Origin of the sequence: Hymenobacter qilianensis, assembly GCF_014638675.1 — a bacterium.
In the GTDB taxonomy this organism is placed as follows: domain Bacteria; phylum Bacteroidota; class Bacteroidia; order Cytophagales; family Hymenobacteraceae; genus Hymenobacter; species Hymenobacter qilianensis.
Genome location: NZ_BMFN01000005.1, coordinates 57672 through 113981 on the forward strand (window position 1 = coordinate 57672; position 56310 = coordinate 113981).

Consider the following 56310-nt stretch of genomic DNA (forward strand, 5'->3'; position numbering starts at 1 on the left):
GAACGACGGCCGGGCTACTGGCGGAGTAGCCGGGCTGCCGATACGGGCCGGGAGGAGCGTGGGGGGCTTTTTTACGCGGGCTCGGAGCCGTCTCCACCAGGAGGAGCTCTCACTCCGGTGCGCGAAGCGGAAGCGCAGGAAAGTGAGAACGACCGCCCCCAGGCCGAGGCCCAGCCACAGCAAGCGGTTCTGGAGTACGACGCCCTCCAGGGCCAGCAGGCGCCAGTTTTTCTCCAGTGGGGTCCATAAATGCGCGAGGTCTTCTACCACGAAGCGGATGCCGATGGGGTCCAGTAGCGTCCCCAGGCCCCGGCTGAACAGCAGAAAGGAGGCGACGAAAAAGCCCATGAACACGAGCAGGAAACTGCCGAAATAGCTGGCCATGGGGCGGCCGCTGCGCGTGGCCAGCCCAAACTGCAGGGCCGTCGCGACGAAGGCGTTGGGCAGGGCGATAAAGGCGTAGGCCGTCCCAAAGGCTGCCGGGCGGAAGGGGCCTATCAGCTCCGCCTCCACCCCCGGCAAGTACACCCCCAGCAGGATGCCCGCCTGCACGGCCAGCAGCAGCAGGGCGTTGAGGGCGAGGGCGGCCAGCAGCCGCCCCCCCAGGTAGTTGAATGTGCTGACGGGGGTAGTGTAGGTAAGCGGATACATGCCCGTGGCCACGTCCCGCGCGGCGGCGTCGCCGGCGATGGCCGCGGCCAATACCAGCCAGAGCAGGGAGCCGAACACCGTGGTTTTGGCCACGGCAAAAGACGAATTAAGATAGAAGTCGGCGTACAGCACCTCGGCCACGGAGCCGTCGCGCGTCATCAAAAAATCGAGGCCGAGCAGCACCACCACAAACAGCCAGGGCCAGGGCCGGCGTACCTGGTAACCGAACTCGAAGCGAAAAATGGTCCAGAGTATCATGCTTGGGCTGCTTTTTCCGGTTGCCCCACCGGCTGCTGGCCGTAGTGCCCAGCCATGGTGCTGAAGTACACATCCTCCAGATCAGGCGCCACCGGCTCAAAGCCCGCACCCGGCGCCTGCTCGCAGTAGACGTGCACGAGCGTGCGCCCGCTCAGCAGCTTGGTCGAGATGACCCGGTACTCGCGCTCCACCTCGGGCAAGGCGCTTTTTTCCACCAGCCGTCGCCACACGCGGCCCTGCAGGTCCTCCACGGCCCGTAAGGGTTCGGCTTCGAGCAGGATTTGACCCTGATTGATGATGGCCATGCGGGTGCAGAGCTCGCTGACGTCTTCCACTATGTGGGTGGAGAGGATCACGACACTGTTTTCGCCCAGCTCGCTGAGCAGGTTGAGAAAGCGCACGCGCTCGGCCGGGTCCAGGCCGGCCGTGGGTTCATCCACGATCAGCAGCCGCGGGTTGCCCAGCAAAGCCACGGCCACGCCAAAGCGCTGGCGCATGCCCCCGGAAAAGCCCCCCAGCTGCTGCCGGCGGACTTCCCACAGATTGGTTTGCCGGAGTAAGGCTTCCACCACTTGGTGGCGGGTCCGCCGTTGGGTGAGGCCCTTGAGGATGGCGAAGTAGTCCAGCAGCTCTTCCGCCCGGGCCTTGGGATAGACCCCAAACTCCTGGGGCAGGTAGCCCAGGGTTTGGCGCACCGCCTCGGGCTGGCGCAGCACGTCCAGCTCACCCAGGTGGATAGAGCCCGTGTCGGGCGCCTGCAGCGTAGCGATCGTGCGCATCAGGGTGGACTTGCCCGCCCCGTTGGGACCGAGCAGGCCGTACATGCCCGCCGGAATGGTCAGGGAGACGTCCTTTAGGGCCTGCACGCCGTTGGGGTAGGTCTTGGAGAGGTGCTGGATGGCTAGCTGCATCGGCCGGTGGGTTGAATAAGAGGGGTAGAAGGATAAATTCTTAGCGGATCAAGCTTGCGGTAATCGGGGAGGGCGAAGCGGCCAACCGGCGCCACGAGTTCTTGGCGACCGTTGGGCTGTCCTGGCGGCGGGACTCGGGGCCCTAAGCGGCTGCTCCGCCCGCCCTGCTCTTCGCTTTGGAACCTTCTTTGTCATTTTTAGCCATGGGGAAAGTCCAAAGAGGGGTAAGAAAAGGGCAATAGTCCGGGGGAAGCGAGACCGTCAGGGGCCCCTGGCTCTAAATCGGCCCCGGGGCGGTCGGCCGACGCAAATAAAACAAAAGTACTTTGCAATTCAAAGCTTTAATAATAGCCCCACGCCCGGCGCAGGCTTCCCGCTGGACGTGGGAAGCCCCACCATTTTTCCGCCGCCCACGGCGACCTCTCGCCCCTGGCCAGCGGGCTAGGCCTTTTTGCGCTACTTGATGGTGCAGCCCACGGCTTTAGTGAAGTTCGTGGCAACAGCTTTGCCGGCCATCAGGTCGGCCAGGGCCTGCTCCACATACTTGGTGGTCGCGGCCTTGGCGTCCTCGCTGTTGTTGTCGATGGCGCCGATGTAGGCCACCTGGATGGCGGAGCCGGCGCGCTGCAGTACGTACACCTGCGGCGTGCGGGTGGCGCCGAAGCGGCGGGCCACGTCCTGGGTTGCGTCGACCAGGTAGGGGAACGGGTAGTTCTTTACGCGCGCGCGCTTCTGCATGCTGCCGTAGGAGTCGCCGGGCGATAGCCAGGGGTTGTTGGGGTTAATGGCCACCACGGGGTAGCCCTGCGGGGCGTACTGCTGGTGCAGCGCCACAATGCGGTCTTCATAGGCCTGAGCGAAGGGGCAGGTGTTGCAGGTGAAGACGACAATGTACCCTCTGGCGTCCCCGTTGTCGGCCAGCGTCACCAGCTGGCCGTCCACGTTTTTCAGCTTGAAGTCGGTGACTTGGTCGCCCACCTGGTAACCGCTTGCAGAAGGGTTGCCGCTTGCGGCGAAGTAGCGGCCGCGGGCAAGGAAGAAGCTGCCTAGTATGGCCACCAGGACCAGCAGTACTACCAGAGTTAATCGCTTTTTCATGGCAAAAAAAGTTAGGTGAGAAATGAAACATCGCCCGTTTAGGGCTTGAAGGTTATCAGCGCCGTTTCCGGCTCGGTCAAATCCAGCGGCTTTTCCAAGGCCTGCCTCCCGGGGCAGTTGTTGTAGTTGCCGAAATTCGGGCAGCTTTACCCCGCGCACCGGCGGGGCGGCAGCCGTAGTCTTCGGTTCGGTTATTTGTCCTCTCATCCCCCAGGAGGCTCGTTACCTCCGGTGCTACCAGCCTAAAACGCTAACTACTTACCAGCTTTGAGTTCCGCTTTGTTGGCCCGAAATAACAGTAGTGCCTGCTCCGCTTACCTGCCCTTACACAAGTCCTTATTCTATGAACTTTACCTCCATGGTATTATCCTCCATGTCCCAATCAAAGAGCAGGTAATTCGGATCCAGGCCGGCCCGGGCGGGTTTTCGGGGCACGGTCACCGTGATCTTCTGTCTGCCGGCGCGGAGGCGGTGCTTCTGCAGGTAGAGCGGGTTTCCCAACCCGGGGCCCTCGCTGGCAGGGGCGAACAGGCCAATCTCCACCCAGTCGTTTAAGGGTACCGTGGTCTCTACCCCTTCGGCATCGATGACCATTTTGCGCGCCTGCACCGCCAGGGTCACCTGCCAGGTGCCGGCTGTGGTCTTGTGGGCCGTGACCTCCTGCGTTTCCAGCGCCCAAAAGGTATTGGCCGCGAAGAGATCATGCACCAGGTAGTCCAGGGAGTCCGGCGCTGCCACTTTCAACTCCCGGTAAAGGTCGAGCGGGGTCGCCAGGGGCATAGTTCCGGGGCCGTGTTGCGCGAGCAGATGTCGCAGGGCAGTGTTCACCGGCTCCTTCCCGATGTACTCCCGGAGCGCGTACAGCGCCAGCGGCCCCTTGCGGTAGTACTGCACGCGGTCAATTGACCGCAGCAGCGGGTCGGCGGCGCGGGGGCGGGGGGCTAGGAAGTCTTTGCGGACCATACGCAGGAGTTTTTCGAAGTGCTCCCGCCCGTGGGTGGCCTCTACCACTTCCAGCGCCGAGTGCCAGGCCAGGGTCTCGGTAAGCAGCGCTGCCCCCCCGACTTGGGCCAGCGCCAACTGATGGCCCCACCAGTGGTGGGCCACTTCGTGCGCGACCGTCGCGGACGGCAGGTCTACCCCCCGCGGGTCTTCGTCGGCCTGGAGCAGCGCGAACCCTTCCTGGTAGGAGACATTGGTTGGGGCAGCGAACAGGGTTTTCTGGTTGCCGGGTACTTCCACGAATCGGAGTTGGCGGTGCGGATAAGGCCCGAACTGGCGGGTAAGGTAGTCGAGCGCCGCCTGCGCGCCGCGGACCATGCGATCCACATTCAGGGTATGCCCGGGATGGTGCAGGATCTGGATCTGCGTATTCTTCCACCTCCCTTCGCGGACGGCGTAGGAGGCAGAGAAGAAAGTGAAGTCACTTTTAATGGGCGCATCCGTCGCGTAATGGAAGTAGCGACGCCCACCCTGGGCCCACGTCCGGCGCAGCGTGCCGGACGTCACCGCGAGCTGTCCGGCGTCGGTGCCCACGACGGCCTCGAAGTTGACCCACTCCTGCCCGGCCTCGTCCATAAGCGCCCGCGCGTCATCCAGCGGGGGGACCTCCGGACGCAGGGCAAGCCCATACGTCCGCCGCTGCCGGGCCTCCCGCAGCTCGCGGCCCGTCTGATAGCCCAGGCGGGGCAGCAACCAGTCCCCGAAGTGCGTGCCATTCGCGGCCACGGATGGATCCATCCCGTCACTCGGAAAGCCCCGCGGGTCGAAGCGGACCGCGAACGCCAGCTGCAAGGAGTCGCCCGGCCGAAGGGGCTGCGCCAGCCCGTAGATCCGGTGGCCGAGCTTCTGGTCTATACGCTGAGCCCGCACTGGCTGATTGAGACTTACCGACCGGGTTTCGCCCCCTAAGGCCGTCGCCACGTGCACGGAATCGATCATGAACTCGCTCTTATTCACCAGCTGATAGGTTCCCCGGATCTCGACTACCCGCCGCGCGGGATAGATTTCGACGTGTAGGCGCGTGGCGGTCGCCCGCGGCTGCGGAATGCCGGCGTACCGACCATAGCGCCGCTCGTACTCAGCCCGCCACGCTTCCCCGCTGGGAGCAGCGTGGCGCGGGTGCAGCACGTGCAGGTTGTACACGATCAAGCCCCCGAAAGTCAGCACCAGGGCCACCGCTACGGCACTAGTTGCGGCCACCCCGCGCGTCAAGCGGCTGCCCGCCCCGCGGAGCCGGTGCCGGAGGCCCTGCGCCTTACCCCGCGGCCAGAGCAGTAGGGCCGCGAGGCCGAGCAGCAGGGCCCAACCCGCCCAGTACAGCTTGAACAGCAGCCACGGCCCCAGGAAGGGATCTAGGCCCCGGATGTCCGAGTACGACCACCCCGGATCGGAGCCATAGACCAGGGGACCGGGCTCAATTCCTAGGAGCGGGCCGAAGGCCACCACCCCGTACGCTATTACGGCAAGCAGGTGAGCGACGTATTTCTGGTCGACCACGACGTGGAGGAAGAAGGCGAGCAGGGCCAGCAAAAGGTAATCGGTGAGCCGGATACCGAACAGGACACGCGCGTACAGCCCGACCTCAAACTCGTAGTAACCTAAGCGCAGCTGCACGAGCAGCGCGGCCAGCAGCAACAGCGCCTGCAGGACAACCAGCGCCAGGGTGAGCCCCGCAAACTTGCCGGCGAAGGAGACCCACTCCGGTAGGGGTACCGCCCCCACGATTTCACTTAGGCGGGCGTCGCGCTCGCGCCAGACGAGTTCGCCCGCGTAGTAAATGATGAGCAGCGGGATAACCAGCCAGATGCCATGATCGCTGGGGTTTTCCAGCAGGGCTATTAGCTGCCCGGTGGTGGGGAGCTCCGGAACCCCATAATAGCTAGCCAGGGACAGGGGGGCAGTCAGGATGAAGAACGCGGCCAGGACCGCGACCCCCAGGCCACCCCAGCCCGTGCCGATGAGGTGGAAGGACTCCCGCGCGATAGCCAGGACCTGCAGCACCCTGGTGGCGGGCCCAAACGCCGGCCGGACCGTCGGCACGACAAGGGGGGTACGCTTCGTCCTAACGCTACCTGCGGGCAGGGCGGATGGGGTATGGCTGCCTCGGGCAATTCGCCCCCGGCGGGAGCTCTCGGCGAGGTGGGCGAAGCGGAAACGGAAATAGGTGAGCGCTAAGCTGCCTAGCGCGACGCCCAGCCATACGAGGCGGTTGGCGAGCATGGACGGCTGCAGCCCGACCAGGAGCGTGTTCTTCTGCGCCTTGGTCCAGACTTTCGACAACTCACCGAGCACCGTAAGTCCCAGCGGGTCCGTTAGTTTCCCTATCTCCCAGTACCCCTGCTCTACGGCCACAAACTGCCAGCTGACAAACGCGGCGAAGAAAATAAAAATGCCCCCCAGATAGCTCACGATGCCCCGCCGGCCGAATACCGCCGCCGAGAACATCAGCGCCATCGCGGTGAAGGCGTTGGGTAGGGCGAGCAGGAAATAGGCACTCAGATAAGAAGACGCGCGCGTGGGCCCGAGGAGGTCACGGTGCTCCCCCGGCAGGAGCGCAGCCCCCAGCAGCCCCAGGGGAACAGCACTCAGCAGCAGCGCCCCGAGGGTAAAGGTGGCCAGAAACCGCCCGCCCAGGTAGGAGGCCTTGCCGATAGGGGCGGAGTAGAGCAGCGGATGCAGGCGCGTCTCCACGTCCCGCGCTGCGGCGGCGCCCGCCACCGCCGCCAGCGCCAGCAGCCCCATGATGCCGGCGACGAGGGTGATTTGCGCCACGGCGAATGGGGCGTTGAGGAAGAAGCCACCCACTTGCGCCTCATCAAGGAAGACTTCGCGGGCCATGAAAAAGGTAATCACCAGCAGCAGCAGGAAATAAAACCAGGTTGAGACCTGGCGGGCCTGGTAGGCTACCTCGAAGCGAAAAACCGTCCACAGCTTCATACGACCACCTCCCTTTCCGGCTGCTGCACCCTGGGTCCGTAGTGCCCGGCCAGGGTGCTGAAGTACACATCTTCCAGGTCGGGGGCTACCGGTTCAAACCCAGCGCCCGGCGACGCCTCGCAGTATACCCGCACGACGGTGCGGCCGCCCAGCAGCTTGGTGGAGAGTACGGCCTGCGCCTGCTCCCCGGCGGGCAGCGCCTGCTTGTCAAGCACGCTGCGCCAGATGTTTCCTTTTAGGCGTTCGATGGACTGGAGCGGCTCGGCTTCCAGCAGGATGCACCCCCGGTTAATGATGGCCATGTGGGTACACAACTCCGCGACATCTTCCACGATGTGGGTAGAGAGAATCACCACGCTGTTCTCTTCCAGCTCACTCAATAAATTAAGGAATCTTACCCGCTCGGCCGGGTCCAGGCCCGCGGTGGGTTCATCCACGATCAGCAGCCGCGGGTTGCCCAGCAGGGCCACCGCCACGCCGAAGCGCTGGCGCATGCCCCCGGAAAAGCCCCCCAGCTGCTGCCGGCGCACCTCCCACAGATTCGTTTTGCGCAGTAGTGCCTCCACTACTTGGCGGCGGGGCAGACGTTGCGTAAAGCCCTTGAGGATAGCGAAATAGTCGAGTAATTCCTCTGCCTTAGCCTTGGGGTAGACGCCGAACTCCTGGGGCAAATAGCCCAAAGTCTGGCGCACAGCCTCCTTCTCCCGCAGCACATCGAGAGTGCCCAGGCGGATGCTGCCAGCGTCCGGCTCCTGCAGCGTAGCTAGAATGCGCATCAGGGTGGATTTGCCCGCCCCGTTGGGACCCAGCAGACCGTACATGCCCGCCGGAATGGTAAAGGACACATTCTGGAGGGCCGCTACCCCATTGGGGTAGGTCTTGGAGAGGTGATTGATCGTTAATTTCATGGGCTTGTGGATGGTCAACGTTCTGAAAAACAAGACTTTGCCCGGCGACAAGGACGCTGCTTACTCCAGGAAGGCGGCTCGAACCGCTTGTTTATCCCGGGCTGAGGTGGGGGCCTGGGCCGTCATGGCGAGCAACCGAAGCAGCGGCGGGGGCAGCAGATAGGACAGACGTTTCATGGCGGAAGGATTTAAAGCCGGGTACTGCGTCCAATTTATTCTCCTGCCTGCCCCGCGGCCCGCATTTCTTCATGAACGGCGCTATTTCCTTACCAACGGCTCAAGGCCGGCGCCTCTGGGCTGTTCCGTTCAACGTCCCGCTCTATTCTTGGGCCCAGCTCCGGCCTGGCCGGCCCTTAGCTCCCCCGCCGCGGTTAGCCCAGCGCTTGTTTGAGTTCCTTGTACCGCTCGCGCCCGACCGGCAAGAGGGTCCCGCTGAGCAGTTCCAGCTCGTACTTACTGGAGCCATGGCTGAGCAGCTGGCGCACGTCGACCAGCCGCACGATGTAGGACTTGTGCACGCGCTGAAAATCCGGGGGCAGCACCGCTTGCAGTCGTTGCAGCGACTTGTCGTGCAGCTCCACGCTACCGTTGCGCAGGTGCAGTTCCGAGTAGATGCCCGCGCCCTTGATAAAGAGGACCTCAGCGATGTCGAGCAGCCGAATCGCTTGGCGGCGGCGCACGGCCAGGTATTTGAGCGGCGCGGCGGCGCGGAGCTCGCGGTGGTCGAAGCGCGCCAGGGCCTTTTGCAGCCGCTCCGCCGTCACGGGCTTACCCACGAAGTCCAGCACGCCGTAGTCAAAGGCTTCGATGGCGCGCTGCTTGTTGGCCGAGACGACGATGGTGTGAAAGGAGCCGGCCACGGCCTGCTGCAGCAACGCAAACCCGTCCTGCCCGTTCAGGTTCAGGTCCAGCAGCAGCAGGTCGATGGGCGTATCCTGCAGAAAGAACTGCGCGCTCTCGAGCGAGGGCTGCACCACCACGCTGCTGAGCCGCTCGCCCAGGGCTGCACGCAGCAAGCGCGCGAGGCGGCTGGCCACCAGGGCCTCGTCTTCGACAATGAGCACGCGCATGGCGCTACTGTGAGGGTGCCAAGAGGTCGATTTCCACGGCCCAGCCGTCACTGACCGGGGCCGAGCGCAGGCGCCAGGCCCCGGGAAAGGACTCTTCCAGGCGCATCTTGACGTAGCGCGAGCCGGTGCCCTCCACCACGGGCCGGCCGCAGGCGGCCGCGTCGCTGTCGTTGAAGAGGCGGTAGCGCACGCCCCGGCCCAGGGGCTCCTTGGTCAGCACGAAGCGCCCGGTGCCGCGCTGCGCGTAGCCGTGCGTCAGCCCGTTTTCGATGAGGGTGTGGAAGGTGGCCGGCGGCACCTGCTCGGTGCCCAGCAGGCCGCGGGTTTCGAGCACAAATTCCGACTGCCGGCGGAAGCCCATGATCTGGAGGTGGGTGCGGCAGATCTGCAGCTCGTCTTCGATGGAAATGAGTTTTTCCTCGGCGATGCTCGACACCAACTCAAATTCGGCGGCCAGCGCGTCAATGAGTTGATTGGCCTGCCGGGGGTTTTCCTCAATGAGCTCCTGCAGGGACATGAGCGTGTTGAGCAGAAAGTGCGGCTGGATGTTCTTGCGCAGCAGCTCGTTCTCCAGGCGCGCCGAGCGCAGCTGTGCCTGCTGCTGCGCCCGGTGCCGCTGCACCAGTTGCCGCCCGAGGGCGAAAGCCATGAGGCCGATAAAGCACACGATGCCCCAGTAGTAGCCCAGCGGCAGCAGCCAGAGGTAGCCCAGAAAGGTCAGGCCCGTCAGGCCCACGATGCCGGCCAGCGCCCAGCGGCTGACCTCGCGCCGCAGCCGCACGGCCAGCAGCCCGGCCGCCACCAACACCACCGTAAATACGACAAAGTAAAAGCTCACGGGCAGCCAACCGTACGCCGCGCCCGAAAATACCAGGGCCCCGGTCAGCCACCAGCGTGCGCGCGGCAGGCGCAGCTCCAGCACCAAAAACGCCAGCAGGCACAGGTTGTTGGCCAGCAGGGCCAGGTAGGAAACGTCGTGGACCAGCAGGAAGTACTCGGCCACGCTGGCGTCGGGCGCGGCGCCCCGCAGGCCCCCGTAGATTTTCAGGGCGTGCAAGCCGCAATAGGCGCTTAAGAAGAGGTAGGACCGCTGGCGGGCAAAGCCCACGTACAACAGCCCGCAAAACAGGGCCGAGGCCCCCAGGATCCCGATGATGAGCGTCGCGGAGGAAGTCTCCTGCTGCTGCTGGGCGAGCAGGCGCGGCCAGGTAGTTAAGGTGGCCACCGGCTGCCAGGGCCGGTCGGCAAAGTGCTGGTTGGACACGCGCACGAGCAGCGTGTGCGCCCCGGCCTGGGCTTGCGCCGGGGTGAGCGGCAGCTGCTGGTGCCAGCGCCCGGGCTGCTCTCCCTGGGGGCCGAGCCGGCCGTTGCGCTGCAGCAGCTGGCCGTCCCAGTACACCTCCGAGGCCGTGCTCCACCCCCGCAACACCAGCAGCATCGGGGTGCGGCTTTGGGCCTCGGAGATGGTCACCCGCGTGCGTAGCCACAGCTGCCGGGCCGGGCCCGGCTGCCCGTCGACGGCGGTGTTGCACCAGTACGCGGGCCGCCAAGGGCTGGCGGCGTCGGGCCGCCCGAACTCGGTTGTCCCGGCCGGCTTCCACCACCAGCTCGTCAGCCGTTGGGTAGGCGGGGCCGGGGCTTGGGCCCGCGCGGCCTGACGTATTCCCAGGCCGAAAAGCAGCAACCCGCAAAAAAGGAGAAACCGTCCCATCGGTGTTGGCGATTTGTAGAGACCCCTAAGTTAAAGGTATTCGGCACACCACCTCTGCTGGGGTGGCGGTTGCCGAATGCAGTTTAGTTGGTTCCCGTGGCCAACACGTGCGACTCACCCATACACCAACGCTCCGACACCCATGGCACCGATTCCACTCCGTGCTGTGGCCCCATAGAAGCGGCCTTTTTTAGCCTGAAAGGTCGCGTCCACTGCCGGGAGCTTGAAAAGGTACCCCAGCGTTTCGAAGATCAGGGCTGCGTTGTTGATGCCGTAAACTGTATTGACAAAAGCAGGTGGTCTCACCGACGAAATGAGGCCCCACGAGACGGCGGCGCAAAGGGCGTAAACCGAGAAATCCAGGGGGGCTTTCCATCCGGGAAAGAACACAAAGAGGGTGAGAAAAGCCGGTACAGAAGGGCGAAAACAGGGATTTTAGCGATGTCTCGGTTGCGGTCCCGCGGATCGGCGTTCGGGTAGGTTGAAACAGCCGTATCGGCAGGGTGTATGGCACCCAAGAACAGGGGATTCATCATGCCAAAATGCGTGGCATAGTGGATGTTCGGCGGGAAGGCGTAGCGGATCGCCAACCCCTGAACGGGGTCGGGGCTAACCGGAAATGAAACGAGGATCTTGGGCAGATTAAACGCCTTGATTTGGCCGGCGGCAGTACGGAGCGCACCAAGCTGATAAATGAGTTTCCCGTTCAGCTGGATTTCACAAGCCCCTGCTTGCGGGATCGTTCGTGCCAGCGATTGCGGTCGCGTAGTACCGAATGCCAGGCGGAGCCGCAACCAGCTGATCAGCCCTTTTTTAAGCATTTGGGGCACCTCAAAAGTATCCTTCGTTGAATCCCCGCTTGTCTGCTTCGAGTCATTAAATGCTGCCTTCGCCCACTCCGGGTTATCGCCCGCCTGCCATTTCCAGCCTTTGTCGAGTACGAGGCCTTGTGCTAGGTACTGTAGGTAGCGATTAGGCCGTGGCATCGGTCCTTAGACAAGAACACCTCAGCGGCTTTCAACCTGTTGGGCCACGTTTCGCAAACGCTCCCTTGCGAGGGGTGACGAGTACCGGCTCTTGTTCATGTTTACCTGCAATAGGCGGAGTACTACGACTGCAGTGTAATGGTGACGCCCGGCACGGCCGAGTATTCAGGGCAGCCAGTGGCGGGGGCAGCATTCGTCCGACAGCAGGCCGGCTCGTACCGCTACCAGTATCAGCAGGTGCTGCCGCAGGCTTACAGCTCTTACCAGCAGCAATCGGGCTCGTGGGAATACCAAGCCGGGCTGCGGGCCGAGTACACCGGGCAGCAAGCGCAGGTACTGCCCACGGGCTCCACCAGTCAGCGCATTTTTAACCTGTTTCCTTCGGCGACGGTGGCCCGCACCCTGCCCCACGACCAGCGCCTCCAGCTCAGCTACGCGCGCCGCCTGAACCGCCCCACCTTTCTGCAAATCGTGGCTTTGTCTATCTACTCCGATGCGCGCAACTAGCTGGTAGGCAGCCCCACTCTGCGCCCCGAGTACGTGCAGGTAGCCGAGCTGGGTTACCAAGCAAACCGGCAGTCCACGACGCTGAGCACGACCTTGTTTGGGCGTTTCGCCAACCAAGCTATTCAGAGCCTGCGCACGCTTGACACGCTGGCAACCCGCCGGAGCGGCCAGCCCGACTTTATCACCCGCACCAGCTACGCCAACTTCGGCCGCACCGCCAGCTACGGCCTGGAACTCTCGCTGACGCAACCCCTGACTACGTGGTGGAAACTGACGGCCAATGGCTCGTTTTACCGCAACCAAGTGGCCAGCTACGCTGGCGACGGTACCCGCGCCAACTTCCCCGGCCCGGCCTATTTGCTTAACCCTTTCAGCCCCACCAAAACGCTGGCCGTGCAGCTCAGCGGCACCTACCGCGCTCCGCTCGTAGTGCCGCAGGGCCGCTTGCTGGCCGTATACGGAATCGATGTGGCCCTGCGCCAACGCCTATTTCACAACCGAGCCGCGCTCACCCTGCGCGTCAGCGATGTGTTGAACACGCGCCGCCAGCATACGCAGCTCGCAGCCGAAGGACTCACCGCTAATTTCCAGACTAAGTACGAAACCCGCGTGGCCTACCTGGGATTCACTTGGTTTTTGGGCACCAATAAGCCTGCCAGCACGGTTGAGCAGCAGCCCAAGGCCGATACGGGGGGTATGGGAGGAGGGTAGAGCTGGGCCGGTCGTCAGGCGACCAAGGCCATCGGCTAACCCGGGTGCAACCATTGCTGAAGCCAGCACCCGGAGTGTAATACGAATCTCTTAGCCCTGCCTGCGGCGGCCGGCCGGCTAGAGGCCTAAGTACTGGGCGGCGTTAAAGCGTTTCACGTCGTCGAGGCGGGCGTAGCGCTCGATCATGGCGTCAGTCTTCTGCTTGGTCTGGTTCTTTATGGCCTTGTTGGACTGGCCCGCCTCCACGGCAATGGTGACAAAGGAAGCCCGCAGGGAGTGGGCCGAGTAGGCCGGCCCCAGGTGGCGCTGGACCAGATCATTCACGCTTTGATCCGACAGGCGGGCCAGCCCCGGCCGGCCGGGCACCCCAGCGGCGCCCCGGTTCATGCGCGTAAACAACGGCCCGGTAGTTCGGCCCAGGCACTCGATCCATTCCTGCACGGCCCGCACGGGGCAGTAGTCGGCGGTGGGAGCGTAGAACACCGCCTTGTCTTCGGCCTCCCCGTACTGGTTGGTTTTGCTGCGCTGCAGGTGGATGAGCAGGGCCTGGCGGGTCAGCTCCACGTCCTCCACGTTCAGGGCTACCAGCTCCGAGCGGCGAAACGCCCCGGCAAAGCCCAGCAAGAGCAGGGCCCGGTCGCGCAGCCCGGTGGGAGTTGTCAAGTTCATCGCCCGCACGGCCTGCTTCAATTCTGCCACGGTAAAGGCCGGGGCCTGGCGCTGGCGCTTGCCCAGGACCCGGCCGATGCCGTCGAGTACCACGCCCAAGGCTTCGTGGGTGGTGGGCGACGGCTGCCCGGCCAGCTGGTGGAGCTTGGCGATGGCCGCTACGTGGCGGCGAATGGTCGCGAACTTCTTGCCCCGGTCGGCCAGCTGGGACGCATAGCCGGCCACGGTGGTGACCGCGGCTGGCAGGTAGCTCACTTGGTGGTGCTGGCAGTAGTCCTCGAAGCTGCGCAGATCGGCGGCGTAGCCGCGCTGGGTATTGGCCGCCCCCTGCAGACCCGCCTCCGCGTAGCGGCCCACGGAGGCGGGCATCTCCACGAGTGCGTGCGTGCGGGTGGGGATCAGGACCGGCAGCGACGACGGATTTTCCATGTAGCCTATAGATAAGGAGTAAATCGTTACTAACCTTGGGACGCCCAAACCTACGAACTTAGTACCGATAATCCTCACTTATCGGTACTAAGTTTAATTGGTCAAATCCCCCGCGCCATACTGCCGGCGCCACGCGCGCGGCGGGCCCTGGGTGCCCAGCAGCGTGGGGATGAGCCCATCCCAGGTGGCGTGGGTGTACTGCCCCACGGCCAGCGCGCCGAGCAGCTGGGCTACCTCCCGGTCCGGGTCGGCGGCGGCCACGTGCAGAAGCCAGGGTGTCAGATTTAATTGGCTGGTAAAGACCACCACACTGGCCAGCAGGAGCTCCTCGTCCGCGACCACCGGGGGGGTGGCCGGCGAAGCGAATACCAGGTGGGGCCCGGCGGGCGCGGCAACTGGACCAGCACAATAACCAGGCAGTGGCGGTCTCCACCCATCGGCGCTGCCCGGACTCCGGCGCGGATAACCTTTGGCGGGCGGCAAACGGATTTCCGCGAAATCCCCATCTTACGCGGCCACTATCGGACGCCCTTACTCCCCTGACTGCATGCTCAATCAACTACGCGCCAAATTACAGCAGGGCACCCCCACGCTGGGCACCTTCGTGCAGCTCGGGGACCCGGCCATCATCGAATGCCTGGCTTTGGCCGGGCTGGACTATGTCGTGCTGGATCTGGAACATGGCCCGGGCAGCGTGGCGGGGGCCGCCGCCCAGATCCTGGCCGCCGAACGCCACTCGCTGACCCCGCTGGTGCGGGTGAAGGATACTTCTCGGGCCGCGGTAATGAACCTGCTGGATCAGGGAGCCCAGGGGCTGGTGATTCCGGCCATCAAAACCGTGGAGGAGGTCCAGCGCCTGGTCCAATATGGCAAGTACGCGCCCCTGGGCGAGCGCGGCTTTGGCCCGTCCCGGGCCTCGGCCTTCAGCTACGCGCCGGCGCTGCAAAACTTGGGGGAGTATTTAGCACGCTGCAACCGCGAGACGTTGCTGCTGCCCCAGTGCGAAACCCGCGAGTGCCTGGAGCAGGTGGAGGAGATCGTGCAGGTGGAAGGCGTCGATGGCCTCTTCATTGGGCCCTTTGATCTGTCCATCGCCCTGGGCGTGCCGGCCCAGTTTGAGGCCGAAGTGATGCAGCGTGCGCTGCGGCGCATTCTTACTGCCTGCCAGGCGGCGGGCAAGTACTGTTTCATCTATGCGGATCGGACGCGGGCCCGGCAGCGCCTGGAAGAAGGTTTCCACAGCGTGGCGACCAGCATGGACACGGTCGAGCTCATCCACGCCTACCAGCGGCTTGTGCGCGCCGTGCGCGGGGAAGCCCCGGAGGGCGTACGTACCCGGACACCGAGAGAACAGCGGGCCGAGAGAACAGCGGAAAGGCGGTGAACAGGCGGGGCTTACGCCCAAGCGGGTAGCTCTCTTTCTCTACCTGAACCTATATGGGAAGCAGAAAGAGAACCTGCCTAGGCGACAAAAGTGGGTTGAGCATTGGAAAGTAGGAGCCCTATGATTTGTTCAAGGGCAAGTGGACCTAACTGTAATAGTACATTTTAGCACAAGAGCTTATATCCATTTAATGCTAAAATATACTTTTAAAAAACACCTCAAAATTAACTGTTTTAGTACAAAAGTATAAATAATGACCGGCTTAGCCCAGTCATTATTTATGTACTCCGGTAGCCCTCCAGTGCTGCCTGCTCCGGGAGCTGTTCCCCCTTTCTGGCCCCTCCCCTACCCCGAGCCCAGCGGGCGGTGGGTGGATTTACTTGAGGGTGGGGTACAGGCCCGGGAACTCCGTTTTAAGCAGGTTGGTCGCCACCCCACCTAAGTTATCAAATACCTTGTTACCGGCCTCGTAATCGCGCAGCAAAGGATGGCTGACTTTCATGAGCTTGGCGATGCGAGCCTCGTCGTCCCCCATAAAGTCGAGCACGTGCTGAATCTGGGCCGCCGTCATTTTCAGCTTCTGCAGGCGCGTGACAATGCGCTGCTGCAGGGTGGGCAGCTCGGCGGCCAGGGCCAGGCTCATCTGCTTGTCCCCGGGCCGGGTTTTACTGCTGGTCCGCGGGGCGGCGGGCTCGGGGAAGCCGTCCTCCCCGAGCTGGGCCAGGGGCTTGGGGATGGTAAAGCGCACGCCCTTGACTTTCTTGCCTTCCTTGACGGGCTGGTAGCTGACCACCCACCCCAGGGAGTGCAGCTCCCGCAGGGCGGGCTCGAGCACGTAGCGCTTAAAGTCGTAGAACAGGGTATAGGTCACGTCGTTGTCATCCCCGAGCACCTGCTTGCGCAGGGTCTCAAAGTCTACCTCCCACAAACCCACGTCATCCCAGGACTTGAGCAGCCAGTACAGGCGGTGGGCGTGGGCGGACTTGAGCGTGAGCAGGGTCTCGATCTCCACGTGGGTATACTGCTCGGCCAGCTGGAGCAGGAAGGGCTTGATCTCGGGGGCAAAGTTGCCCGTCAAATAACCGGTGCCCTCATTCAGGTCGATGTAGCTGATGATGGAGTAGGCCGTAAAGCGCTTCTTGCTGCCGGTCTGGGACTCAATGCTGACCACCTTGGACATGAGGCTTTTGCATGCGTCGCGGATGGTCTCGTACACGCTCCCCCCCTTCTTCTGGGTCATCACCCGGCTCAGGGGGATAGAGATGCCGGGCAGCTCGGTCTGGTCCTGGTGAATGCAGCCTAGGGCCAGGGCGAAGATGCGCGCCTCCACGTGGGTCAGCTTCAGCGGGGCCCGCACCAGGGCGTTGGCCTGGTAGGCGCGGGGGTAGAGGGCGGCGGGCGGCGACGAAGGGGGCAGCATGGGCAACGCGGGTTGGGCCGGGATAGGCGGTGAAGATAAGCGAAAAAGCGTGAACACAAAATCCATTCACGCAACAACCCGATAGGAGTGCCATTTTTCACGCAGATGAGGAAGGCGAGCTCACCGGGTGCCATTTTTCACGCAATTGGGGCGGGGCAGGGTTCCGGGTGCCATTTTTCACGCTGATGGTGCCGTTTTTCACGCAGGGGTGCCGTTTTTCACGCAATAGGGTGCCGTTTTTCACGTAGATGGTGCCGTTTTTCACGCGATAGGGTGCCATTTTTCACGCGACAGAGTGCCGTTTTTCACGTAGATAACGGGTTCAAACATTTGACTATCAATCAGTTAAAGCGCCCTGAATATAGAATAGTAAAGAATAGCTTAAGAAAACAGAAGAGGTTCGGCTTTTTTTTGAGAAAATAGAAACGCTTGGCAAGGCGGGAAAGCAGGCTGGAGCCAGGATAAAGATAGCTTCTAGGGGGGTTCTGGGCCCCAGCAGGGAAACGGGAAAAGCGAGCGAACCGCTTGGTGGGGAGGGTATTATCTCCCCGGGCAATTGCGTGAAAAATGGCACCCCGCCCCCCGTGCGGCGGCGGCGGGCGAACAAAAACTTCTTCTGCGTGAAAAATGGCACCCCAGTCTTCCCCACCCCCAAGCGGAGCCGGGCCCGAAGGATCGGCAAGGCCCCTCCCCTACCGGGGGGGCAGTGGCTAGCTGGCCGGGATTACCGCCCGGCCTAGGGAACGGCCGAGGGAAGCCAGCTCGGCGCTCGCCGCCGGGCAGCTCCGGCCATACCGAGGCTGCCCGGCGGCTGGGGGGGCGCTGCCAGCCGCCGGGGGCAAAGGCTTCTCGGCGTTGGGGTAGTGGTGAAGTTCCTTGGTCAGGGCCGCCGCCGTCACTTCCTTGAACAGGAAAACCGGCTCCCAAGTATCCCGTCTGCTTAAGCTTCAGGTAGGTCTCGCCGGTGACGGCCGTGGTAAACGGACAGCCAAACCGGCTCGTCTTCTACTGAGGGCGGGGGTCGGCTCAAGGCGTTCGGTGACGGAGGACAGGCCCTTAGTACCGAAGCGGGGCGCCCGATCTTCTTGGGACAACGCGCCGGCGTAAGCAGATGAGTCACCCAGTGCCTTAAAGCCATCTGTCGGGGTTTTGGTAATAGGTGTCGTGCTCTTGTAATCGGGATCCGTGGTTTTCGTAATCGCAGCCCCGGGGGCGGGGTTTTGGTAATAGCTACCCTCTCGACGCTGGTTACAGCAGCACCTGACTAATGGCCTCCCGGGCTTGGGAAAGCCATTTGGGGACTTTCTCCCCCGGGGCGAGTACGGGTACTCTCCGCCGGGGCGGCCATGATAAATGACTGACCTGTTCCCAAACCCACGACGCCCCGGCCGCAACTCCCCAGCCAAGCCGATCAACTAGGGGTCGGCCGGCGCGCCGGGTGGGCTACCCTACCCATCTATTACCAAATCCACGTTACGCACCCCGGGGAAAGCTCCCTGCCGCTTCTTTAGCTCAACGCAGCCTGTGCCAGGCAGGCCGCGGGGCTTTTCTTCGTGGGTTTGGTAATAGATGATTCCCTACCCCCTCCGGGCTTTCGGGGCACTTAAGCATGCTTTACCAGGAGCAGGAGGGCAGGTCGGGCGCGCCGGCACAAACGGCGCCGGGATAACCCGGTCACCAGCGGGGCCGCCCCTCCCCTACCCCACGGGCAACCGCTTGCCGATGGCACTCCACCCGTCCGCGCGGCCCCCGGGCCCTCATTTCTGCGGGCGGAGAAGCGTAGCCGATTAATCTTGATGGTCAAGATCAGTCACTTCAGCTGGTCTGTCTTGATAATAAAGATTATCATGATAAGCTAGATGGACTTTAGTACAGGGTTGCTGCACCCAGGCAAAACCGGGGCCGCCTCCGGCTATGGCCACTTGTCTTTAGGAGCGTTATCCTGGACGGCTAAGGCCACCCGCCGCCCAGGGGCCGGTAAGCCCGTGCCCACTGGGCAAGTAAGCCGGCAATAAAGCAAAATATTTTTGCAAGATTATCCAGATAAAACAGATCATACAGATAAAGTAGATCAACTAGATAAAACAAATCATCCAGATAAGATAGATAATCAATATAAAGAATATAGTAATGATTATCTACCGCTGCTTGTTAATCTAGCTTATGTTGACCTTCTTTACCAGATATATACTCAAGATCATATGGAAATCTACACGTTCGCGTTACGGAAGGGAGGCACGGGCAAGAGCACGTCCGCCTGGGCAGTGGGTCATTGCATGGCCCAGGCGGGCCATCGGGTGCTCCTGGTGGATGCCGACAGCCAGGCGAACCTCACCCGGTGCCTGCCCTTGGTGGCCCCCGCTAAGAACCTGACGCAGGTCATCGACCACAAAGCCACGCTGCTCGACGTGATGCAGCCCGTGGGGCCCAACCTGTGGCTCGTGGCGGCGGATGAGTCCCTGGTGGTAGCCGAGAAGGGGCTCGGGGCGGACTTAGCGTATCCGCTGCTTTTCAAGAAGGCCCTCAAAAACCTGGCGGCGCATATCGATTACGTGCTGATCGATAGTCCGCCCAGCCCCAATTCCCCCTTGACGGTGGCGGCCCTGACCGCTTCCTCGAAAGTGTACGTGCCGGCCCAGCCCGAGCTCTTCAGCTTCGATGGCGTGAATAGCCTGCTGGAGCTGGTCGCGAAAATTCAGGACAGCTACAACCCGGAGCTGGAAGTAGGGGGTATTTTTCTCACCAAGTATGCCGCCACCTACCGCAAGGGCCTCCACCACCAGTTCGTCAAGCGCATGCGGGACCAGTTTGGCGCCCTGGTCATGCAAGCCACCATTCGGGACAACGTGGCTATCCCCGAAGCGCAGGTGCAGCGGCGGTCCCTGCACGAAACCGCCCCCAACTCCAATGCGCTTATGGATTATGAGGCCCTGACGCAAGAGATTCTTGCTTGATCATCTATTTTATCTTGATAGTATTAATAATCAAGATAAGAGGGATTGTCAATATTATCAAGATCATAAATATTATAAACACTGACTAGCATGGCATCCAAACCCAAATTCGACCTCGATCAGCTGTTACCCGCGAATCCCGACGATCTCTTGTTGAAGCCGAAAGCGACCAAGGCACCTGCGGCCCCGAGCGTAGCGCCCGAAGCGGAAGCGGTCAAGATCAAGTTCTCGAATCAGCTGCCGGTGGAGACGTGGCGCCAGTTGCACCAGTATTCCTTCTGGGAGCGGAAGGACCTCGCGACGGTACTCGACCAGGCGCTCCTGGCCTTTTTCGCGCAGCATCCCGAGTCCCAGCGCGAACTGCCGGAGGAGGAAAAGAAGCGGCGGAAGCTGCTGTAGGCTGCTAGCTATTCTTACTGCCCCCGTATCTTTTAACATTAGGCAATAGGAGGGAGCGCCTTCCCCTTCCCCAGGACAACAAGCCCGGCGCTAGCGGCTGTGGGGCCCGCGGCGTTAGCGCCGCGGAAACTATTCAGACGACCCGTACGGGTCGCCCTACCACGACTGGTCCGCTTGTCGGAAGAGGACCTACCCTAACTGCTCGACCCCCAACGATTGTCCCAGGTCTGGCCAGACCACTGCCCGGCCTTTGTCCTGAATATCCCAGTTTTCCCGTTGCTGCGGGGTAGCCGTGTAGAGAAAGGTCGCCAGGGGCTGCGTATAGAAGAACGGCTTGACGGTGTTGTCCGATAAAAACACGTTGAGCATCGTCAGGCTCACGGTGACTTTGGTGATGGTCGCCATACAGGATAGTACGAGGAAAGGAAAAGGTCCACGGGCCGTGAAGGTCGGACTATTACCCCACAAATTGCAGGCTACCGAAAACAGAAAGGGGTATAGATTAGGCAGGGGATGGCTTCGCTAGGTAGCCGGGCGGGAGGCGGCCCCAGCAAAGCGCGTTGACCCCCGGAAGTAACTCTTCGCAGCGAGCATCCTGCGCGGGGGGCCAGGCTACCGGCCCTTGCCCGACTCCCCCCGGCGACTACCCGGCCCCTTTCCGCTAGATGAAGCCTGCCGCTACTTCTTTTCAGGCCTTAGCTTTTACTGATGAACTGACGGCTATTGGGCAGTACGGTCACTTTCTCGCCCGGCGCTACGAAGAGCAGGACGCGGTCCACCTGTACCACTTTGAGGCGGGCTTTTTCGTGGAACTCACCTACGACCAGTTCGCCAATCGCCTCGTGCGCACGTGCACCTTTACCACTTCAGATTGCTTGGAGGACTACGCCGCCTCTATCGATCTGCGTGCCCTGGGACTAGGAGAGCAGGCCGGATAACTAAAATTATTGGCATTGTCTATACTAATTATATTAGTATAGCGTATACTTGCAGACCACCTAGCTGCTGTACCCCTATGCCTGAACTTGTTATCGTCTCGGTTCTCCGCGAACCGCTCTTCCTGCCGTACTTTGACCACTTGGTACCGGCCGGCTTTCCGTCCCCGGCCAGTGACCACCAGCCGGAGGAGCTGGATTTGAATGGCTTACTGCTGCCGCATCCCGATGCCACCTACCTCATTCGCTGCTTTGGCGACAGCATGACCGGGGGCGAAGATGGCATCCGTAGTGGCTCCTTGCTGGCCGTGGACTGCACGCTGACACCCCGCCCCAATGACGTGGTCATCGCCTCCATCGATGGCAGTGATTATACGCTCAAGCGCCTAATTCAGCGGCCCGACCAGTCGTGGTGGCTGGTGCCGGATAATCCTTCCTATCCGGCCTTTCCCATTGACTCACCCGATATGTTTACGGTGTGGGGGGTGGTGACGCACATCGTGAACGAAACTCGTCCCGGCAAACTTGGCCAGCATGTACGCCCTCGTTGATGGGAACAACTTTTATGTCAGCTGCGAGCGCGCCTTCCAGGCCAAGCTCGAAGGGGTACCAGTCATTGTGCTGAGTAATAATGACGGGGCGATTGTGTCCCGCTCGGCCGAAGCCAAAGCCCTGGGGCTGAAGATGGGGGAACCCCTCTTTCAGGTGCGCCACCTCGTCGAACAGCACCAGGTGCGGGTGTTCTCCAGCAACTACGCCCTCTACGGGGACATGAGCCGGCGCTTCATGTACTACCTGGCCTCCGTCGCCCCCGAAATCGAAATCTACTCCATCGACGAAGCCTTCCTGGATTTGCGGGGCATGGAACGCTACCATGGCGGCCTGGCGGCCTACGCGGCCAAGATTCGCATGGAGGTGCGGCGTCGGACGCACATTCCCGTTTGCATCGGGATTGCCCCAACGAAGACCTTAGCCAAGCTGGCCAACCGGGTAGCGAAGAAGAATGCTGACTTGGGGGGCATTTGTTACCTGAATACGGCGGAAAAGCGGCTGTGGGCCCTGGCGCAAATTGGGGTGGAGGACGTCTGGGGGATCGGCCACCAATACGCGACCAAGCTCTACGCGGCGGGCATCCGCACAGCGGCGGACCTAGCGCAGTGTACGGAGTCGTGGGCCCGCAAGCACCTGGGGGGCGTGGTCGGAGCGCGGCTCGTGCGGGAACTGCAAGGCACGGCGTGCCATGCGCTTCAGCCGAGTGAGGATGGCACGCTGGCCCGGCAAAGTATTGCCTGTACGCGTTCCTTTGGCACGCCGCTGTCCGCCTTTCCGGACCTGTTGGGCGCCGTGGGGGCTTTCACGTCGCGGGCGGCGGAGAAATTGCGGCGGCAAGGCTCGGCGGTCAATACCCTGACCGTGTTTATCAGCAAGAACCGCTTTGGCCCCGAGCCCCCACCTTACACTTTCTCCACGGTGATTACGCTGCCGATGGCGACGGATGACACCGGGGAGCTGCTCCGACATGTCCGGGTAGCCGTAAAGCGGATTTGGCAACCCAACACGGTCTACAAAAAGGCGGGGGTGGTGCTAGACGGGCTGGAAGCGGCGGGTCAGCAGCAGCTCAGCTTATTTGCTTGCCCCAACCGAGGCGAGGTCCGTGCTCAGCTCATGCACGAGTTGGACCGGCTCAATAAACGCTACGGGGCGGGTACCATAGGCTTCGCTACCGCCCTTTCCCCTCTAGGGAAGCACCACGCACCCTGGCTAGGGAAAGCGGACCGGCGAAGCGCCCGCTTCACGACCTGTTGGGACGAACTGTGGAGTATTCGCTAGGGCCAGAACACGCGGTAGGGGGCGCGAGCCGGCACAGGGGCGGGTTCCTGGTGCTACGAAAGGGGGGGTAATCCACTAATCAGCGCAGCCCCAAGCCAGGGATCCCTGACGGCGTATCTCCCTCCGGAGCCCTTCCCGCCTCATCCTTCGCCCGGATAGCGCAGCCCGATCTGCGCGCGCACCGTGTCCAGTAGCTGCATCAGCTCCAGGCTGAAGGAGAGCGGCAAGAGCGGGCTTTCCAGCAAGCCCTGCGCCAGGCACTGCTGCACGTGCGCGGCTTCGTAGTGGTAGCCCAGCCCCTGCTTCTCGCAGGGAATCTCCTGCGCCTGCGGCTGTCCCGTGAGCTGTAGGCGCACGCCATCCGGCGCGTGAAACCGCCCCAGCAGCTGCAACTGGCCTTTCGTACCGTAGAGGATACACTGGTTGTCGGTGGGCGCGGCCAGGGTGGAAAATAAACTAGCCGTGGCCCCACTCGCGTAGGCGAGCACCAGGGCGCAGTTCACATCCACCCCGGTCGGGGCCAGCGTGGCCACGGCCCGCACCGTCTGGGGCTCGCCCAGGAAGAGCTTACTGATGAAGAGCGGGTAGACGCCAATGTCCAATAGGGAGCCGCCCGCCAGCGTGGGGTTGAACAGCCGCCCTTGGGGCTCGTAGGGCGCGGCAAAGCCAAAGTCGGCCACCAAGTGCTTCACCTCCCCGATCACACCCGCCTGCACCAGCTCAACGGCTTTGGTGACGGCGGGAAAGAAGCGGGTCCAGAACGCCTCCATCAGAAACACTTGCTGCTCTTGGGCGACGGTGATCATCTCGGCGGCCTGCTGCGCGTTCACAGCAAAGGCTTTCTCGCAGAGCACGGGCAGGCCCGCCCGCAAGCACAAGAGCGAGTGGGCGTGGTGCTCCGAGTGGGGCGTGGCAATATAGACGACGTCGATGCCGGGCACTTTCAGCAGCTCCTCGTAGCTGCCTACGGCATGGGCCGCGCCATGGCGGCCGGCGAAGCCCTGGGCTTTGGACAAACTGCGCGAGGCCACCGCGTGCAACCTAGCCTGCGGGACGAGCGCTAAGCTCTCAGCAAATTTATGGGCGATGTTGCCCAAACCTAGGATGGCCCAGTTATAGGTGCGCATAGCGTCGAAAGGAGAAGGGAGGGACGGTAAAGATAGGGCACATGGTCGGTACCACCTTGGTGGGACTGGTCAGGGAAGGCGCCCTAAGCGAGGCAGAACAGCCCCATCGTCCCGTCCGTTTACATCATGGCCCGTTTTCATAGACACGTTAGTGACGCTACGCGGCTGGTTAGCGCTCGCCCTATAAAAGACATACGGTCTGATAAGGGCGTCGTTCGCGTACCTTCTCCGCGGACAGTATACCATAGGCTGTTCGGTTACCTTTGCTCACTCTTTGCTCACTCTTCTCCGCCGCGGCGCTATCCAGCATGTACCTGTTCACCAACGATTACAGCGAAGGCTGCCATCCCGCCATTTTAGCGGCCCTCACCCAGAGCAACCGGAGCCAGCAGCCGGGCTACGGCGCCGATACGTTTACGGCGCAGGCCATTGCCCTGCTGCAGGCCCAACTGGCGGACCCCACGGCCGACATCCACTTGGTGGCCGGCGGCACCAGTGCCAACCTGCTGGCGATGGCCGCTTTTCTCAAGCCCTTCGAGTCCGTCCTGGCCGCGCAGACGGGGCACATCTGCGTCCACGAAGCGGGCGCGATCGAAGCCACCGGCCACAAAATCGAAGTCGCCGCGACGGCCGATGGCAAACTGCGGCCCGCAGACCTGGCCCCCTTGCTGGCCAAAAGCCCGCCCTTCCACACGGTCCGGCCGCGCTTGGTGTACGTTTCCAATCCCACGGAAATCGGCACGATCTACTCGCGGCAGGAACTTACGGACTTGTCGGCCTACTGCCAGGCTAATGGCCTGCTGTTGTACCTGGATGGCGCCCGCTTACCGATGGCGCTGACGGCCGCCACCAATGACCTGACGCTGGCTGACATTGGCCGCCTGACCGATGCCTTTTACCTGGGCGGCACCAAATGTGGCGCCCTGCTGGGCGAGGCGCTGGTGATCACCAACCCGGCCCTGCAGCCCGACTTCAAGTACCACCTCAAGCAGCGGGGGGCCTTGCTTTCCAAGGGCCGGGTGCTGGGTATCCAGTTTCTGACCTTGCTGCAGGACGACCTGCTGCTGACCCTGGCCCGGCACGCGAATGCCTTGGCGCAGCGACTGGCACAGGCCGTGCAGGACCTAGGCTATTCGTTTTTGACCGTTTCCCATACCAACCAGATTTTTCCTGTTCTGCCCTATCGCGTGATTGAGCAGCTCGCGCCCGACTTTGGCTTTTACGTGTGGAAACCCATCGATGCAGAGCAGGCCGCCATTCGCCTGATTACCTCCTGGGCCACGCCGCCCGAAGCGGTCGATGATTTCATTGCGGCGCTGCGCGCGCATAGCCCCGCCCGGTGAACAGCGGATGAAGAAGGGTAGGCTACCTATATTGGGGCAACGAGACAGCTTCTCACCTACTACTTTTTCCTCGTCGCATGCGCCGCCTCCTCTGTATTGGTTTGTTCCTGCTCCTGGCCAGTGCCCTCGGGCGAGCGGGCTATCCACTCCCCTCCCAGCGCCCGCGTCCCTCCCAGCCGGCGTTCCCCCTGCTCGAGACGACGATCGCCGCCATTCACCAGGCATTTCGTCAGGGCGACTGCAGCTGCGAACAGTTAGTCACCGCTTATCTGCGGCGCATCCAGGCCTATGACCAGCCCACCAAGCTCAACGCCTTGGTGCTGACCAACCCGCAGGCCCTGGAAGTAGCCCGGCAACTCGATACAGAATACCGGAAAACCAAGAAGCTACGGCCTCTGCACTGCATCCCGCTTATCGTCAAGGACAACTATAACACGGCGGGCCTGCAAACCACGGCCGGCTCGCTGGCCCTGAAGGGCTTTGTGCCATCGGAGGATGCCACCGTCGTTAAACGCCTCAAGGCGGCGGGGGCCTTGGTGCTGGCCAAGTCCAACATGGCCGAGTGGGCCTTTAGCCCCATGGTCTCCATTAGCTCGATTGCGGGCGAAACGCTCAATCCTTATAACCTGCTGCACGTGCCGGCGGGCTCGAGCGGGGGCACGGCCGCCGCCGTAGCGGCTAATCTGGGCACGGTAGGGCTGGGCACCGACACGGGTAACTCCATCCGCGGCCCCTCTTCGCACACAGCCTTGGTCGGCTTCCGTCCTACGCTGGGTTTGGTGAGCCGCGCCGGCATTGCCCCCCTGTATTTGCGCAACGACACGGGCGGGCCGATGACCCGTACGGTGGCCGATGCCACTCGCCTGCTGGAGGTCATCGCCGGCTACGACCCGGCCGACCCGCTGACCAAATACAGCCAGGGCAAAACTTTACCAGCGGGCTACCAGCAGTTCTTACGGAAGGATGGCCTGAAAGGCGCCCGCATCGGCGTGCTGCGCACGCTGAGCGAACGCCAGCCTGATCCGCAGGTCAAAGCTTTGTTTGAGCAGGCCCTGGCCGATCTGCGCCAAGCGGGCGCCGAGATCATTGATCCGGTGCAGATACCCGACTTTGAGCAGGTAAGCAAAGATCAGTGGTGCGCGGTGTTCCAGCACGATATCAATGCTTATCTGGGCTCCTTAGGCCCCACGGCCCCCGTCAAGAATCTGCAGGAGATCATTGCCTCGGGCAAGTTTGCCCCCTACATCGCCGAGAACCTTTCCTATCACCAGCAGCAGGCGGAAGTACCTACGGCGACGGCCTGCACGGATGCCTACACTGATCCCAAACGCGTGGCCTTCCGCCGAGCGGTGACCGAAGTGATGGACCGCTATAAGGTGGGGGCGCTGGTATACCCGACCTGGAATAACCCACCCGCGAAAGTCGGGGACCCGAAGGGCTACCAGGGCGATAACAGCCAGCTGATCGCGCCCCATACGGGCCAGCCAGCCTTCACGGTGCCGATGGGCTATACCTATGATAATCTGCCCGCGGGCCTGCAGTTTCTGGGCCGTTCCTTTGATGAGGCTACGCTGATTCAGTACACTTTTGCCTATGAGCAAGCCACGAAGCGTCGGAAATCGCCGCCCCTCTTTCCCGAGATGCCGCGCGTTAAGCGTAAGTAGAAGCAAGGCTCATAACCCAGCCATCGCTGTTATTATGCCATTTTACGAAGTAAGATTTGCCTGCTCTGGAGTAACCGATAGCGTGGCCGGCTGATTTACCACGGTCAACTGAAACACATCCGGGCGGGCGTAGTGACCGACGCAGTCAAAGTCTAACTTGCTTTTGGCCAGCACCGACGCGTCTACTTCGGCCGTTAATAAGCCTTCTTGGTCCCACAAGGGGCCAGCCAGGATCTCTCCCAGCGGGGAGATGATCACGCTGCCGCCCCGGCTCATGATCTCCGGCTCGTGGAGTAGGTCGGCCTGGTAGCGGTCGGGATAATCGCTTTTGCGCACAAACTGGTTGCTGGCCAACACGTAGCAGCGCCCTTCTAAAGCGATGTGTTGCATCGTGGCCTGCCAGGAGTCGCGGGCGTCAGCAGTAGGCGCCAGATAGATCTCGATGCCTTTCTGATAGAGCGCGGTGCGGGCCAGGGGCATGTAGTTTTCCCAGCAAATGAGCCCACCTACCCGGCCCAGGTCCGTGGCAAAGCTCACCAGGGAACTGCCATCACTCTCCCCCCAGATGTAGCGTTCCAAACCCGTGGGCTTGAGCTTGCGGTGTTTACCCAATAAGAAACCATCCTTGCCAAAGTACAGCAGGGTACAGTAGAGCGTGCCCCCGATCGGTTCTTTTTCGGTAATGCCCAGGGCCACGAACAAGCCGGCTTGGCGAATGGCCTCTTGGATGCGCTTAATACCCGGCGACTCTACCGCCAGGCTATTTTCCCAGTAGTCCAGCCACATCGCCCGGCCCTTCTCGGTGCGCCGGCCCACAATAGCCTCAAAGGTCAGGCCCCGCGGATAGCAGGGGATAAACGACTCGGGGAAGAGCAGCAGCTGACAGCCCGCCTCGGTGCCGCGTTGAATCCAGCTGATCACCAGATCCACACTTTTTTCGGCGTCAAAAAGCGCGGGAGTCGCTTGTACGACGCCTACTTTACTCGTTTTCATGGGGTAATAAGTTAGCTGCATGTCCAGCCGTGAGGGCGCTGACTTATAGGCACGTAGTGCAAGTAGTATACATTCACCAGTCAGCTTAAGGAAGCGCAGGACTTTTTCGTTATTATATGATTTGCTCAAATGGTAGTGTAATCAGCAATTTGGACCAAGAATAGTTCTCAGGCCAATTATTAACGGATGTAACGCACCGTATCGACTTGTTGCGTGGAAAAGTGCTTTCCGGACGATACAAACCGTCAACCTTTTTCAGGACGACACAAAAATCTAGAGCGCCCTATTATTCGACCGTTTTTATGGACGCCAACACGGCTCTTGGTACGGCATAGACGGGACATCCGAAGGGGTAAAACGCCGCCCCAGGACATCCCCTGCATTACCCTCGCCTTTTCGCTTTACTTGTCCGATAAAAGCCTAGCTTACAGTAACAAAGAACCCGACTAGCAGAGACCCTTCCTTCCCCCACTCCACCATGACAACCCGCCCTTGGCAACCCCTGCCTCTTCTCTGTCTGCTGCTCTGGTTAGCCGTGCCGAGTGCTGCGCAGCCCGACCAAGCGAAACTCCGCGCGGACGTGGTGGCCATGGCCAGCATAGGGTATAGTAGAGCGGGCAGTTATCTGGCCAGTGGGAAGGAAGTGGTATTTATCGCCAATCTGAGCGGCTCCCCCCAGGTGTGGAAAATGCCCGCCGCGGGTGGCCAGCCCGTGCAACTGACCAAGCTTGCCGATCCGGTCACGGCCATGGTGCCTTCGCCTAAGCAGAACCTGATTGCCTTTCAGGTCGCCCCGGGGGGCGGCTTGAATGCCCAGCTCTACGTGATGCAGGGCGATGGCCGGGGCGTCAAGCAAGTAACTACAGGCGGCAAGACCAACAACTTCCTGGGCACCTGGAGCCCGGATGGCACGCTGCTCAGCTTTGGTTCCAACGAACAGAACCCCACCGGGGTAGACTTCTTTATCTATGACGCGACGAAAGGCACTGCTACCTTAGCCGTCCAGAATAAGGGGACGGGGGGGATCGTGGCCTTTTCCCCCGACAATAAGCAGGTATTGGTCACCCGCCTGGCCAGCCGGGGCAGCAATGACTTGTACCTGTATAATCTGGCAACCAAGGAAGAAAAGCTCCTCACCCGGCACGAGGGCCCCGGCACCTTCTTCGGCGAAATCGCTCCCTCCGGGCAGGTGTACCTGGGCTTTAATAAGGACCGCGACTTGCTCGCTTTTGGCCAAAGCACCCCGCATAGTATTCAACTACTGGCCGAGCGGAAAGACGCCGAGTTAGCTGATTTCACGCTGAATCATGCCGGCACCCAGGCCGTGCTGGTCTGGAATGAAAAGGGGCGCAATAAGCTGACCTTGTTTGATTTGAAAACCAACAAGGAAACCCAACAGTTGGTCTTGCCGGTCGAGTTAGTGGCAGGGGTCGCCTTTTCCCCCAATGATCAAACGATCATCTTTACCGGCTCGGGCTCGAAAGAGCCGACGAATATCTGGGTGTATACCCTGGGCAGCAACCATTTCCGCAAGCTCACGGACAGCCCCCATCCCGGCGTGAACTTAGCCACGCTCGTGGCCCCGGAGCTGGTCTCCTTCCCTTCCTTTGACGGGGTGCCCCTGAGCGGCTGGCTTTATAAACCCCAGACCGGGAAGGGGCCTTTTCCCACGGTCATCAGCTACCACGGCGGGCCCGAAGGCCAGTCGGTGCCCAGCCTGAACCCGACGGCCCAGGCCCTGGTGCAACAGGGCGTGGCTTTTTTTCTGCCCAATGTGCGGGGCTCCTCGGGCTTTGGCAAAGCGTTTTTGAACCTGGACAACGGGCCGCTGCGCGTGAATGGCGTGAAAGACATCAAAGCCGTGTCGGACTATTTAGTGCAGGCCGGCCTGGCCAAGGCCGGGGCCTTAGGCATCATGGGGGGCTCCTACGGGGGCTACATGGTCATGGCCGGCGTCACGCAGTATCCGGACATGTTTGCCGCCGGGGCCAACCTGTTCGGGGTGGTCAACTTCGAAACCTTCTTTCAGCATACCGAACCCTGGATGGCGGCTATCTCCACGGTGGAGTACGGGGACCCCGTCACGCAGGCGGCCCTGCTGCGGGAGCTCTCCCCCATTCACAAAGCCGACCTCATCAAAACTCCGTTGCTCGTGGAGCACGGCGCCAACGATACCAACGTGCCGGTAGTCGAAGCCGAACAGGTAGTGGCCGCGCTCAAGAAAAACAACGTGCCGGTGCAGTATACCCTGTTTCCCGATGAAGGGCACGGCTGGCAAAAGACCAGTAACCGCATTACCTCCACGGTGGAGATTGTGGACTGGTTTACCAGTCGACTCAAGTGAGAGGGGAGGAAGGCAAGGGAGGCGCTAGCCGCCGCTAGTTCCTTTTGGCCGGCCCGGTTGCTGTCAAAGGCCGCTACCATCAGCCTGGCTCCCTTGCACCTATCGAGACCCCTCTAGCTGGTTTACGCTTCCGCTCCTACCCATGAAAAACCTTTTGCTTGTCCTGCTGCTCGGTCTCGCCAGCCCCGCCTTCGCTCAGAGCCCCGAAGGCAAGCTCGCCCAGCTAGGGCTGACGCTGCCGGCCGTGGCCCCCGCCATCGGCAGCTACGTGGACGTGGTGCGGGTGGGCAACCTGCTCTTTCTCTCGGGCAAGGGGCCCCGCTTAAGCGGCGGCGCCTACGTCACCGGTCGCCTGGGCGCGGACCTGACCACAGCGCAGGGCTACGAAGCGGCCCGCCGCACAGCCCTGCTGCAGCTGGCCGTGCTGAAACAGGAACTCGGCGAGCTAAGCCGGGTGCGGCGCATCGTCAAAGTCAACGGCTACGTGAACTCCGCCGACACTTTCACTGAGCAGCCCCAGGTCATCAACGGGTACTCTGACCTGCTGCTGCAGGTGTTCGGAGAGCGGGGCCGGCACGCCCGCACGGCCCTCGGTACCAACGCCCTGCCCCTGGGCATGGCCCTGGAAGTGGAGATGGTGGTGGAAGTGGAGTAGGAGCGGGGCGGGTTCCGCCGGCCAAGTAAGTAGGGGGCTAGATAAGTCAGACAGTGTCTGACCAATGGCAGGAAAGGGAACCCGGCGGCTTGCAGGGTCCATCTCACCGAGTACTGGGTGTTCACGAACGCTAGTCGGGTGTGCCAGTCAAACCGACTAGCCGGCAACACGTAGAGGTCGCGTAACGACCTATCCAGGCGGTACACGCTTTGGCGCAACTCCTCCCATTCCATCCCGGCGGTCGTTACGCAAGCCGCAGCTCCAGTTGAATGTCACTGCGCGCATAGGGCGAAGGGGGACCCGACGTCATCGGGCGAAAGCCTAACTGGTGGTACAGGTGCAGGGCCGGCGCCAGCTGGGTATTGCTTTCCAGGTAGAGCCGTTTAGCCCCTAAAGCCCGGGCCTGGGTAAGGGCGGCCTCCGCTAGCATCCGCCCAATGCCGCGACCCTGCAGTGGGGGCGTAACCGCCATTTTGCCCAGCTCATAGCTGGTCTCGTCCCGTTTCAGCAGGGCACAGGTGCCCACAATCGCCCCGCCATAGCTCGCTAAGAAAATATGCCCTCCCGGCTGGAGGACGTACTCCTCGGGATGGTCAAGTACGCGCAGGTCCGCTTCTTCCAGGCGGAAGTAGCGCTCAATCCACGCCATATTCAGGCGCTTGAAGTCGTCCTGGTATTGCGCTTCGTAGGCCAGCAGGTGCACGTCCTCATTGGACAGTTTCGGGGATTCCATAGGCCAAAGATACGATGGAGCCTTGTTTGCGGCCCATCAGGGGTAGGTAGCCCTACAGCCGGTGGCCCCCTGGACAGGACTCGCGTGAAGCGGTAGCCCGCCGGCTGACCCGCGTAGCTACCCGCTACGTTGTTAGGCGGGCTATCTAGCGGCTGGGGGTAGCGGGGGCCTGGGTCTTATCGACCCCCACCTGGCCCGCTTTCATCACCCACTTCACCTGCTGGATCACCACCTGGATGTCCTGCAGCGGGTCCCCTTTGACGGCCACAATGTCGGCTAAGTAGCCGGGAGCGATGGCCCCTAGCTCCTTTTCCAGGCCCAGCATTTCCGCGCCCGTGGTAGTGGCTGTTTGCAGGGCCTGCGCCGGGGTCATGCCGGCTTTGACAAACCATTCCAGCTCGCGCGTATTCTCCCCGAAGCCGGTGAAGACCGCGTCCGAGCCCATGGCGATTTTGACTTTGGCCTTTATCGCGCGCTTCAGGGTTTCGAAGTTCCTGGCTAGGTACTGATTCAGCCCCTCCACCGTCTTCGCGTCATAGCCATATTCGTCCTTGTGGGCAATGTAGTAGCGGTTATGGTCTACCGTGGGCACGTAGATGATGCCCTGCTTGGCCATGGCCTTCAGCGTGGCCTCGTCCATATCAATGGCGTGTTCCACCGTGTTCGTGCCCGCTCTCACCGCATCGCGGGCCCCAGCGGGGCCATAGGAGTGAATGGCGATGCGCTTGCCCGCCTGATGAGCCACGTCTACGGCCGCCTTCATCTCCTCGTAGCTGAAGGTTTGAAAACCGGTCACGTCCTTGTCGCTGCCCGTTGAGCCGTACATCTTGATCCAGTCCACGCCGGCCGCCAGCTGCTGGCGGGCCACGCGCTGGACCTCCGCCACCCCGTCACACTGGCCGGGCCCAGGAATAGCGCCCACTTTATAGGGGCTGCTGGTGACATGCAGGCCATTACCGGCTACCAGCATGCGGGGTCCCAGCATAGCCCCGCGGTTGATCAGGTCCCGGAGGGCCAGGTCAATGTTGTCAAACGAGCCCAGGTCGCGCACGGTCGTGACGCCCGTTTCCAGGGCTTTGCGGGCATTTTCCTGGGCCAGAAAGACAGTTACGGCGGGACCTAAGCTGCCCAGCTGTCCCCAGGGGTTGCTGCCGGCGGCCTTGTCCCAGTAGAAGGAGAGGTGAGTATGCGCGTCAATTAAGCCCGGAATGGCGGTGTAGGCCCGTAAGTCCAGGATTTCGGCCCCCGCCGGAATAGCTACGGCGGCGGCGGGACCTACCTGCACAATCCGGTCGGCGTTGACCAGCACGACGGCGTGGGGTATCACCTGGCCCAGGCCGGTGATGACTTTGCCGAACTGAAGGGCCTTGACCTGGGCCGCGACCCGGGCAGGAAACCCAAAAGAGCAAAGGATCAGAAGTAAGAGGTAACGCATGCTGGTTCGGTAGGGTGGGCAAGTGGACTGCGCTAAGAAAGGCGTTTTCAAATCAAAAGTGGTCCAGCGGCGGGGTTATCTGCCTCTTCTAGTTTTAGAATGGCTGCCCAATTGCGCTGAATAAAGCCAATGGCGTTCCTGGGGCGCAGTACGCTGTCCTGCTGCAAGTATTGCGTTAAGGCTTGGTTCATCTCGTCGATGGGAGCGGAAAAAAGCAAGCGGGGTGGCCGTGAATGCCCTAGGTAATGGTACGTCACGGCCGTAACTGCCTACGCAAAATCACGCCCGCCGGCCTCGTCACTGCCCTGGCAGGTCAGCTGGGGCCCGGGCTGCAGGACGGAAACCTGAGCATCGCCCAATTTCGGAGCCTGCAGGGTATTGCCCTCGATGCCCAGGGCACGCTCGTCGTGGCCGATGCGGGCAACCACACTATTCGCCAGATCAACCCGGAGTGATAGCTAGCCCCCGAGGCGAAGGATAGAGTACTTGCCACCGGCGCTCGTTAGCTGCCGCGCAAAACCGCCGGCCACCGGCGAGCAGGGTTCTCCCTTAAAGTTACTTCCGTTACCTTTCCCTCGTAGCCGAGAGAACTGCGGCCCCCTGCCTGATGAGTCAACCAACCTCCTTACAACGCTTCCTGGACGCGCAAGCCAGCACTTATCCCGGGGCCCTGGCCGAACTGCAGCGGGGTCGCAAGCACAGCCACTGGATGTGGTTTATCTTTCCCCAGCTCCAGGGCCTGGGGCGCAGTGCCACGGCCCAGTACTATGCCCTGCGCAACGGAGAGGAAGCGCGCGCCTATGCGCAGCATCCCGAGCTCGGCAGCCGGCTGCTCCACTGCTGCGCCGTCTTGCTGGCCTTGCCCAGTAACGATGCCACCCAGGTGCTGGGCAGCCCGGACGATGTCAAATTACGCTCCTGCATGACCCTGTTTGACGCCGTGTGTCCGCAGCAGCCGATCTTCCAGCAGATCCTAGACAAGTTCTTTCGGGGACAGCCCGATGCGCAGACCCTGCGTCTGCTCTATCCCGACTAGGTATAATGGCCCCTCAAGTGGGGTCCTATTACGCCTAAAAAGAGAGCATTTGCCCGCTAGAATGGCCGAACCAGGGGAGGTCGAACCAGGGGAAGTCGAGGAGGAATCGAAAACGTTAACCCAGGGTACTCTCCCCGCCAACCCCCTCGCTCCCCAGCCGCGATGCGGCTTCTCCGCTGGCCAGCGGCTGACCTACCAAAGGGGTGGGTTCACTACCGCGCCGGCCAGCAGAGCAGGAGCTACCTCCAAGGGCTAGGCAGCCGGGGACAGCCCCTGAAAACGGAGTAGGGTAATTTTACCCCCTGCCCCTATAAAAAGGCCGCTTTCACGTGCCATAGCTTCCGACTCAGCGGTTGTCCCTCGTTGGGTTAGAACCCCAGCTTTCTGCTACCAGCCGATGCCGTAATCTTCGCCGTGGTTGCTGGAGCCGCCCCAGAGGCTGCCGTGTTTCCAGTCCACGTAAATGGCATTGATGGGGCCGCTGGTGCGCTCGTCAAAGCTGAGGATGTAGCCTAACTTTTTCAGGTCTGCCCGCACCGGCTCCGGGGTGCTGTTGTTGAGCAGAATCTGGCCGGGCTTGGGTTGGCGGTCCTCGGTTTTGGAGCCGCCCAGCGAAAGCCATAACTGGTTGGTGTTGAAGTTGGCGGCCTCGGCGGCTTGCTGGACGCTCATGCCGAACTCCACCACGTTGAGGAAAAACTGCAGCAGGTTCTGGTCCTGGGTGTCGCCGCCCTGCACGGCAAACGAAAGGAAGGGCTTACCGTCTTTGAGCGCCATGGAGGGGGTTAAGGTGACGCGGGGCCGTTTGCCGGGGGCCACCACGTTAAATGGGTTCAGGGTGGGGTCCAGCACGAAGCTTTGCATGCGCTGGCTCATGCCCACCCCGGTGTTGCCGGCCACGCAGGCCGGCAGCCACCCACCGCTGGGCGTAATCGACACCACCCAGCCTTCTTTGTCGGCGGCTTCCATGGTGGTGGTGCCCAGCCACAGGCGCTCCTGGTACTCGGCGGGAGCAGAGGTGTTGCCTACATCATGCTTGGGGGCGAAATTGCGTTTGGTGGTGTCCAGCTCGTAGCCCCGGGCTTTGAGCAGCTTGAGGTAGGGGTTTTTCCGGCCCTCAAAGGGGTAGGGGTCGCCGGGGCCAATGCGGGGGTCGTTTTGCTGGTATTGGATCAGGCGGGCCCGCTGCTTGGCGTAGGTCTTGCTGAGCAGGCCTTTAATAGGTTCTTGGGGGGCAGCCAGGGGGTCGCCGTAGTAAAAGTCGCGGTCGGCAAAGGCGAGGCTCATGGCCTGGTACACCGTGTGAATATACTTGGAGCTGTTGTAGCCCATGGCCTGCAGGTCGAAGTTTTCCAGCAGGTTGAGGGCCTGCAGCATAGCGGGTCCCTGGGTCCACTGCGGCAGCTTGTACACGTCAATGCCTTTGTAGGTGACCATCAGCGGCTCCTCTTCCAGGGGTTTCCAGCGGGCCAGGTCCTGCATCGTAATCAGACCGCCCTGTTCTTTTGACCCGCGGACAAACTCCTGGGCAATGTCGCCGGTATAAAAGCGGTTGTAGGCGGCCATAATGGCCTCTTTCCGGCTTTTGCCTTGCTGGAGGGCCGCTTTTTCGGCTTCTACCAGCTTCGTCAGGGTTTGCAACAGGTCTTGTTGGACGAATATTTCACCGGCCTCGGGCGCTTCCCGCGGCTGGCCGGGGTGGGTCAGAAACAGCTTCTTGCTGTACGGCCACTGTTTGAGCAGCGCTTTGTTTTTCTCGATGCTGTTGGCTGTCTGGGCTTCGATGGGGTAACCGGCCGCCATTTCCAGGGCCGGGGCCAGCACCTGCGCCAGGCTCAGGGTGCCGTAGTGGGCCAGCATGTGCATCAGGCCGCCCGGGGTGCCGGGCGTAGTGGCGGCCAGCGGGCCGTTTTCCGGCGGGAAGTTGTACCCTTTGCGTTTAAAGAAATCGGGGGTGGCCCCCGTCGGCGCCACGCCCATGGCATTGAGGGCGATGACCTTTTTGGTTTTCGGGTTATAGATCAGGGCCTGGGTTTCCCCGCCCCAACTCAATACATCCCACATGGTGCAGGTCGCGGCCAGCATGGCGCAGGCCGCATCGACCGCGTTCCCGCCTTGTTGAAACGTCATGGCCCCGGCCGTTGCCGCCAGGGGCTTGCCCGTTATCGCCATCCAGTGCTTACCGTGCAAGGGGGGCTTTTGGGTCTGTTGTGCCATACCGGACAACGAAATGACAAGTAGAGCCAGAAGGGCAGATAGCCGTTTCATAAAAGCAATGTTTGTGAAGTTAAATATAATTGAAAGGGAGGAGCAAAAGCGTAAGAGCAAAAAAGGCCTGGCAAGGAAAATTTGCGCAGGCAGGCGGCTTATTGTTCTTTCAAAAAGACGGAAATTAACGCTCGGCACTTTTCGGCTTCTGGGCCTAATGGTAATCGATCTTGGCCGAGGATATTGCCCCCCGGCAATTGCGCCCGCCGCGCGGCCCCACGAGCTGGGAAGAACGACTTGCTACGTTCCTTTAGCACTGATTTCCATGGCTACCCTTCGCAACCCCAACAAAAGAGCCGTGGCAACTGCCACGGCTCTTTTGTTGGGTTGCGAAGGGTAGGGGATAGGTCCACCACTCCAGTTTCAGTACTGGCTACGTGAGCTTGATGCCTTGCGCCGCCATTTGCTTTTCCTGCTCCGCATGGTTGGCTAGGAACTGCGCGTGTTGCGCGGCCGTGCGCTCCGTGCCCAGGCTAGCCAGGTGCGGTTGCAGCGCGGCGGCGGGCATATCAGCTCCGTACGCCGGGGTGCCCGGCTGCTGCCGCCACGACGCGTGCAGGCTGCCGGCGTCCACGGCGGCGAAGCCTAACTGCTCGACCAGGGCCATCACTTGGTGCTTGGCGGCGGCCTCGTCGCCGGCCACCGGCAGGGCAATGCGACCGGGCGTGCCGGCCGGCTGCCCCTTCTGTTCGAGGTGAGCGGCGTAGATGTTGTTGAACACTTTCACCACTGGCCGCCCCAGATGCTGCTGCACCCATTCGCTCTCGGTTAGCGCGCCGCTTTCCAGCTCCGGAATTTGCCCATCGCGCAGCAGCGGGTAGTAGTTGCTCGTGTCAATCACCGGCACGCCGGCCGGGACGCCCGCGAACAGATCCTTCGGCAGATCGGGAATGTTGCGGAGCGGGATGGTCACGACGATCAGCTCGCCGTGGCGAGCCGCTTCGCGGGCCGTGGCGGGGGTGGCGCCGGTTTTTTGGGCCACGTCCGTCAGTGTTTCCGGGCCCCGGGAGTTGGCAATAAGCACGGAGTGGCCGAGGCGGGTGAGCCGTCCGGCCAGGGCAGTGCCGATGTGGCCGGCCCCAATGATTCCAATATTCATGGTGCGTGAGATGAGTGAGTAGGTAGTGGGCAGCTATTTTACGCAGGTGCAATGCCTAAGACCACGCGGCCGACAGATTGTTTTCTTTTGCCCTAATGGCCGACTTAAGTATGCCTAACCAAGGGTTGCATTTCTCCCCGCCCCCCAAAACGCTGGAGCAGCCCTTAGGCCCTCGCCGTGGTGTCGCCCGATCCGGCTCAGGGCATAGACGTATGCCCCGCATGGCACCCACCTGATGCCTTGGGGCGCACCTAGGTCCGCAGTTGTCTTGGTACGGCAATAGGTGGCCGAACTGAATCAGACGGCAGTTAACTTATACCATATTCTGCGACCGAATTACCGCTTAACTCGGCTTCGTAAAAATGGCTCCTAGAGCCGAGAAAAAGTCTCGAATTGTTGTCTCATAAATCAATGCGTCAGTAACTTAGGGTTTGCTGACTTATTGAGACGTGACCATGATTTGGGGCTATGCGCGGGTATCCACCCAGCAGCAACAAGTACATCTACAGCTTGATGCCCTCCGCACTTACGGCTGCCAGGAGGTGATCAAGGAAAAAGCCGCGGCCCCTTACATAAGAGCAACCCAATCGTAGGCCCATCCTGGGGATGTTGCCGCTGCTCATCCACGGCCACGAGATAGAAATTTAGTTTGCCCGCCTACTCGGGCTTGAACTCCGTGATCTTTAACTCGACGACGACGTAGGCGCGCAGCTGGAGGTGATAGAAGAGCAGATCCAGGTAGTAGTCCTGGCCCCCGACGACTAACGGCACCTGCTGCCCCACGTAGGCGAAACCGCTGCCTAGTTCCAACAGGAAGGTGGTAATATGCTCCAGTAGACCGCGCTGCAAGTCCCGCTCCTTGAAGCCGGTGGTGAGGGTCAGAAAGTCGAATAGATACGGATCCTTGAGCGTCTGCTGGGCCAGCTCGGAATCGGCCGCTGGCAGGGTACGCGTAAAGTTGGTCACGGCCTGTCCCTGGCGCCGATGGTAGCCGCTCTCAATCTGATGTACCAGCACGTCCCGCGACCAGCCGTGGCGAGCCGTCGCCTCGATATAGAGTAGGCGCGTCGACTCGTCTTTCACTTTCTCCAACAAGGTCAAGTGATGATACCAGGGTATTTGTGCAAGGGACGCTTGCACAAAGGCTTCGTTGGGATACATGCCCGGGCCCTTCGACCGGCCACGTAAACGGGCTTACAACGCCTTTACTTGAAAGGTCTGCTCGACGTGGAGCGTGCCCTGCTGCGGATCAAAGGCCGTGTTCTTATCCAGCACCAGGGTTTTCTTCACCTTGCCTGCCACCAGGATTTCGGCTTTTATAGCCGTAGTGGCGGGCAAGGCTTTGCCCTCGGCGGCGGAATCAACATATGGGAACGCTAACTCGACGGTGACTTTATCGGAGCCGATCAACTCGGGCTGTTCAAACTCTCCCTCGGTCTCGTCGGATCCCTGCGCCGTGTCGAGCATGATCCCTTTCACCCAGCTGGCCGACTCGTTGGTGAAGCGAGCCCCCACGGAAGCGCCCGCGTCCTCCCCGTTGGGCTGCAGATTGGTGGCCGTGTAGCGCACGATGACGATATATTGCTGGGGCCCGGGTTCCTCATTTTTATCGCCACATGCCGTGAGGGCACTAGTCAGGACCAAGGCACTCGCGACAAAGGAGGGTAGGCGTACTAATTGAAACATAGATAAGGCTACATAAGTGAGCTAAAGTCACAGGATTGGCGCAGTGGGCGCTTAGAAGGCTACGTTGGTAAAGGTACCGTTGGTGATGGTTCTCTTATCGGGGAAGCGGGGATTAGTTACAGTTCCGATGACGACAAAGCTGAAGGTGCCCGACATGCGGCGGGTCACGGTGCTGATGGCGGTGATCGTCAGAGTACCACTCGCGCCTGCATGCTTCCAACTCTCCGTATTGTAATAATTAAAATTGGGGTCCGTGTACCGCACCCCTATGAATTCTTCGTCCTCTAGTGCCGAATAGGTACCCACCTTAGTCGGCCAGGTCTTGAATAAGAAAATGAGGGAGTGGCCGGTGCCGCCCCCTTCGGTCGCATACCAAATAGATAGGGGCATCCCAAAACGGTAGGCTGGCGTCACGGTCACGCCGTCCACGAGATAGGACAAGGAAGAGGCCGCCGCGCCGACCGTTAGCAAGGGCACCGTGGTGCCTGCTGCGGTATGGCTCACGGCCTGATTAGCCGGGGCAACATACCCAACCGCTGGCGTAAAGGCCAGTGTGTAGGTGCCCACCTCCAACTCCGGGAAGCGATACGTGCCCGCGCTGGTCGGCGTGGCCGTCACGCGGGCGCCAGCCGCGTTGGTAGCGGTCACCAGCGTGATGGCGTTAGCTGGTTTGATTTCTCCTGTGACCAGGGCTTTTTGAGCCGGCGGCTTCGGCAGGGGCGGCACAGTAAGGGCCATCACGCTCGTGCCGCCCGCCACGAGCGTGATGGCTTGATTGGGGGGCGCTACGTACCCGGTTGCTGGGGTAAAGGAAAGGGTATAGGGGCCCAGCGGTAAATCGGGGAAGGAATAGGACCCGTCACTGGTCGGCGTCGCGGTTATGCTCCCGCCCCCGGCGTTGGTGGCCGTAATCAGCGTGATAGCTCCCGCCGGCTGGATTTGCCCGATGAGCGTTGCCTTTTGCCCTTGCGGAGCGGGCTGGGTAGGGGGCGGCAGAGTCGGCTGCGGGTTTCCGCCTTTATCGCCACAGGCGGGTAGGCCTAAACTACTGCTGATCAGGAGGCCCAAAGCCAGCAAGCGTGTAGACTGCTGCATGAAGGAGAATCAGGAAAGGAGGAATAGTCGAAGATGACAAGAGTAGCGCCGCCTCAAGCAATCCATATGCCGAATCATCTTCTTATAATTCAATACTAGGTGCCAGGGTGCCCGGTTGGCTCCTGGACTCACTTGTCGCACCGATATCTAAGTTACTTACCCAATAAAAAAGCCTGAAATGACACGGCTGAAGGGGACAGATGGAGAAGTTTACGCTCACCAACGGCAAGGGGGAAATGCTCTTCATCCGATTACAGGGGTAGAACGGATCGCTCCCGGGCGGCTGGGGTGCGGCCGCCAGCTAGTTCTTTAACCGCAAGTACCGGCAGAACAGCGCACCCTCACAGCCCTAGATTCTGCGCCGCGTTGAAGCTGACCACATCATCTCAGCGCGAGTACCAATCAATCATGGCCACTGCTGCGTCTCGCCAACGATTATCATTTCTCCAAGCAGCCATCAGCCTAGTGCCGGGGTACGCCTCGGCCTGTCCAGCCAAGAGACTCTTCTTTACCCCCCACGCTACCGCGTTTCAATCTCCAATTCGACGGCCCACTTACCCGACTGAAAGCGATACGTGCCGTTGCCGTCCGCATTCCGGTCCGCCGGGGGCCCCGCAAGGACGAGGGGGAGCGTAAACATCGGCTCGGAGTTCCCACTCTTATTATTATAAGAGAACTGGAGCGACCAATTCCCATCCTACAAGGGCGGCAAGTTATTATCAGCGAAATACAGAAGGGGCAATGTAGCAGGAGACACGTTCATGTCATTCGTACTCAAAGCAGTCTTCCCAGCCGGCGTAACCAAGGTAGTAGCAATCGTAGGGGCAGTCCCATCGGCGTGCCAGGGCTGGCCGTTGGGACGCATAAAGTCTACGGAAGTAATCCGATACCATTTGATGCGGCGGCGGCCGGCTTTCACGGTCTGGGTCGCGCTACTTTGAACCCCATCGGCAGGGAAGGCTAAAAGGGTAATGTCGTACAAGCCTGCGCCTCGAAGGATATACGTCGGATCGGAATCGGTTTTCACAGAGTCCCGGGCGTGCGAGGAACGCCACTCGTAGTGTACCGCCTGTTGCCTGGTATTCGTTAAATGCAGCTTCTCGCCGGTTTCAATCACCGAACGGCTGGTGGTAAAGGCAGCGGTAGGGACGGGCGCGGGCCCCGATTTAGTGCAGCCCACGATCAACAGTGGCAGAAATACATACAGTAAGCGCATAAGAAGGGAACGATAAGTGGTCGACAAGCCGGCGTCAGCGCGGCAATCTTGTCGTTTGCTGACCGGGCTGCTTCCGCTGGGCCCGCGTCCGATCGTGCTGGTCCAATCCAAAGCAGCAGGACAGCCCAGCGCCCAGAAGAAGCTATCTGAGGATGACCACGAAAGTGGCTAAAGCCTTGGCGAACTAACTTCAAACGGTCAACTTTTTTCCGGACGAGACACTCAAGCCCGAACTGCAGGTTGGCTTTGTACAAAAGGTGCTTGTCCTTCCATCCGCCCCACTTACCCAAAACCCAAGGGTGTCCGCCTTTTTTACTTGCCCTGCATTTTTTCTACTTTCTTTCTGATTGCTGCATTCTCTTGAATAGCCAACGATTTCTCAAAATAGGCAAGGGCGTTTTTTGTTTCATTTATGGCTTGGTAATAATCACCCATGCACGCATTCGCAGCCGCAATTTCAGGATATATAGCAAGATAATAATCAAATAAACGTTTGGCCTTTTCGTACTGCTTTTTATTCAAAGCGTTATGCCCATTCCAGTTTAATAACTCTTCAGCAGGAAACACCTTGTATCCCATTTGTTTGGAGGCGTAGGCATAATGGCTTTTAATTTTGTTTACCAAATAAGTGGGGTCGGGATTGTTTTCCTCTTTGACATTTATTTTTATTGGATAGAAATTAAATAAAAAGTGCAAGGCATCGTACACGGCAATCAATGGCACCGACATGTGGCTGTCGTTTTCATAGTATTTACCTGTATAGTTTAAGCCATTTTGTTTGTTTTTTTCTAAATAGCTCTGCAATGTTAATATACTGCGCAGGTGCTTGGTATCAAACGTGGTATCGGCGTGTATATTGTTTAGTAGTATATCGTCATCCACGGTATTGGCAAATCCTAGATAAAGGGCTGTTCCGGCAAAATGTCTTTTTTCTAACGCCCGTTTTGTTTCTTTTAATAGGGCTTGATTATCCCACCACATACTAGGGTCTATGTAGATATAGGCATTGAATAAAGCAGTGTGGTGTACCAGCGTTTGCATCACCATCAGCCCGCCGAGCGAGTGCCCAATCAGCATCTTATACGGTTGGGTTGGATAGTGGCTATCAATATAGGGTATTAATTCTTTTTCGATAAAAGCAATAAATTGTTCTCCTCCCCCGGATGCTTTCGTAGAGACCGAATCCCAGTAAGGCGGGATTATATCGGCATGGGTGGGGGTTAATTCTTTTCTTCTGTTTTCTGGTAATATACCCACCACAATCATTTCTGGACAAACGGAGTTGTAATGGGTACTTAAAAATTGAATCGTACTTACCGTGGAGGCAAACTGGGCCTCGGCATCAAATACATAGGCCACGGGATACCGCTTTTTCGCCGCCCCAGCAGCGGAATTACTAGTAGGCAAATGGACATAAAATAATCTTTTGGTACCCAATATTTTTGACTGAATACTGTCTTTTTTTCCGAGCACTAATTGATTGCCTGGCTGCGCTTTACAAGGGAAGATGAATGCAATACATGAAAGAAAGAAAAGAAAGTGTTTCATAAGGGTACGTTTTAGTGAATGCTGACTAACTACTCTTAGTGCCCAAAAATTTAACCGCTTAAACTCAGGACCGATCAGTAACTGCTTTTCCGCCGGTTGCTGGTACCCACCGGGGTGGGGTCGCTAAGCGGGCGGCGTGCTCGTCCCCCGGGCCCGGGCCTGGTCGGCGTGCGCGTAGTCCAGCATGCGCTTAACCTGCACATGGGAGTAGGGCTTGCCCTGCAGGGTAGTAAAGCCGGCCGCATTCAGGCGGCGGGCGATGGCGGCGTAAGCCACTCCCTGCGCGTGCAGGAGGGTAATCAAACTCAGCGCTTGGCGCAGCGTGGGCGCCTGCTGGCGCTTCTGTTGCCGGACCTGGATGCTGCGCGCCCGGGCCGCCTCGGTCAGGTTGGCCGGCGTACCCAGGGTGTACCCGCGGGCTCTCTTAGCCCGCAGCGCGTCCCTGGTGCGGGTGGAGATGGTCTCGCGCTCGTGCTGAGCCAAAATGGCAAACAAGCCCACCGTGAGGGAATTGGCATCGGGCATGTCGCAGCAGGTAAAGTCCACCCCGCTGTCGCGCAGGGCGAAGATGAAGCCCGCGTTGCGCGATAGCCGGTCCAATTTGGCAATGAGCAGGGTGGCCTGGGCGGCCTTGGCCACGGCAATGGCCTCGAGCAGCTGTACCCGCTGGTTCTGCTTGCCGCTTTCCACCTCCGTGAACGCCTGCACAATCAACCCATGCTTCGCGAAGGTTTGCACGGCCGCCTGCTGGGCTTCCAGGCCCAGACCCGAGGCCCCCTGGCGGGCCGTGCTGACCCGGTAGTACGCGACATATTTACGCATCCCTATTATATATAGAGTGGAGGTGAAAAGAGGATAGGCAGAGGGCGCCCGATAATAGCTAGACGCTCCTGCCGTGACACCCCCATACTTCTTTAATATATTTTAATTTATATGTACTAATTAATACGGGGTTGAGCAAAGATAGGCGAAAGTCAGATACCCTGTACAGTTGTTAAACGGACGTTTAACAACTGTACAGGGTCTTTATAATGTGCAATACAACCTTATAAGAACACAAAGTATATAAAATCGCTTTTGTACTAGTCGGAATAATCATACAAAACTTGATAATGTTAAAATTCCCAATCGATTTGCATGTTTGCAGGTGCATATTGACTTTTTTAATTTTTGGTCCAAAGATTTTAGGAAATATTCAATTTGGTTGCAAGAGCATTCATGAGCACTATAGAAATAGGAGAGGGGCTTACAGTTTCTATCCTTTCGCCGGGCTACTCCCGGGAACAGCGGCCACCGTCGAAGGAGGGTCCATAGGGGGGGGGAACTCATCGAGCTAAACGAACGAGGACTACGAGGGTCCGTTGGATCGGTACCGCTTTGGGACGCTTCCCGGTAGGAGGAATATAGGCGGCGGTAGCGGCCCTAGATGGAGAAGACAAGCGTCATACGCGGGGCTTATCGCTTCCGACCACCGGAAAGAAAGGGCCCATTCTTTCGCAGGACTATCCTAAAAAACGTTAAATTATTTTATCTTAAATTCCTATTTAACAGTAAGGCCGGATGATGCGACCACCCCACGACCGTATTTCCCTGCGGACCGCCGCCCTGCTCGGCGGGCTGCCCCTGTTTGTGCCCGCGGCGCCGTATGCCGAATTTTATGTGTTCAAAACCCTCCTGGTCGCGACCGATGCTGCCCAGACCGCTCAGAATCTAGCGACCCATCCCACCCTGTTTCTCTCCGGCATTTTCGCCATCCTCTTCATCTACCTCTATGATATTGTGCTGGCCTGGGCCATGTATTTCTTTCTCAGGCCCGTGCAGGCCGCCTTATCCCTACTGGCGGCCGGGTTCCTGGTGGTGTATACCGTGCTGGCCATCGGGGCCCTGCTGAACTTTCTCTCCGCCTATCAGCTGGTGCAGGGGCCCCCTCCTCCGGAAGGGGTAAACAACGACCACGTCTTGCAGGTGGTAAATGCCCGACGATACGAGATGCATATTGCCTATATCATCTTTGGTCTTTACCTGCTGCTGAAGGGGGCCCTCCTGTATAAGGCGTCGTATATCCCGACGCTACTGGGAGTGCTGATCATGCTGGCCGGGGCCGCCTGGATTCTACTAAGTGTACAGCCCTACTTCTTTCGGGGGGTTAACCTGTCCTGGCTGCTGGTTTTTTCCACAGGCGAGCTCTTTTTTGGCATCTGGCTACTGGTGAAAGGGACCCGGCTGAAAGATGCCGACGTCGGCGCGTAACTGGCGAGTTTGGCCCGCCGGCAGCCCCCGGGTTCCCTGAGCAGAATCACCGGGCGGCCTGAGGAAACTCATGTTCCCCCGCCCTCTGCTGGCCGACCTTTGGCTCCTGTTCCAAGACCCGGCCGCCTCGCTCCCGCGCCCTTGCCCCATTGCCTTCGGAAGCCACCGCTTCCTCACCCCTAACCTAGTGCTATGATGACTTCGACTGCCCCTGCTCCCACGGAAAAAAGCCTGGCCGAGATGCCCGCCGTCGACTCCCCCGCTCCGACTGGGCCTTCGCTGGCTGAGCGCCTGGCGCACCTGCTGAGCACCTCCGTTTCCGCCCAGACGGTGTACGGCCCGCCCATTGCGCAGGACGGCGTGACAGTCATTCCCGTCGCGCGGGCCATGTACGGCTTCGGCGGGGGCAGCGGTACCGGGCCGGGCCCGCAGGGGGACACCGGCGGGGGCGGAGGCGTCCGTATCACCCCCGTGGGCTTCATTGAGTTGCGGGACGGGCGCAGCCGGTTCCGGCCCATTCGGCGGTCGGTGGTGCCGCTGGTCGTCGTCAGCGGCGTGGTGGCGCTGCTGTTGCTGCGGGCGGTACCCAGACTGCTGAAGAACCGTTAGCACCCCCGGAGGGGGCATTATTTGCGGCGGTGCCGAGATTCAGGGCCCCTGCCAGGACAAAAAGGAGGCTATTATCCGTCCTTATCGCTGGTGGTTGACAGGTTCCTCAAGTTGAAAGTTATCGGAACCTATCCTGAAAATGAGGGAGGCATCCGACAGGATACCCTTAGGTATCTTAAGGAAGAATTATGATACCTAAACTCTCGCGCAAGCAGGAGCAAGAGAGGTTGGCTTGAGGTATAGTTAGTAATCGCTCTGTCGCTGCGGGGCCGGCGGCCTCTTCACTCCCCCTTTTCGGCCCTGCCAACGCCGACCCGGCCTTAGGTAGCAGCGAGGGCCGGACGGGGCCGGGTCGGCGTTGTCTTGTTACGAACGAAGTGCTTACTCCAGGCGGTGAGCGGCCGCTCCACGTAGTTCCACGAGCCCCAGGCCACGGCCCCGATGAGCAGCAGCGATTCGACGAGCCAGTAGCCATACGCGCCCCGTTCATAAAACGGCAGATAATGATTCAGCCGGTCGAGCACGGGGTACGCGCAGGACAGGACTGTCAGGTGGTAGAGGTAAATGCCGTAGCTCAGCTTGCCGATAAACAGCAAGGGTTTCGCCGTGAAGACGGCGTTCACCATACCCCCTTTTGTTTCCCCCCGCACCACGAAGTAGGCCATGAGCCACACGACCAGCACGGCCACTAGCGTCCGCTGATTCAGATACAGATCGAGCCCCCACGCGCTCTGAGCCAGCATCAGGACTATACTGGCTAAGGCCAGCCCACCCAGGCCGCGGTATACCTGGTTGAAGTACTGGGGTTTTTCGAGGACTACCCAGGCCAGCAACGCGCCCAGGCCCAAGGCATCCAGACATGTGTGCGGCAGCACGTGGCCAAAGCCGGTGGTGGGGACGGCGTACTGGCTGTAGAGGCCCCCGCCAACAAAGAGCGCCATGGCGTAGGGCAACCACGGCCGCGGGAGCAGCACCAGTACAAAGGGCCACAAAAGGTAAAACTGTTGTTCGACCGCCATGGTCCACAAGTGCGCCAGCGGCCCCCAGTCCTGCTGCTGGTAGATGACCAGGTTAGAGGTGAACGATACATAGGGGCCGTAGTTAGCGGCCGGTATGCCGCGCCAGAAAAAATCCAGACCCAGTAGCAACAAATAGGCAGGATAGAGGCGCAAGGCCCGTTTGAGAAAGAAGCGGAGGAAGACGCCCCGCTTCGTGGTGCGCTGAAGCGCCACCGCCTGCCGGTCCCGGAGCAGGAGGGCTGTGATCAGGAAGCCGCTGAGGGTAAAGAAGATATCGGGCCCCGAAACTTTATCGGAGAGGGTAAACAGCGGGTGGCTTTTCGGCACCGTATGATTGATCAGGACAAACAGGATGGCCAGGGCCCGCAGGGCATCGAGTTGGGCAATATAGCGCATCGGGGAATACGGCGTACGGGTTCAATCCTCCAAACTTAATAATATATTTCAATACTTATATATAATAAAACCGGCCCTTGCTACGCGACTAACCTGACTTCCCTGGGCGCTGGCTGACCACGAGCACGCAGGCACCCGATGGGGCCCCGCTCCTCCAGTCTTCTCCTGTACCCATGCCAGGGCCAGGCCCTGCAGTCGTAGTGCTCCGCTTATTGCAGGTAAACATCAACAAGAGCCGCTACTCGTCACTTCTCGCAAGGGAGCGTTTAAGAAAGGTGACCCAACAGGTTGCTAAATACTGAGGTGTTCTTGTCTGGGTAGTGATAATGCGGCCTTATCGGTACTAAGTTGAGGTTCAATCATCTCGGCTTCAAGCACCGTTTTCGTGCACTCGTCTTCCGGTTAGGCTTCTAGCAGTGAATCCATTACTTTCCTCTCCGGCATCGCTGGGAGACCCATGAAAAAAACTTGTTTCGTCTTTTTTGCCTTGCTCCTCTGGCTACCCGTCAGGGGACAAGGTGGGGAATCGGCCCTCTCTGATACCCTGTATTCCGTGCTTCGCGTTCCCCCGCCGGTGGCTTTCCCCGGCCTCAAGCTGCCCAAGTATGAGCCTGCCGCCTGTGTGTTCCCCGCCCTGCGGCAACTGATCGGGACGGATAAAGGCTGCGGCGAGGCGATAGGGTATTATTTTTCGACGGAGCAAACGCAAGGCAAGGAGTTAATCAAAGTAGCACCCGTCGATTTACGCAGGGTCCGATCGGGTACCTTCTTTGGGTACTTTCGGCTAGGCAACCGAGTTTTCCTCTGCCACGGAACGAATAAGGCCTAGGTAGCCCGCGCGGCCACGGCCGATTGGGCTACTTATTGGGCGTGATGAAACCCTACTGGCCCACGGCCCCCGTCACAATCGGGAACACCACTTACGCCGATGTGCTGGAGGTGAAGATTCCCCTCAGTGACCGCTCGGAAGGGGGCTGGCCGTCGCACTACTACTGGGCCCCGCACGTGGGCGTTGTACGCCTGCGTACCTGGTACAACCGCCAGCCCCGGACCTGGACCCTCGTGCGGAGTCATATTGTGCAGTAACCCGCTTGATGGAAGACTGCATACGTCATATACATAGTGGCCATTCTAAGACAAGATTATGAAAACAGCTGTGGGGTGCAGGACGTGCTGCACACATTCAAGAAGGGCCACCGGCTCATGGTGCAGGTGCAAAGCACGTGGTTTCCGCTCGTCGACCGCAACCCACAGACGTACGTCAACAACACCTTCGAGGCCAACGAGTCGGATTTCCAGGCCGCCCCGCACCGCCTCTATTTTAGCCCTGAGCACGCCTCGCAGCTGAGGGTGAAGGTGCTCTAACGCCTCCCTAGCCTGAGGCAAACACAAGGCCACCTCAGGGCTTTGCTAGGCATGACTCCGCTGGGGTCGAATTGTTGTCTCACGCGCCGGGACGGTGAGGCGCCTACCTGCTAGCGGAGCTGTTTTAGAAAACGGTGGTTACCCAGCGAGCCAGTCTGGCTGTTTCACCAACAGGGAATAGTCTGCCAACTAGTCTTCGTCGCTACCTGCTTTGCAACCTTCGCCAAACGGGGCTTTGGTGGTGCGCTTACTCCCAATTCGGGCGCAGCTGCTCGTAGAGGGACTGCACCTGTTCCAGCTCATACGTGGTAGAAATAGTTGCCTGCGCGCAGGCCAGCACTAGGTCGGCTTGTTCGTGCAGCACCCGTTTGCGCTCGGCGTGGCACCCCTGCTCGCCGGCCAGGGCCAGCGCCCGCAGCAGGCGCCGCAGCACGGCCGGGTTGCCCTGCGCATTGGCCCGCACCAGGTCAAACGACAGACGCATGTAGTTCGCAAAGGTGGGGACGTTGATGACCAAGCGCAGCTGGCGGCCATCGCCCCGCAGGGGTGCCGGAAATTCCTGGCGGGCCAGCTGCCCGCCGATTTCGCCCAAGTAGTCGACGGCCATAATGGCCGTGGTGGTGTCGTTGACGCCACTCGAGAGCGCTTTGAGGGCAATGTCGACCAGCTGCTGAATGCCAAACCCAATGTCCTGCTCGATGTTGCGGTGGCGGCCCAGGCTTACGTACTTCATCAGGTCCTGGGGCCACCCCGCGGGCGGGCGTGAGGGGGCGTCGGGCTCGGGGCGCACGCTGAACAGCGGCTGGCCCTGGCCCACAAACGCCCCCATCTCAAAGTTGAGCCGCAGGATGGCCCGGTGGCGGCGGGCCCACTGCAGTAAGCCGTCGGCGTCGAGGCGTTGCAGGTAGCCGCAGGCGGTGGCGGGCAGCGGGTGCCAGCTGCCCTGCGCGGCCAGCAGGCGCCCGGCGACGGCGGTTTGGTTTTCGTCGGCGACGGGCTCGCCGAGGTGGTTGGGGAACAGGTCGTTTATCCCCGCGATGGTTTCGAGGGCAATGCGGCGCACGAGGGTGCCCGTTTGCAGGGACTCGGCGATGTGGTGAATGAAAAAGACCAGGGCCGCGACGCCGCCCATGGCCAGAAATAAGCCGGCCAGCACGGCCGTGGAGGGCACGAACTTGCCCTCGTCGGGCCCGCGGATGGTGCCCAATACCGCCAGGCAGTAGGCAAACACCCCCACGAAGTAGCCCATGATGACCTGGTTCACCTCGTCGCGCATGAAGTTGCGCAGCACCCGCGGCGAGTACTGGGTGCTGATTTGGGAGAAGGCCGAGAGCGTGACGGCAAAGGCCAGGGTGGCCACCGTGAGCATGGACCCCGCAATGGCCGTGAGCATGCCGCGCGAGGCGTCGGCCCCGATGCCGAACAGCAGCGGGAAATACTTGATGCCCTCCACCGTGGTTTGCGCGTCGTAGTGCACCAGGCCGTAGGCCCCGGCAATGAAAAGAATCACCATCAGGCCTGGCACGAACCAGAGCGATTCGCGTAGCAGCTGCCAGTACTTGAGGAGGCCGAGCTTCATGACAAACAGGAGGGTACCACCGGTGGGGAACGAATGTACTACGCGGCCTGGGGCGGGTTCCCCCTTGCACGATAAAGAAAAATGAAAGTAAGCCACTAACTCGGCTTATGCTAGTTCCCCTTAACGGTGATTTAACCAGCCACCATCTTTTCGATAGGGTCTGAGTAGGGCCCGTTATCGCGCCTAGGCAAGTGCCTAACGGGTGAGAAGGGCTTATGGCTGTCGTATAAACCCCATTATGACAAGTACACCAGGTGTCGTTAGTGCAAGAGGTTCTTGGGAGGCCAGCGCGCAAAAAGGTGTTCTTTTCTGAACGGAGGAAGGTAACTGAAAAGTCGTCCGTTCGTCGCCGGTGCCTTGGGCCTCAGGCTGCGCGCTGACCGCTGCTAGAAGGGGGCCTTACGCTAAGTCTCCGGGCAGGGAGGGTGGGAAAGGAGCGCAGAAGTTGTGTCCCCTGAAAACACAGTTTCTGGCCTCAAGCTTGCTCTTCAGCCGCCGTACTCTTTCCTCGCCCCCCATACATGCTCTCTATTCAGCCCTGCTGGGGCACCTTACGCACGGAATTAAGTTGCCTAGAAAGGGGGGATGCCGTCGCGCAGGCCTACGCCGTGCAGGTGCTGGCCCGCGCCGTCGCTGCCGCCGCGCCCTATGCGCCCACCAGCATCACGGCTCGGCCCCGGCCTACGACCGAGGCGGTGAGTGTGACCCTGCAGTTTGCCGGTGGCTACCGTCTGCAGGTCACCACCCCCTACCCGCAGGCGAACCAGCCGCAGGCGCCGAAAATTATCCTCTCGCTGTTTCACTATGAGCGCCTGCAGTACGCGCAGGCCGTGCCGGGCGGACAGGTAGCCGCCCACATCGCCGGCGCGCTCTACCCCCTGAGCTGAGGCCGGAGCTACTGGGCGTCCCGGGCCCTAGCTCAACCTGCTGCGCGCGGGCTCGTATAGAGCCCGTGACCCGCTAAGCGCGCAGCCGATGGCCTGTTCTCTTTTTACCCCCATTCCCGACGAGTTACCTGCCGCCGAGCGCGCGGCCCGGCGCAAGCGCCAGCGGCACGCCGAATGGGGCATCGCGGTGGCCCGCTTGGGCGGCACGGAGCCCTGCCGGGCCATTGTGCAGGAGTTGCAGCGCTACATTGACGGCGAGGTAAGTTTGCAGCAGTTGGCCGGCCAAGACGAACTGCCCCGGCCCTCGGCCCGGGTGCTGGAAGCGACGCGCCAGCGGGAGGAATTTAGCCGCTAAGTCGCCTCCTACTACCAGCAGGTCCCTTCTTTGATGGGTAAGGTTATTAGCGCGCCAGTCTGCTTAGGGCGAGCAGGGCGGCCCGGGCCCGGGTTTTCGCCGTGCCCAGGGGCAGGCCCAGCTCCTTAGCCGCTTCCACGTGGGTGTAGCCCTCAAAGTAGAGTAAGTCGATGAGCGCGCGATGCGGAGGCGACAGGCGCTGGGTGAGTTCGCGCAGGCCGATGTGCTCGGGGTGGAAGGTAGTGGGAGCGGGCAGATAGCGGGCCGCGTCCGCCTCCAGGCTTTGACCGCGGGTGTGCAGGTGGTGCGTGGCGCTGCGCAGCACGTCGATGGCGTGGTAGCAGCAGATGCGTTGCATCCAGGTAAACAGGCGCCCCCGGGCCGGGTCGTAGCGCCCGATGTGGAGCCAGATGCGCAACAGGCCTTCCTGCAGAATATCTTGGGTCAGCTCCTCGTCGCGCACCAGGCGCCGAATAGCGTGCCGCAAGGTGGGCGCATACTGGCGGTAGAGCAGGCACAAGGCGTGCTCGTCCCGGGCCAGCAGGCGCTGCACCAGTTGGGCCTCGTCCAGAACGAGGAGGGGGGATGCCGGAGGGGTGGACGGCATAGGCAAGCACGAGAAACAACCGGGAGCAGCAGGGAAAGTCCAATTGGGACAGCTTCCCTTTTCACCTAGGCTAGAGAAGAGGGTGAATGGCCTGCATACGCAGACCGGACCGTTTCGTTCCGGGCTGGGGACACGGTAGCCTATCAGGTGGTGGGTAAGGGTTCGAGGCACCGGGTAAGGAGAGGGCAGCCGAAAAGTCTAACGGGCTGCCGGGCGAAGTGGCCCCCCCTTTGCCTGGGCTATTTGGTAGCTACCGGGTGATGACGAACCCCTATTTTCCCCTTCCCCCGCCTCCCTGGGCCCGGCGGCGCAAGCGCAGTGGCTCGGGCGCCTGCAGGAGGCCGAGCGCATTGGTGGCATCCGGGAGGCCGGCGGGCCGTTGGTGAGCCTCGAAACGTTGGCTTTCCTGCAGCGCTATGTGCAGAGCGAGCTGAGCCTGGCCCAAGTCGTGCGGCTGCAATCCCAGCGCTTATCCCGCCAATAAGGCGCAGGCAGGCCCCCAGATTGCGGTAGCGCGAGCCAGGGTGGTGCGGAACCTGGCGACATTCTTGCGGGGAAAAATTACGAAACGCCCTGGGTACTGCGCGCGCACGGTGCTGGGTGATAAGGGTAAGTAGGGGGCAAGACGTAAGCCAGGAGCATATGCGTACGTGGATTAGTCTTCATCAAGCTGGGTTGCTGAGCCTGGCGGGCATTGTGGCCGCGATCCTGCTGATTAACTGGCAGCTGCGCGCTGGGTCCCGATCCGCCCGCGTGCCCGCTCCCCCTGCGCGCCGGCCGCTGGGCCGCCCGGGGCGGGCGGAGACTGCTTCGGAACCCAGCAACGAGAACAGGGCCGCGCGCCGCCGCGCAGCCGATAAAAAAGCCGTCCGTTGACCCTGCTCTCAGCCGGTTACCCCGGCGTCTGGAGGCCCTAATGAACAGCTGGGCAACACAACCCACGCCGGCCAGCCCCACGCCGGTGCAGGTGTCAGGAAAAAGGCTTTCCTGGTGCGTTTTCTCGGGCGGCACGGCCCGGTCATCCTTGCCGGCAAGGAACAGGACGGGATAGGTCGCTTTTTCCAGCACCGCCCGCCGGTCCGGGCGCTGCGCCATGGCCTGTAGGCTCCCCAGCGCGACGGGCAGGGGCACGGCCCCGGCCAAGCCTTGCAGTAGGGCCACGTGGTGGGTCAATGATTCGCGGTGGGTGGGCGAGAGCTGGGGCTGGATAAACTCGGCCGCGAAGGCCGCCATACCGTGCTCTTCCATGAAGGTGCGGTTGCGCAAGCGTCGCTCCATGTCCTCTTCGCTGTCAGGCAAGGCCGAGGAGTGAAACAAGCCCAACCCAGCCACCAAGCCCGGATACTGCTCGGCAAAGGCCAGGGCCACGTACCCGCCCATGCTATGGCCGATGAGCCCGCCCCGCCCCACCCCGGCCGCGGCTAGCGTGGCCCGCAGGGCGTCGGCAGCCGCTTCGAGGCTGTAATCGGTAGCCTGATCTGTGGGACCGACGTAGCCGGGCAGGGCGGGCGTGAGCACCGGATAGTCGGCGAAGGCGTCGCCGAGGAAGTCAGGCCAGATGGCCGGGCTTTCGAGGAAGCCATGCAGCAAGACCAGGGCGGGCAGGGTAGTAGCGGGCATAGACCCCGCAGTACGCAGCTAGCTAGGCGCGCGTTGACGAGCGGGAGGATAACCGCCCTAACCAGTCCCCAAAGATTGCCTATTAGGAAGCGATGGGAAAGTGGGGCTTCCCTTTTCCAAGCCTCGGTGAACCTAGCGCCGTCTCCTGCGTACCTAGTCGCTTTCCTACCGTTATGAAAGAAGCGTATCTGGTGGATGGCATCCGCACCCCCATTGGCAACTTCGGGGGCTCGCTGGCCCTAGTGCGGGCCGATGATATGGCCGCCTTGGTCATCCAAGAACTGTTGCGCCGCAATCCGCAGGTAGACCCGGCTGGCATTGCCGACGTGCTGCTGGGCTGCGCCAACCAAGCCGGCGAGGATAACCGCAACGTGGCTCGCATGGCCCTGCTGCTGGCCGGCCTGCCCGCGTCGGTGCCAGGTGAGACGATCAATCGCCTCTGCGCCTCGGGCCTGTCGGCTGCTATGGCGGCGGCCCGCGCCCTGCAGTGTGGTGATGGAGACTTGTTCGTGGCCGGGGGCGTGGAAAACATGACCCGGGGCCCGCTGGTGATCTCCAAGGCCAGCACCGCCTTTGGCCGCGACGCCCAGCTGGCGGATTCCAGCTTCGGCTGGCGCTTCATCAACCCCCGACTAGAAGCCATGTACGGGGTGGATGCCATGGGTGAAACGGCCGAAAACCTGGCGGAGCGCGACCGCATCAGCCGGGAAGACCAGGATGCGTTTGCCTACGCCTCGCACCAACGCGCCGCCCGCGCCCGCGACTCGGGGCGCTTCGCCGAGGAAATCGTCCCCGTACCCCTGCCCCAGCGCAAAGGCGAGCCGCGGCTGTTCGAGCACGACGAGTTTATTAAAGCCCATACCACCCTAGAAGGGCTAGCCACGCTGCGGCCCGCCTTTCGCTCGAACGGGACGGTGACGGCGGGCAACTCCTCGGGCTTGAACGACGGGGCCGCAGCGTTGCTGCTGGCCTCCGAAGCCGGCCTGAAGGAGCATCAGCTGACGCCCCGCGCCCGCATCGTATCCATGGGCGTGGCCGGCGTGGAGCCCCGCTTGATGGGCATCGGCCCGGTGCCCGCTTCCCAGCTGGCGCTGAAGAAGGCCGGTTTGACGCTCGACCAGATGGAGCTGATTGAGTTCAATGAGGCCTTTGCCGCCCAAGGCTTGGCCTGCCTGCGCGCGTTGGGCATGGAGGGCGATGACCCGCGCGTAAACCCCAATGGGGGGGCCATTTCGCTGGGGCACCCACTGGGCATGAGTGGGGCCCGCCTGCTGAATACGGCCGCGCTGGAGCTGCACCGGCAGCAGAAGCGCTATGCGCTGGTCACCATGTGCGTAGGGGTCGGACAGGGCTATGCTGTGGTCCTAGAGCGCGTATAAACCAGGGGCTGTGATCTGGCCCCCGACATCATCCGAGATCAGTACCCGGGCCAAAAGCGGTGGTAGCCGCCGAAGAGGACATTTCAGGCTGGGTTCATCGGGCCCCTACTTGACGTAGGCTAGTATACCCAGCGAGTTCCGCGGGTAGGACAATTCAGAAGACTAGGCTACGATAGAATGGCCTGTTTTTAGGGTCTGATACGACCCGCATATCGGATCTCATAGAGCCGTTTTACAATTTATAGAAGGTCGTTTTGTAGTAAGTAAAAAGCTTCTTGATTACGCGCCGCTTACGTTTTCCAGCTATTCCTTCATTGCTCATCCTATGTCAGATTTTCGTTTTTCCCGCCGTGATTGGCTTAAAACCACCGCCCTGGCCACCACGCCCCTGCTGCTTGGTCCTTTGCCCTCCTTCACCGGAGCCGCTGCCCCGGGCAAAACCCCGCCGCTGAGCGCCGCCAGTATTGCCGCCGTCGAGGCCGCGATGGGCAAGAAAGGGGCTTACGTGGAGGCACAGGCTACGCACAGCACCCCGTTGCCGCGCAACGACTTAAAAGTGACCATCAAAGGGGAGCCGGTGCCCATTGCCTTTGGCTTCGGCGGGTGGGTGGCCATCAAGCACACGCTGGACGGTAAGTCCGCGATGCTCATGAGCGACACGGTGCTGCTGCAGGAAGAAGTCAATCCGCTCATGTCGGCCGCGCTGGCCCAGGGGCTGGAAATTGGGGCCGTGCACAACCACTTCTTTTACGAAGAGCCGCGCATCTTTTACATGCACATCCACGGCATGGGCGCCCCCGCCGAGCTGGCCCGGAAGTTTGCCGCCGCTCTCGCAGACTCCAAGCTGCTGCCGGCCAACCAGCCCAAGCCCAGCGGCGGCACCCCGGCCGCGCCGGCGGGCAACAACGCCACGCCCAGCGCCGCCGCGCCCACCGGCAAGGAGTTGTTTGATATTCCCGCGCTTGATAAGGTGGTGCAGTACCAGGGCACGGTGAACGGCCCGACCTACAAGTACACCGTGGGCCGGGCCGACCTGCAATCGGTCATGATGGGCACCGAGATGACCGCCGCCATGGGCCTGAACTCGTGGGCCGCGTTCGCCGGCAAACAAGCCGACGCGCAGATTGCCGGTGACATTGCCATGCTGGAGCACGAAGTAAATCCGGTGATAAAGGCCCTGCGGGCGCACAATTTGGAGGTCGTGGCCGTGCACAACCACATGCTGTTTGACC

At 61.1% G+C, this 56310-nt stretch carries 50 protein-coding genes and 3 pseudogenes (2 of these 53 running past the window's edge); 23 read left to right on the forward strand and 30 right to left on the reverse strand.

What is annotated here, in order from left to right; genetic code table 11:
• The 8 genes from IEW06_RS19160 to IEW06_RS19195 form a co-directional block, all read right to left on the reverse strand.
• On the reverse strand, window positions 1–909 hold the 5' portion of the coding sequence (locus IEW06_RS19160) for an ABC transporter permease/M1 family aminopeptidase (protein ID WP_188548777.1). Its footprint begins 2700 nt before the window's first position; 909 of the gene's 3609 nt are visible here — the first part of the coding sequence; the start codon lies at window positions 907–909; its stop codon lies off the left edge, out of view.
• Complete coding sequence (locus IEW06_RS19165; protein ID WP_188548778.1) at window positions 906–1820, reverse strand: ABC transporter ATP-binding protein; 915 nt, start codon at window positions 1818–1820, stop codon at window positions 906–908. The genes IEW06_RS19160 and IEW06_RS19165 overlap by 4 nt, the downstream gene beginning before the upstream one ends.
• 456 nt (window positions 1821–2276) lie before the next feature.
• Window positions 2277–3125, reverse strand: coding sequence for a thioredoxin family protein (locus IEW06_RS19170; RefSeq protein WP_308422045.1), 849 nt, complete (start codon window positions 3123–3125; stop codon window positions 2277–2279).
• 129 nt (window positions 3126–3254) lie between these two features.
• A complete protein-coding gene (locus tag IEW06_RS19175; RefSeq protein WP_188548779.1) occupies window positions 3255–6857 on the reverse strand; it encodes an ABC transporter permease/M1 family aminopeptidase in 3603 nt (1200 codons plus the stop codon).
• The gene (locus IEW06_RS19180; RefSeq protein ID WP_188548780.1) at window positions 6854–7765 is read right to left on the reverse strand and encodes an ABC transporter ATP-binding protein; all 912 of its coding nucleotides are present in this window, start codon (window positions 7763–7765) and stop codon (window positions 6854–6856) included. The genes IEW06_RS19175 and IEW06_RS19180 overlap by 4 nt, the downstream gene beginning before the upstream one ends.
• Before the next feature lie 371 nt (window positions 7766–8136).
• The gene (locus IEW06_RS19185; RefSeq protein WP_187734377.1) at window positions 8137–8835 is read right to left on the reverse strand and encodes a LytR/AlgR family response regulator transcription factor; all 699 of its coding nucleotides are present in this window, start codon (window positions 8833–8835) and stop codon (window positions 8137–8139) included.
• A gap of 4 nt (window positions 8836–8839) precedes the next feature.
• A complete protein-coding gene (locus IEW06_RS19190; RefSeq protein ID WP_188548781.1) occupies window positions 8840–10546 on the reverse strand; it encodes a histidine kinase in 1707 nt (568 codons plus the stop codon).
• A 302-nt stretch (window positions 10547–10848) separates the two neighbouring features.
• Window positions 10849–11532, reverse strand: coding sequence for a hypothetical protein (locus IEW06_RS19195; protein ID WP_188548782.1), 684 nt, complete (start codon window positions 11530–11532; stop codon window positions 10849–10851).
• A 138-nt stretch (window positions 11533–11670) separates the two neighbouring features.
• On the opposite strand from IEW06_RS19195, the pseudogene IEW06_RS20810 reads away from it, so the two are divergent.
• Window positions 11671–12750, forward strand: a pseudogene (locus IEW06_RS20810) (outer membrane beta-barrel family protein).
• Between the two features lie 117 nt (window positions 12751–12867).
• On the opposite strand, the gene IEW06_RS19210 reads toward IEW06_RS20810, so the two are convergent.
• A complete protein-coding gene (locus tag IEW06_RS19210; RefSeq protein ID WP_223285011.1) occupies window positions 12868–13848 on the reverse strand; it encodes a tyrosine-type recombinase/integrase in 981 nt (326 codons plus the stop codon).
• A gap of 93 nt (window positions 13849–13941) precedes the next feature.
• Window positions 13942–14154, reverse strand: a complete 213-nt coding sequence (locus IEW06_RS19215) for a hypothetical protein (RefSeq protein WP_187734382.1) — start codon at window positions 14152–14154, stop codon at window positions 13942–13944.
• A gap of 241 nt (window positions 14155–14395) precedes the next feature.
• Between IEW06_RS19215 and IEW06_RS19220 the strand changes: the two genes are divergently transcribed.
• Window positions 14396–15232, forward strand: coding sequence for an HpcH/HpaI aldolase family protein (locus tag IEW06_RS19220; protein ID WP_188548785.1), 837 nt, complete (start codon window positions 14396–14398; stop codon window positions 15230–15232).
• A gap of 376 nt (window positions 15233–15608) precedes the next feature.
• On the opposite strand, the gene IEW06_RS19225 is transcribed toward IEW06_RS19220, so the two are convergent.
• From IEW06_RS19225 to IEW06_RS19235, 3 genes are all read right to left on the reverse strand, one after another.
• On the reverse strand, window positions 15609–16652 hold the full coding sequence (locus IEW06_RS19225) for a replication initiation protein (RefSeq protein ID WP_188548786.1): 1044 nt from the start codon (window positions 16650–16652) through the stop codon (window positions 15609–15611).
• Window positions 16653–16749: 97 nt separating this feature from the next.
• The gene (locus IEW06_RS19230) at window positions 16750–16932 is read right to left on the reverse strand and encodes a hypothetical protein (RefSeq protein WP_187734386.1); all 183 of its coding nucleotides are present in this window, start codon (window positions 16930–16932) and stop codon (window positions 16750–16752) included.
• A 430-nt stretch (window positions 16933–17362) separates the two neighbouring features.
• Window positions 17363–17551 carry a hypothetical protein gene (locus IEW06_RS19235; RefSeq protein WP_188548787.1) on the reverse strand — a complete coding sequence of 63 codons (189 nt, stop codon included), beginning with the start codon at window positions 17549–17551 and terminating at the stop codon, window positions 17363–17365.
• A 1302-nt stretch (window positions 17552–18853) separates the two neighbouring features.
• On the opposite strand from IEW06_RS19235, the gene IEW06_RS19240 reads away from it, so the two are divergent.
• Together IEW06_RS19240 and IEW06_RS19245 are read left to right on the forward strand one after the other, a co-directional pair.
• Entirely contained in the window at window positions 18854–19606 is a 753-nt protein-coding gene (locus tag IEW06_RS19240; protein WP_187734388.1) for a ParA family protein, read from the forward strand.
• Between the two features lie 90 nt (window positions 19607–19696).
• Entirely contained in the window at window positions 19697–20005 is a 309-nt protein-coding gene (locus IEW06_RS19245) for a hypothetical protein (RefSeq protein ID WP_187734389.1), read from the forward strand.
• A 189-nt stretch (window positions 20006–20194) separates the two neighbouring features.
• Here IEW06_RS19245 and IEW06_RS19250 read toward each other — a convergent pair whose 3' ends face one another.
• Complete coding sequence (locus IEW06_RS19250) at window positions 20195–20410, reverse strand: DUF2442 domain-containing protein (protein WP_188548788.1); 216 nt, start codon at window positions 20408–20410, stop codon at window positions 20195–20197.
• Window positions 20411–20670: 260 nt separating this feature from the next.
• On the opposite strand from IEW06_RS19250, the gene IEW06_RS19255 reads away from it, so the two are divergent.
• From IEW06_RS19255 to IEW06_RS19265, 3 genes are all read left to right on the forward strand, one after another.
• Window positions 20671–20943 carry a hypothetical protein gene (locus tag IEW06_RS19255; RefSeq protein WP_187734391.1) on the forward strand — a complete coding sequence of 91 codons (273 nt, stop codon included), beginning with the start codon at window positions 20671–20673 and terminating at the stop codon, window positions 20941–20943.
• A gap of 77 nt (window positions 20944–21020) precedes the next feature.
• Window positions 21021–21491: a LexA family protein gene (locus IEW06_RS19260; RefSeq protein ID WP_187734392.1), complete on the forward strand. Its 471-nt coding sequence runs from the start codon at window positions 21021–21023 to the stop codon at window positions 21489–21491.
• Complete coding sequence (locus tag IEW06_RS19265; RefSeq protein WP_187734393.1) at window positions 21475–22770, forward strand: Y-family DNA polymerase; 1296 nt, start codon at window positions 21475–21477, stop codon at window positions 22768–22770. The genes IEW06_RS19260 and IEW06_RS19265 overlap by 17 nt, the downstream gene beginning before the upstream one ends.
• Window positions 22771–22910: 140 nt before the next feature.
• Here IEW06_RS19265 and IEW06_RS19270 read toward each other — a convergent pair whose 3' ends face one another.
• The gene (locus IEW06_RS19270; protein ID WP_187734394.1) at window positions 22911–23897 is read right to left on the reverse strand and encodes a Gfo/Idh/MocA family protein; all 987 of its coding nucleotides are present in this window, start codon (window positions 23895–23897) and stop codon (window positions 22911–22913) included.
• A 263-nt stretch (window positions 23898–24160) separates the two neighbouring features.
• On the opposite strand from IEW06_RS19270, the gene IEW06_RS19275 reads away from it, so the two are divergent.
• Window positions 24161–25240 carry a threonine aldolase family protein gene (locus IEW06_RS19275; RefSeq protein ID WP_229743180.1) on the forward strand — a complete coding sequence of 360 codons (1080 nt, stop codon included), beginning with the start codon at window positions 24161–24163 and terminating at the stop codon, window positions 25238–25240.
• A gap of 77 nt (window positions 25241–25317) precedes the next feature.
• Complete coding sequence (locus IEW06_RS19280) at window positions 25318–26904, forward strand: amidase family protein (RefSeq protein ID WP_187734395.1); 1587 nt, start codon at window positions 25318–25320, stop codon at window positions 26902–26904.
• A 42-nt stretch (window positions 26905–26946) separates the two neighbouring features.
• On the opposite strand, the gene IEW06_RS19285 is transcribed toward IEW06_RS19280, so the two are convergent.
• Window positions 26947–27897: a carbon-nitrogen hydrolase family protein gene (locus IEW06_RS19285; RefSeq protein WP_188548789.1), complete on the reverse strand. Its 951-nt coding sequence runs from the start codon at window positions 27895–27897 to the stop codon at window positions 26947–26949.
• A gap of 478 nt (window positions 27898–28375) precedes the next feature.
• On the opposite strand from IEW06_RS19285, the gene IEW06_RS19290 reads away from it, so the two are divergent.
• The gene (locus IEW06_RS19290) at window positions 28376–30241 is read left to right on the forward strand and encodes a S9 family peptidase (RefSeq protein ID WP_188548790.1); all 1866 of its coding nucleotides are present in this window, start codon (window positions 28376–28378) and stop codon (window positions 30239–30241) included.
• Window positions 30242–30383: 142 nt separating this feature from the next.
• Complete coding sequence (locus IEW06_RS19295) at window positions 30384–30896, forward strand: RidA family protein (RefSeq protein WP_187734397.1); 513 nt, start codon at window positions 30384–30386, stop codon at window positions 30894–30896.
• Between the two features lie 244 nt (window positions 30897–31140).
• On the opposite strand, the gene IEW06_RS19300 is transcribed toward IEW06_RS19295, so the two are convergent.
• A complete protein-coding gene (locus IEW06_RS19300; protein ID WP_187734398.1) occupies window positions 31141–31629 on the reverse strand; it encodes a GNAT family N-acetyltransferase in 489 nt (162 codons plus the stop codon).
• A 145-nt stretch (window positions 31630–31774) separates the two neighbouring features.
• Window positions 31775–33064, reverse strand: coding sequence for a metal-dependent hydrolase family protein (locus IEW06_RS19305; protein ID WP_187734399.1), 1290 nt, complete (start codon window positions 33062–33064; stop codon window positions 31775–31777).
• A gap of 245 nt (window positions 33065–33309) precedes the next feature.
• Here IEW06_RS19305 and IEW06_RS19310 point away from each other — a divergent pair, with 245 nt between their 5' ends.
• Together IEW06_RS19310 and IEW06_RS19315 are read left to right on the forward strand one after the other, a co-directional pair.
• A complete protein-coding gene (locus IEW06_RS19310) occupies window positions 33310–33519 on the forward strand; it encodes an NHL repeat-containing protein (protein ID WP_187734401.1) in 210 nt (69 codons plus the stop codon).
• A gap of 152 nt (window positions 33520–33671) precedes the next feature.
• Window positions 33672–34100 carry a DUF1810 domain-containing protein gene (locus IEW06_RS19315; RefSeq protein ID WP_187734402.1) on the forward strand — a complete coding sequence of 143 codons (429 nt, stop codon included), beginning with the start codon at window positions 33672–33674 and terminating at the stop codon, window positions 34098–34100.
• A gap of 387 nt (window positions 34101–34487) precedes the next feature.
• On the opposite strand, the gene IEW06_RS19320 is transcribed toward IEW06_RS19315, so the two are convergent.
• Together IEW06_RS19320 and IEW06_RS19325 are read right to left on the reverse strand one after the other, a co-directional pair.
• Entirely contained in the window at window positions 34488–36317 is a 1830-nt protein-coding gene (locus IEW06_RS19320) for a gamma-glutamyltransferase family protein (protein WP_229743181.1), read from the reverse strand.
• A 424-nt stretch (window positions 36318–36741) separates the two neighbouring features.
• Window positions 36742–37467: an NADPH-dependent F420 reductase gene (locus tag IEW06_RS19325; protein WP_188548792.1), complete on the reverse strand. Its 726-nt coding sequence runs from the start codon at window positions 37465–37467 to the stop codon at window positions 36742–36744.
• 455 nt (window positions 37468–37922) lie between these two features.
• Here IEW06_RS19325 and IEW06_RS19330 point away from each other — a divergent pair, with 455 nt between their 5' ends.
• Window positions 37923–38060 (forward strand): recombinase family protein, encoded by a 138-nt coding sequence (locus IEW06_RS19330; RefSeq protein WP_187734403.1) that lies wholly within the window; start codon window positions 37923–37925, stop codon window positions 38058–38060.
• On the opposite strand, the pseudogene IEW06_RS19335 reads toward IEW06_RS19330, so the two are convergent.
• The 6 genes and pseudogenes from IEW06_RS19335 to IEW06_RS19360 all read right to left on the reverse strand — a co-directional run bounded on the left by IEW06_RS19335 (window position 38014) and on the right by IEW06_RS19360 (window position 43834).
• A pseudogene (locus tag IEW06_RS19335) lies at window positions 38014–38628 on the reverse strand (PDDEXK nuclease domain-containing protein). The gene IEW06_RS19330 and the pseudogene IEW06_RS19335 overlap by 47 nt on opposite strands.
• Before the next feature lie 33 nt (window positions 38629–38661).
• Window positions 38662–39153 (reverse strand): hypothetical protein, encoded by a 492-nt coding sequence (locus tag IEW06_RS19340; protein WP_187734404.1) that lies wholly within the window; start codon window positions 39151–39153, stop codon window positions 38662–38664.
• Window positions 39154–39204: 51 nt separating this feature from the next.
• Window positions 39205–40248 carry a carboxypeptidase-like regulatory domain-containing protein gene (locus IEW06_RS19345; protein WP_188548793.1) on the reverse strand — a complete coding sequence of 348 codons (1044 nt, stop codon included), beginning with the start codon at window positions 40246–40248 and terminating at the stop codon, window positions 39205–39207.
• 697 nt (window positions 40249–40945) lie between these two features.
• Entirely contained in the window at window positions 40946–41464 is a 519-nt protein-coding gene (locus IEW06_RS19350; RefSeq protein ID WP_187734407.1) for a hypothetical protein, read from the reverse strand.
• A 312-nt stretch (window positions 41465–41776) separates the two neighbouring features.
• The gene (locus tag IEW06_RS19355; RefSeq protein WP_188548794.1) at window positions 41777–43012 is read right to left on the reverse strand and encodes an alpha/beta hydrolase-fold protein; all 1236 of its coding nucleotides are present in this window, start codon (window positions 43010–43012) and stop codon (window positions 41777–41779) included.
• Between the two features lie 123 nt (window positions 43013–43135).
• The gene (locus IEW06_RS19360; RefSeq protein WP_187734409.1) at window positions 43136–43834 is read right to left on the reverse strand and encodes a recombinase family protein; all 699 of its coding nucleotides are present in this window, start codon (window positions 43832–43834) and stop codon (window positions 43136–43138) included.
• A gap of 738 nt (window positions 43835–44572) precedes the next feature.
• Between IEW06_RS19360 and IEW06_RS19365 the strand changes: the two genes are divergently transcribed.
• Both IEW06_RS19365 and IEW06_RS19370 read left to right on the forward strand, forming a co-directional pair.
• Window positions 44573–45262, forward strand: a complete 690-nt coding sequence (locus IEW06_RS19365; protein WP_188548795.1) for a DUF4386 domain-containing protein — start codon at window positions 44573–44575, stop codon at window positions 45260–45262.
• A gap of 192 nt (window positions 45263–45454) precedes the next feature.
• Entirely contained in the window at window positions 45455–45871 is a 417-nt protein-coding gene (locus IEW06_RS19370) for a spore germination protein GerW family protein (RefSeq protein WP_188548796.1), read from the forward strand.
• A 320-nt stretch (window positions 45872–46191) separates the two neighbouring features.
• On the opposite strand, the gene IEW06_RS19375 is transcribed toward IEW06_RS19370, so the two are convergent.
• The gene (locus tag IEW06_RS19375; RefSeq protein ID WP_187734412.1) at window positions 46192–47286 is read right to left on the reverse strand and encodes an acyltransferase family protein; all 1095 of its coding nucleotides are present in this window, start codon (window positions 47284–47286) and stop codon (window positions 46192–46194) included.
• Window positions 47287–47743: 457 nt separating this feature from the next.
• Here IEW06_RS19375 and IEW06_RS19380 point away from each other — a divergent pair, with 457 nt between their 5' ends.
• The 3 genes and pseudogenes from IEW06_RS19380 to IEW06_RS19390 form a co-directional block, all read left to right on the forward strand.
• Window positions 47744–48115, forward strand: a complete 372-nt coding sequence (locus tag IEW06_RS19380; RefSeq protein ID WP_187734413.1) for a hypothetical protein — start codon at window positions 47744–47746, stop codon at window positions 48113–48115.
• A gap of 44 nt (window positions 48116–48159) precedes the next feature.
• Entirely contained in the window at window positions 48160–48372 is a 213-nt protein-coding gene (locus tag IEW06_RS19385; protein WP_187734414.1) for a hypothetical protein, read from the forward strand.
• A gap of 75 nt (window positions 48373–48447) precedes the next feature.
• A pseudogene (locus IEW06_RS19390) lies at window positions 48448–48651 on the forward strand (CocE/NonD family hydrolase C-terminal non-catalytic domain-containing protein); the annotation flags it as partial.
• Between the two features lie 247 nt (window positions 48652–48898).
• On the opposite strand, the gene IEW06_RS19395 reads toward IEW06_RS19390, so the two are convergent.
• Window positions 48899–50230 (reverse strand): DUF2254 domain-containing protein, encoded by a 1332-nt coding sequence (locus IEW06_RS19395; protein ID WP_188548797.1) that lies wholly within the window; start codon window positions 50228–50230, stop codon window positions 48899–48901.
• Between the two features lie 521 nt (window positions 50231–50751).
• Between IEW06_RS19395 and IEW06_RS19400 the strand changes: the two genes are divergently transcribed.
• Entirely contained in the window at window positions 50752–51117 is a 366-nt protein-coding gene (locus IEW06_RS19400) for a hypothetical protein (protein WP_187734415.1), read from the forward strand.
• Between the two features lie 88 nt (window positions 51118–51205).
• Entirely contained in the window at window positions 51206–51472 is a 267-nt protein-coding gene (locus IEW06_RS19405) for a hypothetical protein (RefSeq protein WP_187734416.1), read from the forward strand.
• Window positions 51473–51518: 46 nt separating this feature from the next.
• Here IEW06_RS19405 and IEW06_RS19410 read toward each other — a convergent pair whose 3' ends face one another.
• The gene (locus IEW06_RS19410; RefSeq protein WP_187734417.1) at window positions 51519–52079 is read right to left on the reverse strand and encodes an RNA polymerase sigma factor; all 561 of its coding nucleotides are present in this window, start codon (window positions 52077–52079) and stop codon (window positions 51519–51521) included.
• Window positions 52080–52640: 561 nt separating this feature from the next.
• On the reverse strand, window positions 52641–53699 hold the full coding sequence (locus IEW06_RS19415) for an alpha/beta fold hydrolase (protein ID WP_187734418.1): 1059 nt from the start codon (window positions 53697–53699) through the stop codon (window positions 52641–52643).
• A 173-nt stretch (window positions 53700–53872) separates the two neighbouring features.
• Between IEW06_RS19415 and pcaF the strand changes: the two genes are divergently transcribed.
• Together pcaF and IEW06_RS19425 are read left to right on the forward strand one after the other, a co-directional pair.
• Window positions 53873–55078: a 3-oxoadipyl-CoA thiolase gene (gene pcaF, locus IEW06_RS19420; protein WP_188548798.1), complete on the forward strand. Its 1206-nt coding sequence runs from the start codon at window positions 53873–53875 to the stop codon at window positions 55076–55078.
• Window positions 55079–55403: 325 nt separating this feature from the next.
• Window positions 55404–56310 carry the 5' portion of a DUF1259 domain-containing protein gene (locus IEW06_RS19425; RefSeq protein ID WP_187734419.1) on the forward strand. It continues 122 nt past the right edge of the window, so only the first 907 of its 1029 coding nucleotides appear in the window; it begins with the start codon at window positions 55404–55406; its stop codon lies off the right edge, out of view.

Excerpts from the sequence above, each read along its gene's own strand:
- IEW06_RS19165 (WP_188548778.1), bottom strand. The coding sequence starts at position 1,820 with ATGCAGCTAGCCATCCAGCACCTCTCCAAGACCTACCCCAACGGCGTG.
- IEW06_RS19170 (WP_308422045.1), bottom strand. The coding sequence starts at position 3,125 with ATGAGAGGACAAATAACCGAACCGAAGACTACGGCTGCCGCCCCGCCG.
- IEW06_RS19175 (WP_188548779.1), bottom strand. The coding sequence starts at position 6,857 with ATGAAGCTGTGGACGGTTTTTCGCTTCGAGGTAGCCTACCAGGCCCGC.
- IEW06_RS19180 (WP_188548780.1), bottom strand. The coding sequence starts at position 7,765 with ATGAAATTAACGATCAATCACCTCTCCAAGACCTACCCCAATGGGGTA.
- IEW06_RS19185 (WP_187734377.1), bottom strand. The coding sequence starts at position 8,835 with ATGCGCGTGCTCATTGTCGAAGACGAGGCCCTGGTGGCCAGCCGCCTC.
- IEW06_RS19190 (WP_188548781.1), bottom strand. The coding sequence starts at position 10,546 with ATGGGACGGTTTCTCCTTTTTTGCGGGTTGCTGCTTTTCGGCCTGGGA.
- IEW06_RS19195 (WP_188548782.1), bottom strand. The coding sequence starts at position 11,532 with ATGCCACGGCCTAATCGCTACCTACAGTACCTAGCACAAGGCCTCGTA.
- IEW06_RS19210 (WP_223285011.1), bottom strand. The coding sequence starts at position 13,848 with ATGGAAAATCCGTCGTCGCTGCCGGTCCTGATCCCCACCCGCACGCAC.
- IEW06_RS19220 (WP_188548785.1), top strand. The coding sequence starts at position 14,396 with ATGCTCAATCAACTACGCGCCAAATTACAGCAGGGCACCCCCACGCTG.
- IEW06_RS19225 (WP_188548786.1), bottom strand. The coding sequence starts at position 16,652 with ATGCTGCCCCCTTCGTCGCCGCCCGCCGCCCTCTACCCCCGCGCCTAC.
- IEW06_RS19230 (WP_187734386.1), bottom strand. The coding sequence starts at position 16,932 with ATGGCACCCTATCGCGTGAAAAACGGCACCATCTACGTGAAAAACGGC.
- IEW06_RS19240 (WP_187734388.1), top strand. The coding sequence starts at position 18,854 with ATGGAAATCTACACGTTCGCGTTACGGAAGGGAGGCACGGGCAAGAGC.
- IEW06_RS19245 (WP_187734389.1), top strand. The coding sequence starts at position 19,697 with ATGGCATCCAAACCCAAATTCGACCTCGATCAGCTGTTACCCGCGAAT.
- IEW06_RS19250 (WP_188548788.1), bottom strand. The coding sequence starts at position 20,410 with ATGGCGACCATCACCAAAGTCACCGTGAGCCTGACGATGCTCAACGTG.
- IEW06_RS19255 (WP_187734391.1), top strand. The coding sequence starts at position 20,671 with ATGAAGCCTGCCGCTACTTCTTTTCAGGCCTTAGCTTTTACTGATGAA.
- IEW06_RS19260 (WP_187734392.1), top strand. The coding sequence starts at position 21,021 with ATGCCTGAACTTGTTATCGTCTCGGTTCTCCGCGAACCGCTCTTCCTG.
- IEW06_RS19265 (WP_187734393.1), top strand. The coding sequence starts at position 21,475 with ATGTACGCCCTCGTTGATGGGAACAACTTTTATGTCAGCTGCGAGCGC.
- IEW06_RS19270 (WP_187734394.1), bottom strand. The coding sequence starts at position 23,897 with ATGCGCACCTATAACTGGGCCATCCTAGGTTTGGGCAACATCGCCCAT.
- IEW06_RS19280 (WP_187734395.1), top strand. The coding sequence starts at position 25,318 with ATGCGCCGCCTCCTCTGTATTGGTTTGTTCCTGCTCCTGGCCAGTGCC.
- IEW06_RS19285 (WP_188548789.1), bottom strand. The coding sequence starts at position 27,897 with ATGAAAACGAGTAAAGTAGGCGTCGTACAAGCGACTCCCGCGCTTTTT.
- IEW06_RS19290 (WP_188548790.1), top strand. The coding sequence starts at position 28,376 with ATGACAACCCGCCCTTGGCAACCCCTGCCTCTTCTCTGTCTGCTGCTC.
- IEW06_RS19295 (WP_187734397.1), top strand. The coding sequence starts at position 30,384 with ATGAAAAACCTTTTGCTTGTCCTGCTGCTCGGTCTCGCCAGCCCCGCC.
- IEW06_RS19300 (WP_187734398.1), bottom strand. The coding sequence starts at position 31,629 with ATGGAATCCCCGAAACTGTCCAATGAGGACGTGCACCTGCTGGCCTAC.
- IEW06_RS19305 (WP_187734399.1), bottom strand. The coding sequence starts at position 33,064 with ATGCGTTACCTCTTACTTCTGATCCTTTGCTCTTTTGGGTTTCCTGCC.
- IEW06_RS19310 (WP_187734401.1), top strand. The coding sequence starts at position 33,310 with ATGGTACGTCACGGCCGTAACTGCCTACGCAAAATCACGCCCGCCGGC.
- IEW06_RS19315 (WP_187734402.1), top strand. The coding sequence starts at position 33,672 with ATGAGTCAACCAACCTCCTTACAACGCTTCCTGGACGCGCAAGCCAGC.
- IEW06_RS19320 (WP_229743181.1), bottom strand. The coding sequence starts at position 36,317 with ATGGCACAACAGACCCAAAAGCCCCCCTTGCACGGTAAGCACTGGATG.
- IEW06_RS19325 (WP_188548792.1), bottom strand. The coding sequence starts at position 37,467 with ATGAATATTGGAATCATTGGGGCCGGCCACATCGGCACTGCCCTGGCC.
- IEW06_RS19330 (WP_187734403.1), top strand. The coding sequence starts at position 37,923 with ATGATTTGGGGCTATGCGCGGGTATCCACCCAGCAGCAACAAGTACAT.
- IEW06_RS19340 (WP_187734404.1), bottom strand. The coding sequence starts at position 39,153 with ATGTTTCAATTAGTACGCCTACCCTCCTTTGTCGCGAGTGCCTTGGTC.
- IEW06_RS19345 (WP_188548793.1), bottom strand. The coding sequence starts at position 40,248 with ATGCAGCAGTCTACACGCTTGCTGGCTTTGGGCCTCCTGATCAGCAGT.
- IEW06_RS19350 (WP_187734407.1), bottom strand. The coding sequence starts at position 41,464 with ATGCGCTTACTGTATGTATTTCTGCCACTGTTGATCGTGGGCTGCACT.
- IEW06_RS19355 (WP_188548794.1), bottom strand. The coding sequence starts at position 43,012 with ATGAAACACTTTCTTTTCTTTCTTTCATGTATTGCATTCATCTTCCCT.
- IEW06_RS19360 (WP_187734409.1), bottom strand. The coding sequence starts at position 43,834 with ATGCGTAAATATGTCGCGTACTACCGGGTCAGCACGGCCCGCCAGGGG.
- IEW06_RS19365 (WP_188548795.1), top strand. The coding sequence starts at position 44,573 with ATGATGCGACCACCCCACGACCGTATTTCCCTGCGGACCGCCGCCCTG.
- IEW06_RS19370 (WP_188548796.1), top strand. The coding sequence starts at position 45,455 with ATGATGACTTCGACTGCCCCTGCTCCCACGGAAAAAAGCCTGGCCGAG.
- IEW06_RS19375 (WP_187734412.1), bottom strand. The coding sequence starts at position 47,286 with ATGCGCTATATTGCCCAACTCGATGCCCTGCGGGCCCTGGCCATCCTG.
- IEW06_RS19380 (WP_187734413.1), top strand. The coding sequence starts at position 47,744 with ATGAAAAAAACTTGTTTCGTCTTTTTTGCCTTGCTCCTCTGGCTACCC.
- IEW06_RS19385 (WP_187734414.1), top strand. The coding sequence starts at position 48,160 with ATGAAACCCTACTGGCCCACGGCCCCCGTCACAATCGGGAACACCACT.
- IEW06_RS19395 (WP_188548797.1), bottom strand. The coding sequence starts at position 50,230 with ATGAAGCTCGGCCTCCTCAAGTACTGGCAGCTGCTACGCGAATCGCTC.
- IEW06_RS19400 (WP_187734415.1), top strand. The coding sequence starts at position 50,752 with ATGCTCTCTATTCAGCCCTGCTGGGGCACCTTACGCACGGAATTAAGT.
- IEW06_RS19405 (WP_187734416.1), top strand. The coding sequence starts at position 51,206 with ATGGCCTGTTCTCTTTTTACCCCCATTCCCGACGAGTTACCTGCCGCC.
- IEW06_RS19410 (WP_187734417.1), bottom strand. The coding sequence starts at position 52,079 with ATGCCGTCCACCCCTCCGGCATCCCCCCTCCTCGTTCTGGACGAGGCC.
- IEW06_RS19415 (WP_187734418.1), bottom strand. The coding sequence starts at position 53,699 with ATGCCCGCTACTACCCTGCCCGCCCTGGTCTTGCTGCATGGCTTCCTC.
- pcaF (WP_188548798.1), top strand. The coding sequence starts at position 53,873 with ATGAAAGAAGCGTATCTGGTGGATGGCATCCGCACCCCCATTGGCAAC.